This window comes from Agrobacterium pusense (assembly GCF_013285525.1).
Taxonomy (GTDB): Bacteria; Pseudomonadota; Alphaproteobacteria; order Rhizobiales; family Rhizobiaceae; genus Agrobacterium; species Agrobacterium pusense.
On record NZ_CP053857.1, the window covers coordinates 1,397,501 to 1,454,768 of the forward strand.

A 57,268-nucleotide genomic window follows, 5' to 3' on the forward strand; every position below is an offset into this window, starting at 1 on the left:
TAGTGGCGAGCGAACGCGGACCAGGCCAGTGGCAATGATGAATAAAGCGGAACGATTTGGAAAAGTCGGCCATAGAGGGTGATAGCCCCTTACGCGTAGAACAGTCATTGTCCTTGAGTAGGGCGGGACACGTGAAATCCTGTCTGAACATGGGGAGACCACTCTCCAAGCCTAAGTACTCGTGCATGACCGATAGCGAACAAGTACCGTGAGGGAAAGGTGAAAAGCACCCCGACGAGGGGAGTGAAATAGAACCTGAAACCGGATGCCTACAAACAGTCGGAGCCCGCAAGGGTGACGGCGTACCTTTTGTATAATGGGTCAACGACTTAGTGTAACTAGCAAGCTTAAGCCGGTAGGTGTAGGCGCAGCGAAAGCGAGTCTGAACAGGGCGATTGAGTTAGTTGCATTAGACCCGAAACCGAGTGATCTAGCCATGAGCAGGCTGAAGGTTGGGTAACACCAACTGGAGGGCCGAACCCATAACTGTTGCAATAGTTCGGGATGACTTGTGGCTAGGGGTGAAAGGCCAATCAAACTCGGAAATAGCTGGTTCTCCGCGAAATCTATTTAGGTAGAGCGTCGACCGAATACCCTCGGGGGTAGAGCACTGGATGGGCTATGGGGACTCACCGTCTTACTGATCCTAACCAAACTCCGAATACCGAGGAGTACTAGTCGGCAGACACACGGCGGGTGCTAACGTCCGTCGTGAAAAGGGCAACAACCCTGACCTCCAGCTAAGGTCCCCAAGTCATGGCTAAGTGGGAAAGGATGTGAGGATCCCAAAACAACCAGGATGTTGGCTTAGAAGCAGCCATCATTTAAAGAAAGCGTAACAGCTCACTGGTCTAAATAAGGGTCTTTGCGCCGAAAATGTAACGGGGCTAAAGCCATGCACCGAAGCTGAGGATTTGCGAGTAATCGCAAGTGGTAGCGGAGCGTTCCGTAAGTCTGTGAAGGCGGACCCGTGAGGGCTGCTGGAGATATCGGAAGTGCGAATGTTGACATGAGTAACGATAAAGGGAGTGAGAGACTCCCTCGCCGAAAGACCAAGGGTTCCTGCTTAAAGTTAATCTGAGCAGGGTTAGCCGGCCCCTAAGACGAGGCGGACACGCGTAGTCGATGGGAACCACGTTAATATTCGTGGGCCTGGTGGTAGTGACGGATCTCGTGTGTTGTTCAACCTTATTGGATTGGTTGGGCGGCGAAGAGGTTCCAGGAAATAGCTCCACCGTATAGACCGTACCCGAAACCGACACAGGTGGTCAGGTAGAGTATACCAAGGCGCTTGAGAGAACTATGTTGAAGGAACTCGGCAAATTGCACGCGTAACTTCGGAAGAAGCGTGACCCTTTTGTACGCAAGTATGATGGGGTGGCACAGACCAGGGGGTAGCGACTGTTTATCAAAAACACAGGGCTCTGCGAAGTAGCAATACGACGTATAGGGTCTGACGCCTGCCCGGTGCTGGAAGGTTAAAGGGAGGGGTGCAAGCTCTGAACTGAAGCCCCAGTAAACGGCGGCCGTAACTATAACGGTCCTAAGGTAGCGAAATTCCTTGTCGGGTAAGTTCCGACCTGCACGAATGGCGTAACGACTTCCCCGCTGTCTCCAACATAGACTCAGTGAAATTGAATTCCCCGTGAAGATGCGGGGTTCCTGCGGTCAGACGGAAAGACCCCGTGCACCTTTACTATAGCTTTACACTGGCATTCGCCAAGGCATGTGTAGGATAGGTGGTAGGCTTTGAAGCAGGGACGCCAGTTTCTGTGGAGCCATCCTTGAAATACCACCCTTATCTTCGTGGATGTCTAACCGCGGTCCGTTATCCGGATCCGGGACAGTGTATGGTGGGTAGTTTGACTGGGGCGGTCGCCTCCGAAAGAGTAACGGAGGCGCGCGATGGTTAGCTCAGACCGGTCGGAAATCGGTCGTCGAGTGCAATGGCATAAGCTAGCCTGACTGCGAGACTGACAAGTCGAGCAGAGACGAAAGTCGGTCATAGTGATCCGGTGGTCCCGTGTGGAAGGGCCATCGCTCAACGGATAAAAGGTACGCCGGGGATAACAGGCTGATGACCCCCAAGAGTCCATATCGACGGGGTTGTTTGGCACCTCGATGTCGACTCATCGCATCCTGGGGCTGGAGCAGGTCCCAAGGGTATGGCTGTTCGCCATTTAAAGCGGTACGTGAGTTGGGTTCAGAACGTCGTGAGACAGTTCGGTCCCTATCTGCCGTGGGTGTAGGAATATTGACAGGATCTGTCCCTAGTACGAGAGGACCGGGATGGACGTATCTCTGGTGGATCTGTTGTCCTGCCAAGGGCATAGCAGAGTAGCTATATACGGAATGGATAACCGCTGAAGGCATCTAAGCGGGAAACCAACCTGAAAACGAGTGTTCCCTATCAGAGCCGTGGAAGACGACCACGTTGATAGGACGGGTGTGGAAGCACAGCAATGTGTGAAGCTTACCGTTACTAATAGCTCGATCGACTTCTTCGTTCCCATTGTTCATGCTCATCAAGCAAAGCTTGATGATCTGTTCTGTCTTCACGCTGACGTGGCCTTCGGCCACTACGCTGCAGACGGCGCGCCAAACGATTGGCGACGGACTAGCGTCCTGTATGGGCGCCACGCTCAACCTCGAGCAAGGCAACATACGGATAAGTCACGGAAACGACGTGTAAATTAAAACGAAGCGCAAGCTTCCCAGCTTCTCGAAAACAACGTTCATGTGAAAACATGAACAATGTTGCGTTTTGCCGACCTGGTGGTTATCGCGGGGCGGCTGCACCCGTTCCCATTCCGAACACGGCCGTGAAACGCCCCAGCGCCAATGGTACTTCGTCTCAAGACGCGGGAGAGTAGGTCGCTGCCAGGTCTGCAAAACGCATCAAAATCTTCTCATCACATCCCTCGGCCCAGCCGACAAAAAAGGGCCGCCAAAAGCGGCCTTTTGCAGTTTAAGACAAAACTTAAGGAAAACGCCAAGCGCGTCCCTTACAGGAGATAAATTGCTCCGCAATTTACTCCGGCAAAGATCCGTCGTCGCTAAAGCAACGACGTAACCGCGACATTCGGCCTTGCCGAATGCGCTGGACGCGGGGTGGAGCAGCCCGGTAGCTCGTCAGGCTCATAACCTGAAGGCCGCAGGTTCAAATCCTGCCCCCGCAACCAGATCAAGACCATCAAGACTTTAACTGAAAGCTCCTCCGCATACGCGTCGAGGAGCTTTTGGCGTTCCTGCGCACTGTCAAGCTCGCCGGCCCGCCGCTTCTCCAGATAGTCGTGCTGCTTCAGCGCCTCGAACTGCTTCTCCAGGATCGTTGCTGCTTCCATCGCGGCGAGGATACTGGCGATCCGGCCGTGGACCCCGAGGCATGCCAGTTGGTGCCCCGGCGGCTTGCCGATCCTCAGGGCTGGAATTATGTGGTTTGCGAGAGCACCTATGGCGACCGGGACCGCATCGACACGACCGATGAGATGCGCAGACGGATCTTGCAGGCTGAGGTAAACGCCGCCGCCCGGCATCAGGACGGGGCTCTGATCATTCCCTCCTTCGCCGTCGAGAGAACTCAGGAGCTTCTCGCCGATCTCGTCTTCCTCATAGAGCAGAAGAAGATCCCCGAATGCCCTGTCATCATCGACTCTCCGCTGGCAACAAGGGCGACCGAGATCTTCAAGTCTCATTCCGGCGAATTGGACAATGGCGACCTTCTGGAGCGCGCGATCCGCTCGCGCTTTGTACGCTTCACCGAAAGCGTTGAGCAATCCAAGGCGCTGGACTTCGTGAAGGGCTTTCACATCGTGATCGCAGCAAGCGGCATGTGCGAGGCAGGGCGCATCCGACACCGTTTGAAGAACTGGTTGTGGCGCGAGGAGGGGACAGTGCTTCTCGTCGGCTTCTAGGCTGCGGGAACGCTCGGGCGGATACTCCAGGACGGTGCAGCGTCCGCGAAAATCCAGGGCGACGAGATTGCTGTCAGGGCGAGGATCCGCTCGATCGATGTTTACAGCGGACATGCCGATGGAGCCGAGCTGGCGGACTGGCTCTCTTCTCGAAAGCCGATCCGCCAGGCAGTTTTCCTGGTGCATGGTGAAGATCAGGCACTGGCCGCCATGAAGGCACGGGTCGCCGCTGTTGTTGGGGAGGAACGGATATTCATCCTACACATCGACTCGGCCATTCGTCTCGAAGCCGATGGCCCTGTCGATATCTCGACCTTCCTACCACCGCCTCGCATGGATCCTGCGCAGGCGGGTCATCGCGACTGGAACAAAGACTATCAGGGCCTGATCCAGGATCTCCAGGCTAAGCTTCGCATGGCTGCAGACGACAAGACCCGCCGCGCCATCGTCCGCAGCAAGATCAGGCGCGCCCTCGAGACCTGAGATCTGCGCGATCTAAGACGCCGCCGCAGGCCGAGCGCAATCCTGAACCGTTCAGTGAGCCTGCGGCAGAGCCCGGGAACCGGTGCCTCAGATTGCGGCGACGGCGTCTTGCAGGAGAGACCGCACCTGTCCGGCGACTGTCTTGAGATGCGGGTTATCGATCGCCTGCATCGAGGCGACGGGATCGATGGCGCTGACCATGATGGTCCCGTCCTCCAGCGATCGCACGATCACATTGCAGGGCAGCATGGCACCGACCCTGGGTTCATCTTCATCGCCTCGAGCGCCATTTTCGGATTGCAGTTACCGAGAATGAGATAGTCAGCCACATTGACGTCGAGCTTCTTCTTCATGGTCGCTCGTACATCAATTTCGGTCAGCACACCGAACCCCTTCGTCGAAAGGGCGTCCTTGGTGGCCGCGACCACAGCGTCAAATGGCATGCCTTCGATTGTCTTATCGAGTGTATAGGTCATGATCTCACTCCCTCGCGATCGGCGACTAACGGTCCTGTTGCCGGTGTGGGATCCACACGGAGGCATCGCATCTAAGCGTTACGCACCACCTAGAAGGCGGTTCCGACCAGCGCGCCAATGCCTGCCGTCAGCGCCATGGCAAAGGCACCCCAGAAGGTGACGCGGATTGTGGCTTTTAGCACATCTGCCCCGCCAGCCTTTGCGCCGATGGCTCCAAGCAGTGCGAGAAACAGCAGCGACGCGGCCGAGACGAGCCATACAAGCTGGTCTGCGGGCGCCAGCCACACCATGGCAAGCGGCATCATGGCACCGACAGCAAAGGTCAGCGCCGATGTCAGAGCAGCCACGATCGGTCGGGCGGTGGTGATCTCGGAAATGCCGAGTTCTTCGCGGGCATGCGCTTCGAGCGCATCCTTCTGCATCAATTGCTCGGCCACCCTTCTGGCCAGATCGATATCGACACCGCGCTTGACATATAGCTGTGCAAGTTCTTCGCGCTCCAGATCGGGTTGGCTTTCAAGCTCCAGCCGTTCGCGGGTGAGATCGGCCTGTTCGGTGTCCGCCTGGGAGCTCACCGAAACATATTCGCCCGCCGCCATAGACATGGCCCCGGCAACCAGTCCGGCGATGCCGGCGATCAGGATCTCGGAACTCCCCGCCGCAGAGGCTGCCACCCCGACGATCAGGCTTGCGGTCGACACGATGCCGTCATTGGCGCCGAGAACGGCGGCTCGCAGCCATCCAATCCGGGAAACGAGATGCGTTTCGCTGTGAAGGCTCCTCATGAGGCCCTCCGGATGACGCCATCAAGGCGGGTCGCGAGAGCCACGGTGTTGGAGATCGTGCCGTATTTGCGGACGTTCTTGTGCAGGAGTTCGAGCCGCTGGTCGCTCTCTTCGGTATCGACCACGAGTTCATAGTCGATGCAGACGATACGTGGCGGATCATCCTGCCGAACCGCATGAAGCATCCCCTCGATGCCATCGAGAGAGAAATCGAGGAGGGGCAGGACACGCTCGATCCCCTTGATCATGCAGGCTGCAACAGATGCCAGCAACAGTTCGGCCGGATTAAAGGCGTCGACCGGACCGGTCAGTCCGGTGGCGAGCCTGACCTGCGCACTCCCGCTACGCGCAACGCTCTCCCTTGGATCAATCCGCCGTGCCGAGATCCTGTATTCAAGCATTCCAACACCTTTAATCCGGACACAATCTGCCAGACCTCATGCTGAAGGTAACACGCGGTTTTCTGCGTCAATTGACCGGTATCAAGTGAGCTAGACAATTCTGGAGGCGGCGGTCCTAACAGAAATACCAGTCATGGGCGCAACTCATGAATCTGTTAGGCAGATGCTCAACTTGAGCGTAAGCTGATGAGATGTTGACCGTGTCGAGCCGGCGTAGGCCATTCGATCGCGGATACCGCAGAAGTGCTGAACCCAAAAATGGTTGAGATAGCCGCAGGTTGCCCAGGCACCGTCAACGTTGCTTTGCAATGTTCTGCCTAGTGTCAGTATAAGGCCGGGAGGCCAAGGCAAATCTCGTGTGCAGATGATCGCCGGAGTAACCTCCATGTTCATTCGGGAAATGACACACAACGCCTGCATTGAAATGATAGCGGACCAGCGACTGGCGAGGATGGCGTGCGCCAAGGACAACATTCCTTACGTCATCCCCATATACTATGCCTACGAGGGGACTCACCTCTACGCATTCTCTATGCCGGGCAAGAAGGTCGACTTCCTGAGGGCTAATCCCCATGCCTGTTTGCAGTTGGATAGCTACCAAGAAAAGCATCACTGGATGAGCGTCATCGTGGACGCCACTTATCGCGAGTTGCCCAACGACGAGCGTCACCACGATGAACGGCTGCGAGCCTGGTCGCTTCTTGAACAGCACTTTGATTGGTGGGAGCCAGGCGCTCTGAAACCAACTCCACAACCGATCCGCTCAGCGTCACCCCACGTGTTCTTTGCGCTCGATATAGCGAATGTCTCGGGGATCGAAGCTGGCGAAGAAGAGGACGGTTCATCGCCCTGATCACTCTGACTGTGCCGCCTTAATCTTGGTTCGCCAACTCTCGATCGGATCTTTGGCGGCTACCTTTCCCTCAATGCTAAGAACACTGTCAAAAAAATCGATGCCACGCGATGATCGAATTGGCGATACATCATGCATTACGGCGATGACGATTGCATTCTGACACTGTTTCTTGATTGCCTGGTGAAATGCGTGTGCTGCTTCCGTGTCCAGTGCGCTTGTCGCTTCATCGAGAAAGATGAGCTCCGGTCGTAAGAGTAATATGCGGGCAAGCACGAGCTTTTGCTTCTGTCCTCCCGACAGAAGCTGATCCCAGGTCTGTCCGTCACGGCCATCATCTGACAGGGCATCACATAGCGTTCCCAGCCCCGACTGCTCCAGCGCGGACCTGATACTCGTTTCGGAATGAGCACTTACCGGATCGGGAAGACAGACGAGCTCTCGCAGAGACACGTTCTGGAGCCGCACCTCCTGCGCTGCATAGAGTGCCCTGATGTGCCGCGGCATCAAAACGGAGCCCCGGCCATGGGCCCAGAGTCCATTGATTGCCTTTAGAAGCGATGTCTTGCCACTTCCGGACGGACCGACGATGAGTGTCCATTCGCCGGGAGTGAACTGCAATCGGTCCGCATTCAGGAAAGGTTGTTCAGCGCGGGCATGCAGCAGTTCCAGATTTTTGATCGTCAGTCCAAATTCCGGTTTCTGCTTGCTGTATTCGAATTCGCAAGGACCACTGCGCGCGTAGAACTCCTGCGGGCTTTGAACGCACTCGATAGCGACTGCAAGATCTGTGATCCGTCGTGCATTGGCCCGGAGCGTGGCAATGTCCGGCATCACATGGATGAACCAGGAGCAATCGTTGATCAGAGCATTCGTGAGCTCAGATCCGGTGATATACTGCTGCAGGCTAATATTCCGGTTAACATAGGGAAGGAGGTTGGGCGCGTAAGCTACAATCCTCGCACCTATAAAATTGTGCACGAGTTCAAAGCCCAGATAGACAGCGGTGACCCGGTTCTGACCGGCCCAGGTCTCGTCTATGTCGCGATACCTGCGCGCATTGACGGCTTTCTGAGCCCTCTCGGCATGGAGGACCGCGACATGAAAACTCCGGTGCAGGAACGTGTTCAACTCGTTTCGGTAACTGCCTTCAGCCCATTGCATACGCACCGAGAGACGCTGGAGCATTCCGCCCAGCTTGGCCGCGAGCAGCGTGTTGAGCGGCACATAGATTGCGATGGCAACGAAGGCGAGGCCCGCGCTGCCATAGCTGCCGAGGAATTCCAGCCCGTTCACGTCGGTTGACGTCTCGATCACTTTGCTGCCGACAAAACCGAGGGATAGTAGAACCCCTGCGATACCCATGGCCAATCCTATGGCGCCACCGGTCATGCCTTTGATCGATTCCTGGATTCGCTGGTCGATATTGTCCGGCGCCGGAACGGACAATCCGTCAGTATCTGATCCGATCTGCTGAAGGTGGAAATGGGTGTGATTGGAGTCGAACAAGGCCTCGTTGAAAGTCTTGTCGAGCCAGGCCCGCCACTTGCGATGTAGTGTAGTCGACAGGAAATGACGGCTCGCCGTGAAGCCCGCGTCCTTTAGGATGGCGATGGCGGCGAGTGTTGCGAAGGTCGTCAATAGTGCGTCGAGCGTTGTCTGCGTGGCCGGATCATGAAAGAATGCGATCCGGTTAATCAACTCACCCGACGTCACTGCAAACCATACGCTTGCGTTGGCGGACAATGCGGTGAGAACAACGATCGCTATTGTAAGCCCCCAAGCCTCGCGCCACTGTTCGGAAAGCCAGTAGGCGCGCATCAATCCCCAGAAACTCCGCATCGAGGCAACAGGGCTTGAAGGCGCCGTACTGCCATGACCATCGCCCGAGAGCTTGCCTATGGACAGACTCTCCGGGCCGGGTCGTTTCGGTGTCAAGACTTCACCTCTCCGATCGCATGACGGGCTCGCGCTGCCATCGCCCTCGTCGTCCCAGGCGCATGGTCAGCAATCCTCAAGGCCTATGCTGACGCGGTACGCCAGTGGTCGGGAGCGCGCTAACGGATACACAATACCATAACGGTGTGAATAGCCCCTAGATTTGTAGACGCCTTCTTTCCTAATTTTGAGGCAGGAAGAGCATCATGAGCAAATCGAATTTCAGCGAAGAGTTTAAGCGCGACGCGGTGCGTCAGATCACGGAGCGAGGCTATCCGGTTGCAGAGGTTTCGCAACGTCTCGGCGTGAGCCAGCATTCCCTCTACGAATGGCAACGACGAGGCCGAGGAGATCAGGCGGCTGAAGAAGGAACTGGCTCGCGTCACCGAGGAGCGAGATATCCTAAAAAACGGTCACGGGCTTCGATCCGCCTGTGCGCGTTAGAAACTGGTCGTGCTACGATAGCTGCCGGAGGGGAGTTGCCGACTGCTTATTGGAGGCGTTCGACCCCGTTAAAAAACGTGGCACATGGGCTGTTGCGAACTTGAGAGTGGTGACGCGGCTTTGGCGGCGATCCCGGTTAGGAAAATGACGAACTTGCGCGGCCCAGCCCCTCCCGCACCGAAGGAGGAGAAGCCATGCCCAAGACAAGATCATATGCCCCGCAGAACCTCACCCGCACGAACCCGAGCGCAGCCGCGATCGACATCGGGTCCACAATACATATGGCGGCGGTCAATCCGGACAGCGACGACATGCCGATCCGCGCTTTTGGCACCTTCACCCATGACCTGCATGATCTCGCCGCCTGGTTCCGATCCTGCGGTGTCACAAGCGTGGCTATGGAGTCGACCGGCGTCTACTGGATACCGGCGTTCGAGATCCTCGAGCAGCATGGGTTTGAGGTGATCCTTGTCAATGCCCGCTACGCGAAGAACGTCCCAGGGCGGAAGACCGACGTCAATGATGCGGCGTGGCTGCGCCAGTTGCATTCCTATGGCCTGCTGCGTGGAAGCTTTCGGCCGAACGCACAAGTCGCAACGCTGCGTGCTTATTTGCGTCAACGAGAACGGCTGTCGAATATGCCGCAGCCCATATCCAACACATGCAGAAGGCTCTGATGGAGATGAACCTGCAGCTTCATCATGTCGTCTCCGACATTACCGGCGTGACGGACATGAAGATTATCCGGGCAATCGTTTCCGGTGAGCGCGATCCTGACGTTCTGGCATCATTGCGGGATGTCCGTTGCCACTCCTCTGTCGAAACAATCCGATCATCCCTGATCGGTAACGACCGTGATGAACACGTGTTTGCGCTTTCCCAATCGCTGGAGCTTTACGACTTCTACCAGATGAAGATGTGTGAATGCGACCGCAAGCTGGAAACGGCGATCGCCATGATGACTGTGGGAGTCGAAGTGCCGCTCGCGCCGCTGCCAAAAATCCGGACAAAGACCAAGCAGACGAATGCACCGTCCTTTGATGTCCGGGCCGCTCTATACGGCCTTACGGGTACCGACTTAACCCAGATTCACGGCCTCGGCTCCTCGCTCGCCCTCAAGCTCATCGGCGAATGCGGAACGGATCTGCGAGCATGGCCCACCGCCAAGCACTTCACATCATGGCTCTGTCTGGCTCCCGGCAACAAAATATCTGGCGGAAGACTTCTCTCACCGAGAACGCGCCGATCATCGAGCCGGGCAGCCGCGCTCTTGCGGTTGGCGGCCACTACTATTGGCCGAAGCGACACGGCACTGGGTGCATTTTACCGACGTTTGGCAGGGCGCATCGGAAAGCAGAAAGCCGTGACGGCGACGGCACGCAAGATCGCGGTTCTCTTCTTCAATGCCCTTCGGTCCGGCATGGCTTATCGTGATCCTGGTGCGGCAGCATATGACGAGCGCCATCGCGATCGAGTCTTGGTAAACCTGCAGCGCAGTGCTCGCTCTTTGGGATATCAACTTCATCCCATCCCCGATGCGGAGAGTGTTTCTTAGGAAAGCGGCCGCGTATTTAGCCAAGGATGCAAAATGATAGTCAAGCGTTCATTGTCCTGCATCGCCTGCAGTTTTCGGTGCGCCCGATGTGCCGCCTTCTGCGAATTCATCCCAGTGGATTTTACACCTGGCTGAAGAACCCGCTGAGCAGGCGCGCCAACGAGGACAAGCGGCAAACCGATCTACTCCTGAAGGCATGGGAAGAGAGCGGTAAGGTTTACGGTTATCGCAAGCTGCACGACGACCTTCTCGATCAGGGAGAGATGTGCTGCCCGAACCGGGTCGCACGTCTGACCCGTCTCGCCGGGATCAAGGCGCAGATTGGCTACAAACGCCGTCCCGGCATCTATGGCGGCAGGCCTGCCGTCGCCATCGACAACACGCTCGACCGGCAATTTGATGTCGCGGCTCCGGACAAGGCCTGGGTCACGGACATCACCTACATCCGAACCTGCGAGGGCTTCGCTTACCTTGCGGTTGTAATCGACCTCTATTCCCGCCGTGTCATCGGCTGGGCGATGCAGAGCCGACTGACCACGGACGTCGTATTGCAGGCTCTGCTTATGGCGGTGTGGAGGCGAAAGCCGAAGGACAAGGTGCTGATCCATTCGGATCAGGGTTCGCAGTTCACCAGCATGGACTGGGCCTGTTCCTCAGGCACCACAATCTGGTTCACTCGATGAGCCGACGCGGCAACTGCCATGACAATTCGGTGGCCGAGAGCTTCTTCAATCTTCTGAAGCGAGAGCGGATACGCCGCAAAGTCTACCGTTCACGCGATGAAGCACGCCAGGACGTGTTCGACTACATTGAAATGTTCTACAACCCGAAACGCAAACACGTCAGGAACGGAATGCTGTCGCCCGTCGAGTTTGAGAAGCAGCAGAAAATCTAACCCGAGGGTGTCTACAAAATTGGGGGCTATTCATGTTGCCTCGTTTCTGCTTGGCTACGCCGTGCTGACAACCATCGTAAAAACCTGGTTCATCAGAAAATGGGGAGTTTAGCAGTGGAGGTTGTCGAGACTACTGTTTGGAACTCCCGGCAGCCTTTGGTCAGTCGCTGTATTGTGTGGTCATTCTCAGAATTGAGCCTCAACCTAAAAGGATTGACGCAAGGTTGTTCGGAAACCGGGTTCCCCTAAGTCCGCGTCCAAGGGATCGGTTCGTGCCACTTTGACAAGGGCAAACGATTCAATCTGATTATTATGGCCAAGTGGAACAACGAGGCGTAGTATTTTATGACGTGCAGGGTCGGAGGTCAATTGGGATCTTTCGCTCTGCGTTGGAGGGATAGCCGATGCAGCAATTCGGGGACCCGAGTGACGCGAAAAGGCTCGCGCTCGCTATCGTTGAAAGCATACCGGAACCCTTCGTCGTTCTCGACAGTCATTTGCGGCTGGTTGCGGCGAACGGTACCTTCTTCGAGACGTTCGAGATCGATCCAGGACATTCGCATGGCGTCAGCCTGTTCGATCTGGATGAGCGGCAATGGGATATCCCCGTGCTTCGCCAGCGCCTTGCTGCTGCCATCCCGGATCACCCGGAGATATCCGCCTTCGAGTTTGACAGGGATGTCGCCAAGATCGGACGCCGCGTGCTCCTGATGTCGGCGCGAACCGTCGATTATGGCGGATCATCCGCCCCGAACACGTTGCTTGCATTTCGCGACATCACCGAAGCAAGGCGGGCGGAAGCTGAGAAACAGGCTCTGCTGGAGCGTTCGGAGGAATTGCTCGTCCAGCAGCGCGTTCTCTTCCAGGAAATGCAGCACCGCGTGGCCAATAGCCTGCAGATCATCGCCAGCATTCTGATGCTCACGGCGCGCTCTGTGACGTCCGAGGAAAGCCGCCGCCATCTCGAAGACGCCCGCCAGCGCGTCATGTCGGTCGCATCGGTGCAGAGTTACCTCCACCTGACGGATGGCGTCGACGAGATCGAAGTTTCGGCCTATCTGCAGAAGCTCTGTGACGGTTTGGCAAAGTCGATCATTCTGTATAGCCGGCCGATCTCAATTGATCTGCGTGCCAGTGAGAGCACCCTCCCGTCACGCAACGCCGTGAGCATAGGCCTGATCGTGACCGAACTCGTCATCAACGCCATCAAGTATGCCTTCCCGGTATCCACGGGGTCCGAGCGAGTTCTCGTCAGCTATGAGACACGTGACACGGACTGGCGCCTGGTCGTCGCTGACAACGGTGTCGGTCGCAGCGTGACGGAGAAGCCGACTGAGCCCGGATCGGGTCTCGGATCCTTGATCATAGAGGCTCTGGCGAAACAACTCGATGCACGGGTGGAGATTGCATCCAGCGACAAGGGCATGAGTGTCACCGTCGCCCATGCGACGTTTCATTCGAATACGAGCACCGCAGCCTGAGGCTTCTCCCGCTAGACGGTGGGGTGACGCTGACGAGCTCCTCCGTTCTGAATGCGGGGATGGATCGGAACGCCGACGCGCCTCAACCTTTGCCATGAACAGATAGGTTTGGCGACATTGCAGAAGGACGGTGGCATGAAGATTTGCGCAGGGTTTTCCATCGAATACGAGTGTCAGAACGAGACGCCGATGTTGCTCGTTCTGAAAATTCACCCGTCGCGAGAACGGGATCTGTGCAGCGAACAAAACCTCGCCTTCAGCCGATCGATTTCCCATCGCGACTATCTCGATGGCTATGGCAACGCCTGCAGCCGGATCCTGGCACCTCCCGGCAGGACGATGATCTCCGCCGAGTTCGAAGTGAGCGACAGCGGGCTGCCGGACTTTCTACCCGAGCAGGTCGTGCAGCTTCCGATTCAGGATTTGCCCGATGACGTGCTGGTCTTCCTGCTGGGCAGCCGTTACTGCGACACGGACCGCCTGGCCGATTTTGCCTGGAAGCAGTTTTCCGCGACGCCTCTGGGCTGGCCGCGGGTGAAGGCCATCCTCGATTTCGTCCATGGCCATCTCGCCTTCGACTATGACAAGGCCGATCCGACCCGCACGGCTTACGGCGGCTTCATGGACAGGACAGGCGTCTGCCGCGATTTTGCGCATCTCACCATCACGCTCTGCCGATGCCTCAATATCCCTGCCCGCTATTGCACCGGCTATCTGGGTGACATTGGCGTGCCGAAGGATCCGCATCCCATGGATTTCAGTGCCTGGTGCGAGGTCTATCTCGGCGGTCGCTGGTGGACCGTCGACGCGCGCCACAATGTCCCGCGCATCGGGCGCATCCTGATGGCGAGGGGGCGTGATGCCACGGATGTCGCGCTCTCGACAGCCTTCGGACCAGCAACGCTGACGCATTTCGAAGTCGTCACGGAAGAAGTCGACTGACGACCATCAAGCATCTGGCGCGATGGACCAAGACCTCGACCTATCCCATTGGCTGAGGGCGGAGCCGACAAGAGGAAGATGCCAAATGACCATCCAGCGAGCAAGCTTCTATGTCCTGCTTCTCATCATCACGATCGCCTTCGTGTGGCTTCTCATCCCCTACTACACAGCGGTGTTATGGGCCGTCATCCTGGCGATCCTTTTCTTCCCCGTCCACAAGCGGCTGGAGCGGTGGCTGGGTGGTCGCCCAACGGTCGCGGCATTGCTGACGCTCCTTCTTTGCATCTGCCTCGTCATCCTGCCGGCTCTCGGTATCCTGGCATCCCTCATTCAAGAAGGGACGAGCCTTTATCAGCGCATCAGCAGCAACGAGATCGATCTCAACGCCCATCTTCTGCGTTTGCAGGCCGTGCTTCCAGCCTTTGTAGGCACCTGGCTGACCTCGCTGAAGCTTGATGGTTTTGACGAGTTATGGGCAAGGCTTTCGTCCGGTCTGATGGAGGCGGGCCAGTCTATTGCAGGCGGTCTGTTGAGTTTCGGTCAGAACACGCTGCAATTCTTCATCAGCATGGGGCTGATGCTCTATCTTCTGTTCTTCTTGTTCCGGGATGGCACGTCCCTTGGAAAGACCCTGCGCCACTCAATTCCACTGAGTGATGACTATACGCGACAGTTTGTCGACAAGTTCGCGGCTGTGGTCCGTGCCACGGTCCGCGGCAATGTGATCATCGCAATTGTCCAGGGCATCATAGGAGGCTTAACTTTCTGGGCCCTCGGCATAGAAGCAGCCCTGCTCTGGGGCGTGGTGATGACGTTTCTCTCGATGCTCCCTGCCATTGGCGCCGCGATCGTCTGGTTGCCAGCCGCCATCTGGCTTTTCCTCATTGGTGCCTGGATCAAGGGGCTCGTTATGGTCACGGTCGGCGCTCTCGTTATCGGTCTGATCGACAACCTTCTGCGTCCTCCCTTGGTCGGACAGGGCGCGCGACTGCCAGACTATGTCGTCCTCATTTCGACCGTCGGTGGGATCTCGCTCTTCGGCCTCAGCGGGTTCGTCATCGGGCCCCTGATTGCCGCACTCTTCATTTCCGCATGGTCACTCTTCATGCTGCAGCAAAAGGAAGCGCCATCCAGTTCGGTCGGGCCAGGCATGAAGAAGTAGGCGAGCCGGGGCGGAGGAACCGGTTCAAGCAACCAATCTCGATCGGCAAGCTGTATATGTTGACGGTGAAAGAGAACCGCAGAGCGGCTGCTATTCAGCGAACGATAATCAAACCGGACAATCCGCTTTCGGCCCCAACTTGGTCATTTATTCCCTTACATGGCGATGTCCGCTCTTGGCGGTTCATAGCCGACGACGGCAGAATGGGAATTGTTTTCGCCAATGCGCTGCTTAACTCGCAGAATTTACAAGTCTCCATGGAGTCAGGCCCCCGCAACCAAAATTACGAAGAAATGCAACATGAAAGCCCTCTCATTGCAGAGGGCTTTCTTGCGTTTCGGGCATGGCACAACGCCACACAAAACCGCCCCGAGCACCCGCGGCAAGTGCGTGTACCCACCCTTTATGTTATCCGTCGCCGAGGTTGCTGATCGCTCACCTTGATACCTCTGTTAACTAACCGTCTTCTGCGATTACGCGCGGTCGGGTTCGCGTTCGCGCAACTGCCGGTGCTTACAGCAATTAAGGATGGCGTCCGGCTTTCCAAAATCGAACTTGCACGTTGGGCAAAGGTAGAGAAGCCCATCATGGCGCAAATGCTGCCGCAGATGGAGCGGGACGGCTTGATCAAGCGTGAGCCTGATCCGCAAGATAGGCGGTCCAGCCCGTTATCGTTGAGGGGGGCGGCACTCGCACGGTTGCCAGGTGGCCGCGCTGTTTTGCGTAAGGGCAATGCGGAAACGACCAAGGGATTATCGCGGGAAAAGGTCGACACACTGGTGTCTTTGCTTCGGCGGGTGCTTGATACGTGGAGCACTTGAGACGTAGGCAGCTCTCCAACCGCCAATATATGCACATTGATGAAGCATGTAGTGCAATAGGATTACCCATGAGGCCGAGATCGTTCCACAAGAGGTCTCAATGTGTCATTGCGCCGACTGACAGGAGATTAACGGGTGCTACCTAGAGAGTACCCGTCACCAGACGGCGCAGCTAGGTTGCGATAACGCCGGAGAGCCCAGATTCTACGGCAAGACCGCCGATAACGATTGCCGGCGTTCACAGTTCTTCCGATCCGATTGCTGATCACTCATCTCGCAACAGGAGAACAAGAAGATGCCAAGCACCTTAAAATAGGGCCAAGTCGGTCGCTCCGCGCCGGCAGCTCAAGGCCTACTCGTGGATCTAGCGCTCTTCGGCGTCGGGATGGGCGAAGACCGAACTCCGGTCGAGCGGGCGATTGATCATGGTCGCAGCCGAGGGGTACGAGGCAAGGATGGGGTGTCTCGAAGGACACCCCAGCGAGAACAGAGTGAACTGAAAAACATGTGGGAAGTCATATGGCTGTTTTCCCGCATTCCCGGCAGGTTGCAGCCTTAATCCACTACGCTACTCCGCGAAAACCTTTTTGCGTTGTCGACGTATTGATGGAAGAACCATCAACGTCAGGACGACAAGCGCGATGAATAGGAGTGTCGCGCTTAATGGGCTGGAAACGAAAGTAGCTGGATTTCCCCTTGAGAACATCATGGCTCTTCGAAGGTTTTCTTCGAGCAATGGGCCAAGAATGAAACCCATTAGAAACGGCGCAGGTTCGCAGTCCAGTTTTAAAAGGATGTAGCCCAGAAAGCCGAACATCGCCACTAGTCCCAAGTCCAGACTGTTCATGTTGGTCGAGTAGATACCAATCGCGCTGAACAGGAGAATGGCAGGGAACATAAAATTGTAAGGCGTGGACAAAAGTTTTACCCATATGCCCACGAGAGGTAGGTTGAGCATCAGCAGCATGAAGTTGCCGATCCACATTGAAGCAAGCAGCCCCCAAAATAGGGAAGGATTTGTAGTCATAACGCTGGGACCAGGCTGGATCCCCTGAATCATCAGGGCCCCGATCATAATAGCCATGACTCCGTTACCTGGGATACCCAAAGTCAACATCGGAATGAACGATGTCTGGGCTCCCGCATTGTTCGCCGACTCCGGTCCTGCTACCCCTTCAATCGCCCCTTCGCCAAACTCTTCGGGACGTCGGGATAGCTTCTTTTCTAAGGCGTATGACGCAAAGGAAGACAGCGTCGCTCCACCGCCCGGCAAAACACCCATGACGGATCCAAGCCCCGTACCTCGAAGAATCGGAGCGATGGAGTGTTTTATTTCGGACCAGGAAGGCAGCAGCCCTTTTGGTTTGGCGACTTTGCTTTTCCGGCTCGGATCATCCTCTGAACTGCCCCCCATTTCGACCGGACAGTCGGCATAAGCAGAAAGGCTCAAGCACAGGCTTGGGTATAGGCTTATGTCTAACGACTATCGACACGTTGAATTGCTGACGGGTGATGTTCGCCGCAGGCGGTGGACAACCGAGCAAAAGCTGACAATCATTGAGCAGAGTTTCGAACCAGGCGAGACGGTATCGTCCACCGCTCGCCGCCATGGCGTCGCGCCCAATCTGCTTTATCGGTGGCGCAGGCTCTTGAGCGAGGGAGGTGCTGCAGCTGTGGATTCTGACGAGCCGGTGGTCGGCAATTCGGAAGTGAAGAAGCTGGAAGATCGCGTCCGCGAGCTGGAGCGCATGCTCGGCCGCAAGACGATGGAGGTCGAAATCCTTCGGGAAGCCTTGTCCAAAGCAGACTCAAAAAAACGGATATCGCGGCCGATCTTGTTGCCGAAGGACGGTTCGCGATGAAGGCCGTCGCAGACACGCTGGGCGTATCCCGTTCCAACCTCATCGAGCGGCTGAAAGGCAGATCGAAGCCGCGCGGCTCCTATCACAAGGCCGAGGATGCAGAGCTTTTGCCCATCATTCGCAGGCTGGTAGATCAAAGGCCAACCTATGGCTATCGGCGGATCGCCGCGCTCCTCAATCGCGAAAGGCGAGCCGCCGATAAGCCTGTCGTCAACGCAAAACGGGTTCACCGCATCATGGGCAACCACGCCATGTTGCTGGAGAAGCATACGGCCGTTCGCAAGGGCCGCATCCATGACGGCAAGGTCATGGTCATGCGCTCGAACTTGCGCTGGTGCTCGGATGGGCTGGAGTTCACTTGCTGGAACGGCGAGGTCATCCGTCTCGCCTTCATCATCGACGCTTTCGACAGGGAGATCATCGCCTGGACGGCGGTCGCCAATGCTGGCATCTCCGGCTCGGATGTGCGTGACATGATGCTGGAGGCGGTCGAGAAACGCTTCCATGCAACCCGAGCCCCGCACGCTATCGAGCATCTCTCGGACAACGGTTCGGCTTATACAGCACGGGACACGAGGCTGTTTGCGCAAGCACTCAATCTAACGCCCTGCTTCACGCCGGTCGCCAGCCCGCAGTCCAACGGCATGTCAGAGGCTTTCGTCAAAACCCTGAAGCGGGATTATATCCGCATCGCAGCACTACCGGACGCAGAAACAGCGCTCCAGTTCATCGACGGATGGATCGAGGACTATAATGAAATCCATCCACATTCCGCGCTCAAGATGGCTTCCCCTCGGCAGTTCATCAGGGCTAAATCAAACTAGCCGACTTGTCCGGCGAAACGGGAAGCACTCCATCCTCCAAGTTGGAAAGAATTTCGGAAATTCCGTAGATACCTGTTGCGAAGGCTACAAAATTAATGCCGTCCATTAAGGAGACTTGCCCAAAGGTGAAACGCGGAATGCCAGTGTAGATGTCGGCACCAACCAGGCCAAAGAGCAGACCCAAAATAATCATCGCCAACGCTTTGATTACGGAGCCGCTTGCGAGCGTCACAGATAAGATCAAACCGAGAACGATCAGCGAAAAGTACTCAGGAGGCCCAAAGCTCAGCGCGAGCCTACTAAGAGGCGGCGCAAATATAACGACAACAACCGTTGCCACTGTACCTGCGACGAATGAACCGATGGCAGCAATCGCAAGGGCAGCGCCCGCCTTGCCTTTCTGCGCCATCTTGTAACCGTCAATGGCGGTGACCGCCGATGAGGCCTCTCCTGGCAAGTTCACGAGGATCGCGGTCGTAGACCCGCCATATTGCGCACCATAGTAGATGCCCGCCAGCATGATCAATGATGTCGATGGATCCAGGCCAAAAGTGATTGGGAGAAGGAGTGCAATGGTAGTTGTGGGGCCCACCCCTGGCAACACACCAATGAGAGTACCCAGTAAGCAACCGATTAGACAGTAGAGCAGGTTTTGCAGCGTCATTGCTGTTTGTAGTCCTAGAAGGACGTTGTCAAAGAGTTCCATCGTTTAAGCCCTCACCGCACCAGAACATAGCCGAACAGCGGCAAGGGAACACCGAGTGCCCAGATGAATACCGCGGTACATCCAGTTGCCAGACACGCTGCCGAAAGAGCACGGTGCTTAACACTCATGACCGGCGCGGCAATGGTTGCCCCCCAGGAAGCAAGAGCAACCGCAGGCACAAAGCCCAGTGGGCGCAGTGTTAGGGCGAAGACAAGCGGCGTGGCGAGCACCGCGATAAGTGCGGTAGGCCGAACAAAGATCAGTCGAACCGACGGCTTTCGGCTGCCTGTAACAGTTAAGGCTATGCCTAGGAAAGCGAGGGCTCCAGAAAGAAGGGCAGGATAATAGCCAGGTCCCATTTGAGCCGCGCGACCCACAGGGTAAAAAGTTGACATATACCCGAATGCGGCAGCAAAGCCGAAGAACAGGACACCTGCAACGACATCCTTGTTGATCGAGACTGCGAGTTGGTTCGTTTGATTTTTATACATTATTTCCCCTCAAATTGTTTCGCCGCGTCTCGGCAACGCGGCGATTTTTCACTGTGCGAGTTTAAGGCGCCCGATTAGATCAGTGTATCTCTCAACTTCGACATTCATGGTTTCCGCTGCCTCCTGCGGCGAACTTGCGACGATTGTCGCGCCCAGGCTTGCGAGCCGTTTTGCAACGTCTTCGCGTGCAAGCACAGCAACGACCTCCTTGTTTAGGCGATCAACGATTTCGTTTGGGGTTCCAGCAGGTGCTAGCAGTGCGCTCCAGGAAGAGGCATCGTAATCAGCAAAACCAGACTCTGCTATTGTTGGAATATCCGGAAATTCGGGGTGGCGTTCCGCTCCCGCCACAGCGAGAAGTTTGAGACGCTTGTCGCTAACGAGACCCTTGACGGAGGCCAAAGTATCGAATGCCATAGTTGCCACACCGCTAATCAAGTCCGGATGCGCCGCGGCGCTGCCGGCGTATGGAACATGGATCATGTCCAGATCGGCAGTATCCAAAAACCACTCAGCGAAGACGTGGGCGTTGCTGCCGTGGCCCGCGGAGGCAAACCCCAGTTCTCCTGGGTGCTGTTTTACATGCGCTACAAACTCCTGGAGGTTCTTAACTGACAGACTTGCAGGCACGACCAAACCGAGCTGAGTTCGGGTCATGAGGGAAATCGGCGCAAAATCCTTGACAGGATCGTAAGTCAGATTGGGCATGAGTGCTTTTCCAAGGACGTGCGATTGAACGACGACCTCAAGAGTGTAGCCATCAGGCTCTGACTTTGCGACGAATGCACTGCCAATGGAGCCGTTCGCACCCGGCCTGTTCTCAACAACCACGGGCTGACCCAACGCAGGACTGAGATGCTGCGCAATCAGCCGCGCCGTGATATCGCCCTGGCCTCCGGGTGCGTAGGGCACGATCAACTGAACCGGGCGGGTTGGATAGTCTTGTGCGGCGGCAGGTTGCGTTACGGTCAGTGCTGTACCAACCCACAAAAGGCCCGACAGGATGGTCTTGAAAATCATGGCTTAGCTCCAGCAATCTGTTTCATTTTTCCGTGGGAAAGTCCGCGATCTGGTTCAGCAATATTTACGCGAACCATGTCCCGTAAAAGTTGAACGATTGCCATCCCACTCTCGCCCTCAGCGCCATCTACGATGAAGCGGTTGGTGCAATAGCGCATTTCCCACCCACCGGAATCGAGGCAGGCTGTGACAATACGTTTTTCGAGCTCAGGAGTTTGGACGAGATCCTTATCTTTTAGAAGGAACGCCAACATTGCCGCGATCCCGTATGCACCCCAATTTGAGATCGACGCAGGGAGGAAAATGTCTGTGGGCGTTACTGTAATAGCTCCGCCTGGCTTATCGGTCTGGGTCTCGCGTCCATATGGATGGAAATCCTGCATGAAAGGATGGATCCGTCCGAAACCAATCTCGTTTCCGTTATCGCCAACACCGATCGATAGAACTCCTCGCTGGGCTGCTTGATCAAATAACGGAGCGATATTGACACATCCTTTCGGCGCTACGCCGGTAGAGTAGTGTACGATCCCATTTTCATTGGGGCCTAGCCTTTCGATCGAAATGATTGCTTTCGGCGCGGTTTTATCGAGGAGTTTACCGGCCCAAGCCTCAATCGCGTCCTGATCTTCAGGTGCAGTCTCAATCGCTGCTCCCATCCTTCGGTTCTTTGCGAGATCGAAGTCACGGATCATCAAGTGAGCCGCCTCGCTGGAGGCTACCATCGGAGGCGCGTGGCAGACTTCGGTTACAAAAACCGGAACTGCCTTCAGGCCCCAGTAAATCGCTCTTGCCAAGGCAGCAGCGCCGGGAGGGCCGTCACTTTCGCCCCACGGCGCTTCAGGTGCGTAGCCGGCCCCCGTTACAATAAGGACGACATCTCCGGCCCCGACGTTTTTCACCAAAGCTTCAGCCGCTCTCGCGGTAATAGGTCTTCCACCCCCTTCCCGCCGCGCTTCGTCATAGATTGGCGCGATGATGTTGTGGTTCATACCGCGATTACGTATTTCGACAGTCACCAGACGGTCGATGTATTCTCCAATTATATCAGGCATTTTGCTTTCCCTCTTCTTTTGAAGGAGAACTTACGGGAGCCCTTTGATCTCATCCAATAGAAAGTTGTCATGCCCCATAAGGCTTTGTTATGGAGTGATGAGCATGTACGAGGAGATGATAATATTGGTCGCCAATAACCCTGCTTTGATCAATCCAAAACACTTGTCGGCCTTCCGTGCGGTGATGGTTTCGGGCAGCATGACGGGAGCAGGCAAAATCCTACACGTCACGCAGCCCGCTGTGACGCGCTTGATCAAAGATTTAGAGGCAGATCTTGGCCTGACCCTTTTTGCAAGACATTCTGGAAGGATCACGCCAACCAGTCATGCGCATATCTTATATCGTGAGGTAGAGCGCTATTTTTATGGCCTAGACCGAGTTTTTGAGTCTGCCCGGACGCTAAGAAATAACAGAGGCGGGCAATTGCGAATCGCCGCGATGCCCACCCTTTCGTCTCGGACGCTTCCAGAAGCAATTCGTAGGTTCAGGCAGAAGAATCCCGACATTGATATCATTATTGAGTCCGAAGTGTCAGTCCACATACTCGATGCTGTTCGAAACAACGAAGTCGACTTGGGGATTGGAAGAGTGCCGAAAGAACGCGACGAGATCGCTCGCTTGAGTATGCCGACATCATACGCGATTTGCATTCTGCCCAAAAATCATCCGCTTGCAGAGAAGAAAACAGTTTCCGTGACTGATCTATCCGGAGAAGCTATGGTGACTCTCGGCAGCAGTAGTCTCCTGCGTCTACAACTCGACTCCGTACTCCGCCTCGCAGGCGTAACTGTCGGCAGTACAATTCAGACCCTCTTCTCAAACACGGCGAGCACGTATGTTTCGAACGGTTTGGGCATTGCCATCGTTGATCTATTTTCTATTCTCGGTGCTGATCTCAGCAGGATTGAAGTACGCCGTTTCTACCCGGAAATAGCGTTCGATTTCGCAGCTATCTACCCCTCCGGTGATAGATCGCCAATGGTGGTGGAGTTCGCGCAAGAACTCAGACAGGTAGTTTCTGACGAGATTACTGCGATGGATAAGCAGATGTTTGAGATATCATCTTCGATAAATCAGTCGGCGTGTTAGGCAAGAGCGCTGCCTGTCGTTTGCAGTTAAATATGAGATCCCGCCAGCCGTGGAATTTGCGTGCACCGGATACCTAGCCCGAGCCGCTAGCCTTCACTTTCCGGATGACACTGGGCTCGAATTGGTCACTGACGGCAGGCAGACGTTGGGTGATAAGTGCAAGCGGCTACACATCGATCGGGGCGACGGCTAAAACCGCTCTTCAGGATTTGGTGTCAAGACCGACGTCTGCCCCCACAATCGGCAATGGAACTCGATCCTCCGAGCCGGTCCTTTCGCGCTATGAACAACGCCTATCGGGAACTCCTTCCACTGCTCATTCGTTCACGGGTCAGTTTTCTATGATCCGCGTTCTCGCCCCTTGATGCGAAACCCTTGATTTCTTCTATCGATGAAGTGGAACTGGCCATGCCAGGCACCAGCATATTTGAACTTTCACGCCGAAACTTACTTATATCTTCGGCCGCGACCGTCGCTGCCACCACTGTCACCAGGGGAGCGGCAGCCCAGTCAGGAGGAGAAACCATGAAACACACGTCAAGCGTATCGTTGAAGGTCAACGGACAGGTCCGAGACCTCGATATTGACAATCGCACGTCCCTTCTCGACGCTCTCCGCGAGCACCTTCAACTGACCGGAACCAAGAAGGGTTGTGATCACGGGCAATGCGGGGCCTGCACCGTACTGGTCGGTGGACGCCGCATCAACTCGTGCCTCTCGCTTGCCGTGATGCATGACGGTGACGACGTGACGACGATCGAGGGCCTGGGACAGCCCGGCAATCTGCACCCGATGCAGGCGGCGTTTGTCAAGTATGACGGCTTCCAGTGTGGCTACTGTACCCCGGGCCAAATCTGTTCCTCCGTGGCGGTGCTTGAGGAGATCGCGGCAAACATTCCGAGCCATGTCACGCTGGATCTTAATGCGCAGACATCGGTGAGTGAGGGCGAAATTCGCGAGAGGATGAGCGGCAACATCTGTCGCTGCGGCGCCTATTCCAACATTGTCGAGGCTATCGTCGAAGTTGCGGGGACAAAAGCATGAAAGCCTTCACCTACGAAAAGGCCTCATCTATCGAGGCTGCAATAAGGTCCGCCTTCTCGAACTCGCGAGCAAAGTTCATTGCAGGCGGCACCAATCTCCTCGATCTGATGAAGCTCGAGATCGAGACGCCGACACATCTGATCGATGTGAATGGTCTCGAGCTCGACACAATAGAAAAGACGTCTGAGGGAGGCCTGCGCATAGGAGCGATGGTTCGCAATACCGACCTTGCTGCCGATCCAACTGTTCGACGTGATTATGGGCTCCTGTCGCGCGCCTTGCTTGCAGGCGCTTCGGGCCAGCTTCGCAACAGGGCAACAACCGCAGGTAACCTCTTGCAGCGCACACGATGTCCATATTTCTACGACACCGCACAGCCCTGCAACAAGCGTTCGCCGGGAAGTGGCTGTTCCGCCATTGGCGGCTTCAGTCGCCAGCACGCCGTGGTGGGTGTGAGTGATAGCTGTATCGCCACGCATCCCAGTGACATGGCCGTTGCCATGCGCGCACTCGATGCGGTTATCGAGACGGTAAAGGTCGATGGTAGCCGCCGAACAATCCAAATCGCCGACTTCCATCGCTTGCCGGGCGATACCCCTGAGATCGAAACGGTTTTGGAAAAGGGTGAGTTTATCACCGCAGTGGTGCTGCCGCCGCCAACTGGAGGAAAACAGATCTACCGCAAGGTCCGCGACCGCGCTTCCTACGCGTTTGCTCTGGTCTCTGTGGGTGCAGTCATTCAGCCTGATGGTACTGGCCGGGTGGCAATCGGCGGCATTGCTCATAAGCCGTGGCGCGTGGAAGCTGCGGATGACGAACTCTCAAAGGGAGCGAAGGTCGCAGCGAAAGCTCTCCTCAACGGCGCTCGTCCGACCGAGCAGAACAAGTTCAAGATCGATCTGGTGGAGCGCACACTCGGCGCTGTAATCGCCGAAGCGAGGGGGTAATTGCCATGAAGTTCGATACACCCGCAACGACCAATCCGATCGACCAGCTGAAAATCGTCGGTCAGCCCGTTCACCGCATCGACGGTGAGCTCAAGACAACGGGGAGGGCCATGTACGCCTATGAGTGGCATGATCCGAACCTAGCCTATGCCTATGGTTATCCCGTCGGATCGACCATCGCCAAGGGCCGCATCATCTCGATGAATATCGAAGCTGCCGAACGCGCGCCAGGCGTGCGTGCCGTGGTAACGACGCTTGACGTCGGCAAACTTGAGAAGGGCAAGTACAATACCGCGATACTTTTCGGTGGCGATGAGATCCAGCACTATCATCAGGCGATTGCCGTGATCGTCGCCGAAACCTTCGAACAGGCACGCGCAGCGGCAGCTCTAGTAAAGGTAGATTACACGGAAGAGCAGGGTAGTTACGATCTCGCCGAGGCGATGGGCTCGGCAGTCAAGCCGGAAGATGCGGGCGGCGCCCCGCCCGATACCGCCGTGGGAGATTTCCAAGGTGCGTTCAAGTCCGCAGAGGTGACATTGGACGAGACCTACACAACGCCGGACCAGTCACATTCGATGATGGAGCCGCATGCTTCCATCGCCGCCTGGGATGGTGACGAGTTGACGGTCTGGACTTCTAGCCAGATGATCGACTGGTGGCGGTCCGACCTTGCAACGACGCTCGGTGTCGACACGGAGAAAATCCACCTCATGTCGCCATTCATCGGCGGCGGCTTTGGCGGTAAGCTGTTCCTGCGTGCCGACGCTGTTCTGGCCGCTTTCGGTGCGAAGGCTGCAAAGCGGCCTGTAAAGGTCGCACTGCCGAGGCCGTTCCTCGTCAACAACACGACACATCGTCCAGCAACGATTCAGCGCATCCGCATCGGTGCAGCTCGCGATGGAAAAATAACGGCAATCGCCCATGAAAGCTGGTCGGGCGATCAGCCCGGCGGCCAGCTTGAAACGGCTGCCATGCAGACCCGTCTTCTCTATGCCGGTGAAAACCGCATGACGGCGATGCGACTGGCGACGCTGCACCTTCCCGAGGGCAACGCGATGCGCGCACCCGGGGAGGCGCCCGGACTGATGGCGCTCGAGATCGCCATAGATGAGATGGCCGAAAAGCTCGGAATGGATCCAGTTCAGTTCCGTATCCTCAACGACACACAAGTGGATCCGGAAAAGCCCGAACGTCCGTTTTCGCATCGCGATCTTGTCGGTTGTCTCAAGCTTGGAGCGGAACGGTTTGGCTGGCCGGGGCAAGCTCAACCCGGCTCTCGTCGCGAAGGCAACTGGATGATCGGTTCCGGTGTTGCGGCTGCGTTCCGCAACAACCTTCTGGTGCCATCGGGCGCTCGCGTCCGTCTGGACAAGGAAGGGGTCGTCACCGTCGAGACCGACATGACGGACATAGGCACCGGGAGCTACACGATCATCGCCCAAACCGCGGCGGAAATGATGGGCCTACCAATTGACAAGGTCGCCGTGCAGCTTGGCGATTCTCGCTTTCCCGTATCTGCAGGCTCCGGCGGGCAGTTCGGCGCGAACTGCTCGACCTCAGGCGTCTACGCAGCCTGCGTCAAGCTTCGTGAAGATATCGTCAAGAAGCTCGGCTTCAACGAACAGGACGTCGTCTTTGAAGATGGTCAGGTCCGTTCCGGTTCGCGTTCGGTTCCGCTTGCCGAAGTGGCGGGCGCCGACGGCCTCGTTGCCGAAGACAAGGTTGAGTGGGAGAAGCTTTCAGACAGCCATCAGCAATCGACCTTCGGAGCGCATTTCGTGGAGGTGGGCGTCGACGTTGCCACGGGCGAGACGCGGATTCGCCGCATGCTTGCGGTATGTGCCGCCGGCCGCATTCTCAATCCGATTACGGCCCGCAGCCAGGTGATTGGCGCGATGACGATGGGCGCCGGTCTGGCGTTGTCAGAGGAACTTGCCGTCGACACCCGTCGCGGGTTTTTCGTCAACCACGATCTGGCCAGCTACGAAGTGCCGGTTCACGCGGACATCCCGCACCAGGAAGTCGTGTTTATGGATGAGACTGATCCGGTTTCCTCGCCAATGAAGGCGAAGGGCATTGGCGAACTCGGACTATGCGGAGTTTCAGCAGCGATCGCGAACGCGATTCATAACGCGACCGGCATCCGCCTGCGACACTATCCGATGACCTTGGACAAGCTTATTGGGGGCCTGCCAGACGTTGCGTAACTGCGCCATGCCCCCTGGAATTCGCCATGCTCAAGTCGCTTGGCGAACAGGCATACGCCGCTGCCATCCCCAAAAGATTAGCTTGATGCGGTCGGCTCGCTTGGCCCACAACGACGAACGTCGCCGCCCGTTTGATTGCCGAGACAACAAATAGACTCCTTAGCGTGGTGCGCAAGAATGGCCAGAACAACTGCCGCTCAGCTGATGATTGTTTTCGCGCAGGGGCGGCGGTTTGATTTCAGTCACGGCGGACAGAAATTACACCTTGGCTTAGCCGTTCTGAACTGGATGGCGGCGTTGGGCGTGGAACTCGCTCGATGGCATCATCGTCTACGCGCATCTCGGCGAGACCATCAGTTTTGGCCACGCTGGCACGCGAGGCCGAAATCCCGCTGGTCCCGTGATGCCACTCACTGCAAGAGAGGCAGCAGGCAAGCAGTTCGGACGAAGGTGGATATCAGAGACGCGACCGGCCCACGACGATAGGACAGCACAATATTTTACCCGGGTATAATTGACGCGGTCATTTCATCCGGGAAATAAACGCGCCTCTATCCTAAGGAGTGCGCAATGTCCGATCCTGCTGCAGAGACCTTTACGGCGTTTGTCGGGAAAAGATTGCTGCTGAGCGGCCCATTGTCTGAGGTGGCTTTTGTGGAAAAGCGCTCTCCGGATGAGGTTGGTGCAGTCCTCGTCTTCGATGACACGACGGGGCGCCCCATTGATCTTGATTTGCGCGGAACCGATGCAGAAGTTCTTGAACGGCTGTTGCCTCAGAAGGCGTACCCGGCACGCTATCGAACCAAAGCTGAAACCGCGACCGGCTCGGCGGACTCGGAGGAAACGCATAGCAAGGCACTGCGTGGCCGACCGAAGCTCGGTGTCGTCGCCCGAGAGGTGACCTTGCTGCCGCGACAGTGGGAATGGCTGGCGGAGCAATCAGGTGGTGCGTCCGCAACGCTAAGGCGTCTCGTCGAAGAGGCGCGAAAAGGGGCGGCTTTGCGCCAACAATGGCAGGCAGCACAAGACGCCGCCTACCAGTTTATGCATGCAATCGCGGGCGATCTGCATGGGTACGAGGAAGCGACGCGCGCCCTTTTCGCCGACGACCGACCGGCACTGAAAAAACGGGTCGCTGCATGGCCTGAGGACATTCGCACTTATGCGCTGCGTCTCGCATTTGGGGCGGACGACGATCAAAGCGCATAACCCGTCGCTCAATGGATAACTGATGACAATAACTGAGACCATTTTCTACCTGGAGCCGACACAGGACGCCGGTCGTGCGTTGGTAAAACGCAATCTCGATGGGCCTGTGTCGATCAGCGGGTCTGAGGCTTTCGATCGCTATATCGAACACACGCTTCCACTTTTACGTGGGGCCAGCGGTGATATCCTGTTTCTTGGTCGTTCCGGCTCCTTCCTGATCGGTCCAAGCGACGAACATTGGGATCGTGCAAGGCTCGTCAGGCAGGCAAGCCTCGATTCGTTTCTCTCCTTTGCCGGTCATGCCGGCTATCTGGCTGGCCTCGGTCACCGCACGGCGGCAGTGAGGGACTCTCGGCTCCTCCCGCTGGCCGAAAAGCCGCCAGCGCTCGCAGCCACAGGAGCGAAAGAATGAATATCGCAACAACCAACGGCATCGAACTCGCGTGGGACAGTTTCGGCGAGGCCAATGCGGAACCGATCCTGCTGATCGCGGGGCTCGGGACCCAGATGATCCGCTGGTCAGAGACCTTCTGCAATAGGTTGGCCGCCAGAGGCTATCGCGTGATCCGCTTCGACAACCGGGACGCAGGCTACTCGACGCATTTCACCACGTCGGCCACGCCGGATTTTGCCGCGCTTGCAGCAGCGCTCGGGGAGGGGCGCAGACCCGACGTGCCCTACACGCTTTATGACATGGCGGCCGACGCGATCGGTCTCCTCGATGTCCTCAAGATAACAAGGGCTCATGTCGTCGGACGCTCGATGGGCGGCATGATCGCGCAGATTCTCGCGAGCGATCACGCCGACAGGGTAATTTCCCTGACGTCGATCATGTCAAGCACCGGCAATCCTTCATTGCCGCAGGCGACGCCCGATGTCATGGCGATGATGATCCGCCCCGCGCCCGACCCGGCCGTCGATCCCGAAGGCTTTCTGGCGGTACGTCTTGCGTTTGCGCGCAGGATCTCGGGGACGGGGGGGCCATTCGACGAAACGGCCCATCGCGCCCTTATCAAAGAAGAAGTGCAGCGTTGCTACGATCCGGGCGGGACGATGCGGCAGATCGCCGCCATGGCGGTGGCCGGCGACCGGCGATCGCATCTTGCAAAAATCACGGTGCCGACGCTCGTCATCCACGGAACACAAGATCCTTTGATATCGCAAGCCTGCGGGCAAGACACGGCGCTATCGATACCGAATGCGGTTTACCTGTCGATCGAAGGCATGGGGCATGATCTGCCGCGCAAATTCGAGGGTCCCGTCATCGACGCGATTTGCGACGTGGCGGGAAGCGGGTCACGCCCCGAAAGATCCTGAAGGTTCGTGGAATCCAACGATGACGTCTTATGGTCATCGCTCACATCGCTCATCCCCGATCTGCCGGATGGAACTCATCCCAAGCAAGCCCATGTCGCGTCGAAGTTCATCCTTTAGAATCGCGGCGGCCTTTGCAGCCCCTGCCTTGCCGCCGACGGCCGCCGCATAGAGAAATGGTCTTCCTACGAAAACAAACTTTGCGCCAAACGCCAGGCCCTTTACGATGTCGGTGCCTCGCCGAATTCCACCATCCAACATGATGGGAACGGCGTCGCCGATACTCGAGACAATACCGGGCAATGCTATAAGCGGAGCCATTGCTCCATCAAGCTGACGTCCCCCGTGGTTCGAAACAATGATACCATCGACACCGCGTTCAACTGCGATATTGGCATCGTCAGGGTGTAGGATGCCTTTGATGACAAGGTTTCCAGTCCACCTTTTGCGAATTCTGCTGACGTGGCTCCAGTCCAGGTGATCCTTCTTGCCGAAATCGCGCATGACGTTCGAAGCAATGATTGGAGCGCCACGTGTGGCGTAGGAGTTTTCAAAATGCGGAACACCATGATTTATGATCGTGCGCATAAATGTTCCGATCGTCCATGCGGGATGGCTGAGCCCTTGCCAGGCGAGACGTAGGCTGGGCCGCAATGGTGTTGAGAAACCTGCCCGGACGTTGTTTTCGCGGTTCGCCAACACTGCGGTATCGACTGTTAGGACCAAGGTCTTGAAGCCTGCTTTAGCGACGCGATCAACAAGAGCATCGATTTTCTCAGGCTCTCCTGGCAAATATGCCTGAAACCAGGATCGGGGTGCCGCCGCCGCAACCTCTTCGAGGCGGATAAGTGACGATCCACTCATAATCATCGGAATAGCAGCGTCCTGTGCTGCTTCTGCAAGAACCAGATCGCCGCGATATGCCATTAGAGCGCTGATGCCCATTGGCGCGATACCGAACGGCGCTTCCCACCTCTCTCCAAAGAGAGTGGTCGCAGATGTGCGATCTGAGACGTTTCTGAGGACGCGTGGCTGAAAGCTTATTGCCTTGAAAGCATCTGCGTTCATTTTGAGAGACGCGTTGGTTTCGCTTGCACCCGCGATGTAACCAAACAGGGGCGCGGGAAGGTGGCGCTTTGCCAGAGCTTCGAAATCATCGAGGGCAAGAACGTGTTTCAAGCGCCGTGCGCTTCGTGTCGCTGATAAGGGGGATGTCATCCGAATTATCTCTGGCTGAAGAGAAGCAAAACGCTCCTTGGAACTTCGCTGGATGGACAGGGGCGCCTCGCGGCGCCCCAACTTCAGTCTTCGCTTTCTTCAAAAGCGGCTTTTCTGCTTCTGCGAATCGTCGGCAAAATCAGGGTCAACAACATGAGCGCTGTTACGGCTAGCAGTACGGCGCTTATCGGTCGCTCGAAGAAGACCAGCCAGTCGCCTTGCGAAAGCAGCATGGCGCGGCGCAGATTTGTTTCGAGCAATGGGCCTAGAACAAAGCCCAGCAGGAGCGGACCCGGTTCGCACTTCGCTTTGCGCAGAACATATCCGAGAACCCCGAACAGGATGACCAGAGCTACGTCGAAGCCCCGGTTGCTGACGCTGTAGACGCCTACGCAGCAGAATAGCAGAATGGCTGGGTACATGATGCGATAGGGTATTTGCAGCAGCTTCACCCAAAGCCCGATAAGCGGCAGGTTGATGACGAGAAGCATCGCATTGCCGATCCACATCGATGCGACCAGTCCCCAGAACAGACCGGGCTGGTTCTGTATGACAGATGGTCCGGGCGTGATGCCGTGGATGGTCATTGCTCCGAGCATCATGGCCATGATGGAGTTGGAAGGAATTCCGAGTGTTAGGAGCGGAATAAACGAGGATTGCGCACCGGCATTATTCGCCGCTTCCGGTCCCGCAACACCGGCGATAGCGCCGTGACCAAACTTCTCCGGTGTCCTGGACATGCGCTTTTCAACCGAATAGGCGCTGAACGCACTTAATGTCGCACCACCGCCCGGCAATACGCCGAGGATAGTGCCGACGCCTGTGCCACGCAGAACCGCAGCCCAACTTTGCTTAAATTCCTCACGCGTTGGCCACAGCCGCCCGATCTTGCTCTGAAGGACACCGCGAACCTCCTTTGACTCAAGGTTGGTCGCAATCTCAGCTATTCCGAACAGGCCGACGGCGATGACCACGAATTCGATGCCGTCGTAGAGATCCGTCGATCCGAAGGTCATGCGGGCCGAGCCGCTGTTAACGTCGATGCCGACCATGCCAAGAACGAGGCCGAGGCAGACCATGCCAATCGCCTTGAAAACAGAGCCATGCGCCAGGATAGTTGCCGCGAGCAAACCGAAGATACACAGTGCTACATACTCAGCAGGCCCGAAGGACAATGCGAAGGAGGACAGGGTAGGACCGGCCACGGCTAGCGCGATCGTTGAAACAGTTCCGGCAAAAAAAGAACCCAGCGCCGCAATCGCCAACGCTGCGCCTGCCCGGCCTTTTCTCGCCATTTGATAACCATCGATCGCGGTGACGACAGCTGAAGCCTCACCGGGAAGGTTCACAAGGATCGCTGTCGTCGAGCCGCCATATTGCGCGCCATAAAAAATGCCGGCCAGCATGATCAGCGCGCCAAGCGGCGGCAAGAAGAATGTGACTGGCAGGAGAATTGCAACGGTCGCCGTAGGGCCAATGCCGGGCAATACACCGATCAGGGTGCCAAGAAGCGCCCCGATGAAGCAAAACATCAAGTTCGTGGGTGTCAGTGCTTCGGAAAAGCCAAGCATCAAGACGTCGAGAAATGCCATCGAATTAATCCGATCAGAACAGGGCGGCGGTCACAGAGGCCAGATAGGCATCTGGACGCCAAGTCCGTAGATGAAGAGAAGCGCCCCGAGCGTGGTCAGGATCGCGGTCGAGATAAAGATTTCCCGCCATCTTGATTCAGAGTCGGCAAGACTTCCGACGACAAGAAGCCATACGGTGGCGACCACGAAGCCAAGCCCCTCGGCAGCGAACGCAAATCCGGCTATCCCCACGACCAGAATGATGAGTGGCTTGGGGTTAACGGCGTCGAGTGCTTCGTATGGCTTCGTCAAAGCCTTGATGAGGACAATCGCCCCGATCAGTGCGATCATGACGCAGAGCGACCTCGGCAGGAAGCCGGGTCCCATCATCGCCGGTGTGCCGTATGACAGGTCACGCCCGGCCCAAAGGCCAAGCGCTCCCAGAAACATCATCAGACAACCAGCAAGAATATCGGGAAAGTCCCGGCTATTGGCTGCAGGCTTCAAGCTCATTGCTGCACCCACGGGGTCTTGTCCCAGATTTCCTGGAAGCGGGCGAGACGATTTGGCATTTCCTTTTCCCAGTCGGGGCCGCTCAGATAGGCCAGCGGCAACGCCATCTGTTTCGCCTGCTTCTGGAACTCCGGATTGTCGAGCGTCGTCTTGACGGCCGCAGCAAAGCGATCGGCAATTTCCGCCGGCACTTCCCGGGGGGCGGCAATACCACGTTCGGAGGTCATCTCGACATTGAAGCCGGATTCGATGGCCGTCGGGACGTCAGGAAGCTGAGGCGAGCGCTCCTTGCCGAAAGTGTTGATCATGCGCAGGCCGGACGTGTCATTGCCCGCGAACTCACTGACATTAAGGCCGCCGCCAGTGACCTGAGAGCCGAGGATGGCCGTGCGCGTTTCTCCAGCCCCATTGAAGGGAACGTGCGTGATCGTCGTGCCGGACTCCGAGCCAAGAAGTATAATTGCAAGATGGTCGTCGGTGCCGATACCAGAGGATCCATAGGACACTGCGCCCGGTTTTGCCTTTGCGGCTGCAACGTAATCAGCCAGCGTTTTGATCTCCGACGCCGCTGGCACGACGATGGCAGCCGGATCATCAACTATGCGTGCAACGGGTTTGATCGTCTTTGGATCGTATCCCAGCTTTCGCTGTACTTGCATGGAAAGGAAGCCAGGCGTGTTGATGAAGGAGAAGGTGTATCCGTCAGGCTTGGCCTTTGCGAGGGCTGTATAGGCGATTTCCCCCGATGCTCCCGGGCGGTTCTCAATGACGATATCAGCGCCAAGTTCCTTTTCGAGGAAAGGCTGCATCGCGCGCGCCATCACATCGGTGCTGCCTCCGGGTGCGAAGGCCACAATCATCTGGATTGGGCGATCCTGAGGCCATTCGGCGTGGGCGAGTTGGACCGTGGCGCTAAGCGCCGCAACGGCGAGCGAGAGAGCAAACAGGTTTCGTTTCATATCCAATCCTCCTTCGGATGGGGGCCGTCAATTGATGCGAAGGCGTGTTTCGCCTGCGGGCGCTTGGCGACCGGTCAAGAGCTGCTTTGGTAATGTTTGAACAATGGAGCGGGCGCCGCGTGAGTGAGCACGGACAATCAGCGCCGATATTTTTGTAAGTTTCTCAGACGTTGTGTCGATCCGCCGAAGCTAGGCGCTGTGATCTGGCTTTGAGCGTTGTCGCTGGTCCAATCTCACGTTCCCTGGCCGGTTGCGACAGGATCGAAGAAGACGTCTTGCCACCGGGCCAGTTTCGACTTCAACAGACCCGTTTCAGTCATGAAGTCTGCGAAAATCATCACACCTTTAGGGTGGATACCCCACTCGTCCTTCACCGACTCCAGCATTTTTTGGATCTGGTCGGCATTCAGAGACGATTTTTCCGAACCGAGAAATATGTCGGCTGCTTCCTTCGGGTTGCCACGGATGAAGTCGTCGGCCTCCTCGATCGCTGCGACGATGGCGAGCGACGCGTCCTTGCGCTCGTTGATGAATTTGCCGGTCGTTGCGAGCAATCCGCTTGTGACCTGCTGCCCAAGATAGTCCGAGAAATTGAAAAGCTTGTGGATCTTGGAGTTGGTTTCAAGCACATCGCTGTAGGGATGTGGAGCAACATAGGCGCTAATGGTTCCACCGGCGAGAAGGCCGCTGGTGGCGTCCGGATGTGGCAACTGTACCATCATCGTATCGAAATGCTTTGCATCCCCGAAGGCCTTTTTCGCTGCCATTCGCACCAGCAGACCCTGCTGTCCGGTCGTCGATGTGACGGCGATCCGGTCATTGGCCTCGAGATCCTTCAGATCCTTGATTTCCGACTTGTTGGTGTAAAAACCGTTGTCACCTGCGACAAGAGCTGCAAGTCCGCGAATCTTGATTGATGATTTGGTCTTTTCCGCAGCGATCAGCATGCCGGGCAGACCGTAGGCGCCGATGTCGATAGTGCCGCTGATCAGCGCGTCATTGATCGCCGGCGCGCCGCTGATTTTTTTGATTTCGACACTCGTGTCGATGCCTTTGGCAGCCAACTGCTTTGAGAAGAACCCCTTTTGATCTGCGACGACAACGGGCAAATAGGCATATCCATACTGGATCGCAATCGAGATCGGCTTTTCTTGCGCGGCACTCGAAGCCTTGGGCGAAACAGTGAAAATCGATAAAGCGGCGATGGCAGCGAGAGCTGCTCGCCGGTGAAGTTTCTGTTGCATACTTCCTCCCGAAGTGCTTTTTGAAACGGCGTTGCAAAAATAATGAGGTCATCTCGGCTATGCTGTCAACCGCTTTTTCAAATCACTGACGATTGCAGCGGCCAATATTGAATTCGAGGAGGATCGATGGCTGGAAATTCACCCCACATCGCCGTGCGTGAGGAGTGGCTTGCGTTGGAACGGGAGGAGGTTCTTTTCCCGGAGATGCCGATCATTGATCCGCATCATCATCTTTGGGACAGGCCCGGCCAGCGATACCTGTTCGAGGAACTACTGGCCGACGCCCGGCAGGGCCATCACATTCAGGCAACCGTCTTTGTTCAAAGCAGGTCGATGTACAACGTCGACCAACAGGATGATCTGCTGAAACCCATTGGCGAAATTGAGTTCGCGAACGGGGTGGCCGCGCGGTCCGCTTCGGGTCTCTATGGATCATTCAGGGCATGCGCGGGGATCGTCGGGTCTTGCGATCTTATGGCTGGTGACCGGATCGAAGCGGTTCTGGATCGTATGATGGCTGTTGCTGGAGAGCGTTTTCGGGGCATCCGCAATCAGACAGCCTGGCATGGAGATCCGGCGATTGCGACTAATCCTGTTCCGCCGGTAAAAGGCATTCTCTTGGAACCCGCTTTTGGCGACGGCGCTCGACGTCTTGGCGCGCGCGGTCTGACATTGGACGTCTGGGCCTATCATACCCAGCTCTCAGAATTCGAGAATCTGGCGCGCTCCTGCCCGGATACAACGATCGTCCTCGACCACCTTGGCGGGCCGCTGGGCGCAGGATCCTACAAAGGACAGCGCGCCGAAGTGCTGGCCGAATGGCGCGCTTCCATGGAGAGGATCGCCGATCTGCCGAACGTCTGCGTCAAGCTGGGCGGCTTGGCGATGGGAGCGGGCGGATTTGACTTCCATCTTTCCAATCAACCGCCGTCCTCCGAGCTGCTCGTAGCGGCCTGGGACCCGTATATCTCCTTTGTTATCGAACGCTTCGGCACAAACCGCTGCATGTTCGAAAGCAATTTCCCGGTAGACAAGGGCATGGTTTCCTACCGCTCGCTGTGGAACGCCTTCAAGCGTTTGTCCCAAGATTTTAGTGCGTCCGAAAAGCAGGATCTTTTCTTTTCGACGGCTGCGCGGGTTTACGATCTTGCCATCGAACCCGAAGGAGAATTCTGATGTTCTTTGCACCCCCTCCAACCATTAGGACGGAAATCTTCTCGCGCATGCCGGATCGCTTCCGGCAACCGCGCAAGACGCGCTGGGCTGACGTCAACCGTTCCGGCGCGGCGATAGACTCGTTCCTCGAAGGGCCCTGTTTCGACGGCCAGGGCAATCTCTTCGTCACCGACATTCCGTTTGGGCGGATATTCCGCGTCTCGCCCGAAGGAGAGTGGGATCTGGTCAGCGAATATGATGGCTGGCCGAATGGCATGAAGTTTCACAGCGAAAACAAAATCTACATCACTGATTACAAGCGTGGAATTCTTCAGCTCGACGTTGCGACAGGTGGGGTATCGCCCGTCATCGAAGAGTATTTTTCGGAAGGGTTCAAGGGTGTCAACGATCTGGTCTTTGCCGCCAATGGGGATCTCTATTTCACCGATCAGGGGCAGAGCGGCCTTCATTCCCCAACCGGTCGGGTTTTCCGCTGGTCTTCGGCCGGGAAGCTGGACTGCGTCCTGTCAGGCATACCCAGTCCAAACGGGATCGTCATCGCCAAAGACATGAGTTATCTCCTCGTTGCAGTCACGCGTGCACAGCAGATCTGGCGTGCGCCTCTGCATGAGGGTATCGCAACGAAAGTGGGCGTTTTTCTGCAGTTGCATGGCGGCATGGGCGGACCGGATGGTCTCGCGCTTTCGGAAGACGGTGAACTCTTTGTTGCTCACACCGGATTTGGCTCGATTTGGCATGTGTCCGGCGTCGCTGAGCCGTTGCATCGAATTCAGTCCTGCGCGGGCATTTCGACCACCAACCTGGCATTTGACCCGAAGAATCGTCACGTCGTCTATATTACGGAATCTCAGACAGGCAGTATCTTGAGGGCAAAGCTACCGGTTCGGGGCGCGGAATTGTACATGGCCTGATGGTAAGCTAACGATGAACTGAAGGGTTCATAAGGAAGATGGTGCACATGGACGACGAATATGAGCAACAGTTGCCTCGGGTGAAAGGCGTGGCGTCTGCCGATCGGCTTCTCACAGTCCTATCCGCATATCGTCGAGGCGACGATGCGCTGGAGCTGACGGAGCTTGCCGAGAGGACAGGACTGGTCAAAAGCACGATCATGCGCTTGTGCGTCTCGCTGCAAAGTTTCGGTTTTATCGAGCGGATGCGCGACGGGCGGTATCGGCTTGGGACGGAGATCGCCAGGCTGGGTTCGGTTTACCTGCAATCCTACGCGCTCGAATCCGAGGTGATGCCGGTCCTGGAGCGGCTTGTTGCGATATCGGGTGAGACAGCCTCGTTCTATATCCGGCGCGGCGATCAACGTCTCTGCCTGTTCCGCCACGATTCGCCGTCACCGTTGCGTATGCATGTCAGGCCTGGAGATCTCAGGCCCATGGATGAATCATCGATTGCGCAGGTTCTGCGCGCATTCGAAGCAGGCCAGTCAGCCAGCGTCGAAGACATTGCTCTGCCTGTGTATTCCAACGGCGTCACGGACCCGCACGTTGCCTCGATGGCCGCGCCGGTGTTCGGGGCCGGCCAACGTCTGTTGGGAGCGCTCGCGATCACGGGTCCCTCATCGCGGCTGACCGCTGAAAAGTCGGCGCAAGTCGCTCAGCAATTGCTCAGTCTCGCGAACGGGTTGACGAAGTCGCTCGGAGGCGAGCAATAAAAAATTGAAACGGCGTTGCATTTTTTATTTGCAACGCCGTTTCGAAATGCTAACAAGTGGCTGCTCATCGGGAGGATGGGTACGCGCTCATGATTGTCGTGAACCCTCCGAGAGCCTGTCGCAGACGCGAAACTCGTGGAGGAGTTCATGATCAACCTGACAAGACGTCAATCTCTGGCCTTTGCCGGAATTGGCCTGTTCGCGGTGTCTGGGGCGCCGTTCATTGCGCGGTCGCAAGAGAAGAAAACCATAAAGGTCGCCACACAGTACGGTACGAGCCACCTTGCGACGACCGTCGCGGAAAAGCTCTCACTCTTCCACAAGCACGCAGAGAGTAACGGGATCGCTGGAACCGAATTTCAGATTCAGCGTGTCAGTGGCTCAACGGTGATCAACGACGGCATTTTCAGCGGTAGCCTTGATATCGGCGCCTACGGATCCACCGCGCTGATCGCGGCCTGGGCCAAGACCAAAGGTTCTTACGACCTTAAGGGGATCGCGGCGTGCAACGAAGCGGTCTTGACGCTTTACACGAACGATCCGTCGATCAAGTCGATCAGGGACATCAAGTCGACCGACCGTATCGCCGTGACCAGTACGACGTCGCCTCAGGCCATTATGCTGCAGATGGCAGCCGAGAAGGAATTCGGTAAAGGCGAGGCTAAACGCTTCGACAAGCAGATGGTCCAGTTGCCGCACCCCGACGCAACGACCGCATTGATCTCTGGAAACGGATTTACCCTTTATTTCGCCGCACCGCCTTTCATCAGCACGCTCGAGGCCTCTAAGAAATGCTTCAAAGTCGTCGGTGGTGAAGAGATTATCGGTGGGCCTTACTCCGGCGCTCTCTATGCTTCGACCCAGAAGTTCGCTGACGCGAATCCAAAAGTGTTGGCAGCATTCGTGGGTGCGCTGAAGGAAGCGATGGATCTCATTCAGGGCGATCCGGGGAAAGCTGCCGAAATCTACTTAGCGGCGGAGAAGACGAACCTGTCCCCTGTTCAGGTCGAAGAGGCGATCCGGGGTCAGACCTTCACCATCGAGCCTCGCGGAATGCAAAGCTTCGCGAATTTTCTGGCCGGGACCGGCGCTATCAAGCAGGCGCCCGCGAGCTGGCGAGACATGTTCTTTGAGCCCATAAGCAAAGGGAACGGCAGCTGATGGATATGAATAACCAGTTTGCAAAAGGCACACCGGGCATGGATACGTCCAACCCCTTGCTCTCGGTCAATGGCGTTACGCTCCAGTACAAGACTGGCGCAGCCATTCTCACAGCAACCTACAAGGTCAGCTTCAACGTCCAGAAGGATGACCGTTTCATTTTGCTTGGCCCGTCGGGCTGCGGAAAATCGACGCTTCTGAAAAGTGTTGCCGGCTTTCTTGCGCCGGTAGAAGGCGACATCAAGCTCGCCGGCAAGCCGGTTCGAGGACCAGGTCCCGATCGCATGATGGTGTTCCAGGAGTTCGATCAGTTGATGCCGTGGATGACGGTGATCGACAACGTCATGTTTCCGATGCGCCGCTCGGGACGCTTCCCGAAAGCCGAAATACGCGATCGGGCACGGCGCGTGATCACCAAGGTGGGGCTGTCGAAGTTCGAAAATTCCTATCCCCACATGCTGTCGGGCGGCATGAAGCAGCGCGTGGCCATTGCACGCGCGCTCGCCATGGAGCCGGCGATGCTGCTGATGGACGAGCCTTTCGCCGCGCTCGATGCTTTGACGCGCCGGCGCATGCAGGAGGAGCTTCTGGAGCTCTGGGACGACGTGCGTTTCACGCTTCTGTTCGTCACGCACTCCATTGAAGAGGCAATTATCGTCGGCTCACGCATTCTTGTTCTCTCTCCGCATCCCGGCCAGGTTCGCGCCGAACTGGACGCGACCGCCTACGGGCATCAGCATCAGGGTGATGCGGATTTCATGGCCTTTAATCGAAAGATCAACCAGATGCTCTTCGGCGATCAGGAGGTGGCTCATGACTAAGGTTCTCACGGTGCCGGCGACCCTCCCGGCCAGACCAGATCTCGAATACAAGACCCTCGATATTTCCCAGATCGGCAGCATCAAGCGGGATGTCGGCTTTTGGGAAGGCCTCTTCAACATCACTGGATTTCGTCGTGCGCTCGTCCTGATCGGCCTGTGCATTATCTGGGAGGCTTATGCCCGTTATCTCGGTAATCCGCTGATGTTTCCATCTTTCAGTGAGACCGTCACGACGCTTTGGGCAGACATCGTTTCCGGGCGGCTACCGTCAGCGGCTTTCACCTCACTCCAAGTTCTCATAACCGGGTATGCTACCGCGATCGCACTTGCCGCCGTGATGACAACACTTGCGATTTCCACCCGCTTCGGGACCGATCTGCTGGCGACGCTGACGGCAATGTTTAACCCGCTGCCAGCCATCGCCGTTCTTCCGCTCGCACTGCTGTGGTTTGGCCTCGGTACCAGCAGCATCGTCTTCGTGATCGTTCACTCCGTCCTTTGGGCTGTATCGCTCAACACGTTCACGGGTTTTCTTTCCGTCAGCCAGACCCAGAAGATGGCCGGACGGAACTATGGTCTTGGTGGCCTGCGAATGGTGTTCTTCATCCTTATTCCTGCAGCATTCCCCTCGATCCTGTCCGGTTTGAAGATTGGCTGGGCGTTTGCCTGGCGCACACTGATCGCCGCCGAACTTGTCTTCGGGGTTTCAGGAAATGCTGCTGGTCTCGGCTGGTATATTTTTGAGGCCCGTAACGCGCTCGAGACCTCCGGTGTGTTTGCCGGCCTGCTTACCGTCATCGTCATTGGCCTTGTGGTGGAAGGACTTGTCTTCCGTACGATCGAGCTTTTGACGGTTCGCAAATGGGGTACGCAGAACGGCTGATGGCAACGCAGAGGCCAGCCGGCACCTGAACGGATTGGTGCCGGCGGCCAGTCTCAGAGAGATCGCGATTACCCTAGCTTGCCGAAGGCTCTCGTTCTCTCCCGATTAAAAGTAATTTGTAAAACGAGGCGCACAAATGAATGCGACTGAACTGACGGACGAGCAGGTTCGGGGCCGTGTCATGGTCACAGGAGCTCAACTGGTTTCCGAAGCCATGCAGCTCCTGGCGGACCACCGGCTTGAACCGATTTTTGCTCCCGCCTACTCGACCCCTAACGATCTTGCAGCCATTGCACGGGACAATCAGGTCGATGCGATACTGGTGCGCCAGGGGTCGATCGATCACTCAGTGATCACCGCGTCGCCTCGGCTGAAGGTGATCGCCAAACATGGCAGCGGAGTAGATAATATCGACCTGGCGGCGGCAACCGAGGTCGGTGTGCCAGTACTTCGAGCACTTGCCGCTAACGCCCAGTCGGTCGCAGAACTCGCGATTAGTCTGACGGTCAGTTTGATGAAGGATGTTCTATCGCTTGATAGCCAGGTGAAGGCTGGTGGTTGGCCGAAAACGAAGTATGTGGGTCGCGACCTCGCGGGTGCCGTGTTCGGTGTGGTCGGTTTCGGAGAGATCGGTCAGCGCGCTGCTGCCCTTGCGCGTGGCCTTGGCATGAAGGTCATCGCCTATGACCCCTTCGCGGCGGACACGTCCGACGTCACGGTCAGTCGCGATCTTGGCGAGATATTGAGAACTGCAGATGTCGTGAGTCTGCATTGCCCGCTCATGCCTCAGACACATCATCTCATCAACGCAGAGCGCCTGTCCCTGATGAAGCCGGATGCCTTTCTGATCAACACCGCCCGTGGCGCCGTGGTGGATCAGGCAGCGCTAGTTACAGCACTGCAAACCAAATCGATCGCCGGCGCAGCGCTCGACAGTTACGAGGAGGAGCCCCCTCCAGGCGACAGCGTGCTTTGGACGTTATCCAATCTTATCGCGACGCCGCATGTCGGCGGCGCGAGCCGCTCTGCCCTTCGAAACATGGCGGTACAGAGTGCTACCCACATCATCGGCGTCCTTGAGGCAAGGGGCTATGACAGCCAAGCCCTCGCCAACAAGAACCTCGCTTCGGCTGCCTGAACGTATTGTTATTAGGAGAAAACACAATGATTGGATTCCGCGTTTGCAAGCGTGAGCGTAAAGTCGAGGCGAAGTGGGTTGAAGCGTTTCGCGCTTTGCCCGTTGCCAACATCAGTGATGTTATGAGCCGCATGACGGCAGGCGGCGCAGCACTGCGTCCCTACTACACTGGCGGAATGATGGTGGGTCCGGCAATCACTGTGAAGGCTCGACCGGGCGACAATCTCTTGGTTCACAAAGCGCTTGATATCGCGGAGCCTGGTGACATCGTGGTTGTGGACGCTGGCGGTGATCTTACCAACGCGATTATAGGGGAACTGATGGTGGCCCACGCCATGCAGCGCCGTCTTGGGGGCATCGTGATCAATGGTGCCATTCGCGATAGCGCCGAGCTCTCAGCCGGTTCCTTCCCGGTTTTCGCGCTAGGCGTAACCCATCGCGGCCCCTATAAGGACGGGCCGGGCGAAGTGAATGTCCCGATCTCGATTGGCGGGATGGTCATCAATCCCGGAGATCTTGTGTGCGGAGACCCGGACGGCTTCCTGAGCGTCCCTGTTGACGATGTGGACACTGTTTTCGAAGCAGCGACGAAAAAGCATGCCGCAGAAACGAAACAGATGGAAGCAATCCGAGCGGGGCGGAATGACCGATCGTGGGTTGACGCTGCACTGTCGAAGCTAGGTTGCATCACGGCCTGAAGATGTAATAGCCGCCGTAAACTTAACGGCGGCTGGAACCTCAAGTCGTAGGATATTGGCGTTTCAATCCGTGCAGGTGGTCATCAGTTCGCTTGTCATCAAAAGCTTAAGAGCGGCCAGCGACCGGCATCAAACACTGCATGTCGGTCATTCTCTTGCAAATTCGCGAGCAGCCTTAATGAATGCGGTGAAAGCTGCGGGCGGATTTTTCCTACCAGGATAATACAACGCCAGGGGGGGCAACGAGGGCGTCCAGTCCTCCAATATGCGCACCAGTCGTCCAGCCGCAATGTCGTCACGGACGTCAGCTTCCATCACGTATCCGAGGCCCGCACCGTTTTGCGCTGCAATCCTGACCAGACTCGGCTCGTCGAGCGTCATTGCGCCCTGAACGTCAATCTGGGCTGTCTCGCCGTTTTTCTCGAATTTCCACCGGAACAGCGCGTTGTTCGGAAGGCGCGCGCGAATGCAGCGAAACCTGTAGAGGTCGGTTGGTACAATTGGCTTTCCATGTCTGCGCAGGAATTCCGGTGATGCGACGACCGCATTGCTGCGCTTCAAGCCCAAGGGCACGGCGATCATGTCGGCAGGAACGAGATCGGCCGGTCTCAGACCAAGATCGAAACCCGCCGCGACGATATCGACGATCCGTCCCTCCGTGACAAGGTCGATATGCACTTGCGGATACTTCTCCAGAAATGACAGGACGAGCGGCGCCATTACTTCCCGTGCTGCCGTGGCAAAGGCGTTGATGCGGAGCGTTCCGCTCGGGGTCTCCTGGAGCGACTGGGCCGCGAGCATGGCGTCGCGGATATCGGTCACCGCGGGTCCGACCCGTTCTACAAATGTCTTCCCCGCATCGGTCAGGGACACGCTTCGCGTCGTCCTGTTGAACAGCCGGATGCCGAGGCGCTGCTCCAGCTTCGCAATGGAGTTGCTCAAGGCCGTTGTTGACATTCCAAGGTCGAGAGCCGCTGCGCGGAAGGTTCCAAGGCGGGCGATGCTGAGGACGGCATCAAGGTCAGCAAGGACGGAACGGGTCATTTATCCCTCTTTTCGCAATGCTTCATCCTTATTTATCCCGCTTATCCCGTCAATAAGCATGATCTATCTTCCAGCCAGTGGATTTCGCGAAGGTCCGAGCCACAGCCCAAGAGACCAAAATGACGGGAGATACTAAGATGATCGAACTACCCAGCGCTATCGAAGCCTATTTCGAGGCCGACAGGTCAGGCCGTCCGGACGCCATCGCTGCCACCTTCACCGCAAACGGGGTCGTCAAGGACAAGGGGAAGATTCACATCGGCCAGGAGGCCATCCGGGCGTGGATGACCGATGAGGCCCAGCAGTACAGCTACACGGTCAGGCCTTTCCTGATCGCCGTCGAGAATGGCAGGACCCAGGTGATGGCCCACGCAGCCGGCAACTTCCCTGGAAGTCCGATCGACCTTCGCTTTATCTTCGTCCTTTCAGGCGACAGGATTGCTGAGCTGGAGATCACGCTATGACGCCGTTTCTGACACTCGAGGGCCGTCGAGCTCTCATCACCGGCGGGACGTCGGGCGCTGGCGCTGCGACTGTGGCTCAGTTCAAGGAGCTCGGCGCCCGCGTGCTGACAACCGCACGCAAAAAGCCGGAGGACTTTTCCGGCGCGGCCTTCGTCGAGGCCGACCTGACCACGATGGATGGTGTCCAGACAGTTGTTGACGCTGTCCACCGGGAGCTCGGCGGACTCGATATCCTCGTCAACGTGTTGGGCGGATCCTCAGCACCTTCTGGCGGCTTTGCGGCGTTGACTGAAGAGGAATGGGAAAAGGAATTCAACCTTAATTTCTTCCCTGCAGTGAGGCTGGACCGCGCCCTTATCCCCGGAATGATCGCGCAAGGAAGCGGCGTCGTCATTCACGTAACGTCGATCCAGCGCGTCCTTCCGCTGCACCAGGCGACGACAGGATACGCCTCAGCAAAGGGCGCGCTCAACACCTACAGCAAGAGCATCTCGAAGGAGGTTTCTCCCAAGGGTGTACGGGTGGTTCGGGTTTCTCCCGGCTGGATTGCAGATCCGGGCTCCAACGGTCTTGCGCTTCGTATCGCGGAGGAAGCCGGCATCAGCTACGACGAAGCTGTGCAGACGATCATGGACTCGCTTGGTGGTATACCGCTTGGCCGGCCGGCCAGGCCTGGAGAAGTCGCCGACCTGATCGCGTTCCTTGCGTCGGATCGAGCGTCGTCAATTACAGGTACAGAGCATGTGATCGACGGTGGGACCGTACCGACCGCCTGAGTATTGAGGCGATTTACCACTATCGAAGGTCAGGCGGGTGCGTCCCATCCGCCGATCTGGGAATAGATCGCGTTACGGAGATACCGGACATCGCGGTTGAGAGCAGCGAGTTCCTTTGGCGTCTGTGTAGAGGCCGCGAGCAAAGTGTCGCTGAGGCAGCCGGCCTTGTGCTGCAAGGCACGGCCGTCGTCGGTCAAGGCGATGACTACCTGCCGCTCGTTGCTAAGGTTGCGCGTCCTGCGCAGCAAGCCGGCGGTTTCGAGTCGCTTCAGCAGCGGTGTCAGCGTGCTGGATTCCAGAGCAAGGGCCTGGGCGATGGCGCCAACCGTCTGTCCGTCCTGGCTCCATAACACGTTGAGTACGAGATATTGCGGATAGGTCAGGCCCAGTTCATCGAGAAGAGGCTTGTATGCACGCTGGATCGCAATGGCCGCGGTGTAGATCGCATAGCATAGCTGGTCGTGCAGGGGCGGCGGATCGTTATGGCGTTTGGTCATTGTGAACTCCTGTTGCGTCAAATGTAACGAACGAAATCGCGAAAAACAATATCGCGATAATAATTATGTTGACGCACAGTTCGAAATCTGCCAGCTTTAATATATCGCGATAAATGTTATTGCGAATAAAAGAGGTGAAAGTCATGACACGCAAGACCGCGCCCACCGTCGCAGCAATTGCAGCCGCAGCCACATTAACTGCCGCATTGCCGGCAAACGCAGCCGATACCATCCCCAGGGAGCAGTCCGTCAGAAACGTTGTCCTCGTTCATGGAGCCTTCGCGGACGGCTCCGGCTGGAAGGGGGTTTACGATAATCTGACCAAGCGGGGTTACCGCGTGACCATCGTCCAGAATCCACTGACGTCTCTCGCTGATGACGTTGCCGCGACTGCCCGCGCGCTTGAGCGTCAGGATGGTCCGGTCATTCTTGTCGGACATTCCTGGGGTGGCACTGTCATCACAGAAGCCGGTATCGATCAGAAGGTTGCCGGCCTCGTTTACGTCTCCGCGCTTTCTCCGGATGTCGGCGAAACGACGGCTCAGCAATACGAGGGTTTTGCTCCTGCATCGGAGTTCGTCATCGAAACCACGAAGGATGGATTTGGCTATGTCAGCCTGGATAAGTTCAAGGCTGGGTTTGCCCATGACGTCAGCGACGCCGATGTTGCGTTCATGAAAGATGCCCAGGTCCCGATCAATATGTCGGCGTTCAGCACGAAGCTTGAACATGCTGCCTGGCGTATGAAGCCCAGCTGGGCTGTTATCGCAACCGAAGACAAGGCGTTCGATCAGGCAATGCTGATCCATATGGCAGAGCGCATCAAGGCAAAAATCACAAAGGTCTCGGCAAGTCACGCACTGTTCATGACCCAGCCGCAGGTCGTGGCCGATACCATTGATCAGGCCGCCAAGGCCGTCTCCGCGAAGAAGTAATGCTGGGCACGCCGACCGAAAACCCGCTTTTAATCTGCAAGCGAAGTTTCCGATCCAAGGCACTGGTGATGATGATCAACGGCCGGGCGCTTGGTCTGGCGCGCCGCGGCCGTAGATTTTTAGAACTCCTCCCAGCTGTCTTGCGCAACCGCGGCAGCCGAACCACCCACGAACGCGTTCGCAATCTTGCGGCCAAGGGCTCTAGCCGGTGATGCGGCAGGTCGTGAAGCTGGTGATGCCGAGCGAACGGCCGCAGGGGCTACAGACGAACGACTTGTGCTTGCGCCATCGGCTAGATTGAAACGCGATAGCAGCTGGTTGAGGGATGCCGCCTCCTTGGCGAGGCTGTGGCTTGCGGCTGTCGACTGTTCGACCATGGCGGCATTCTGCTGTGTGCCCTGGTCCATGGTGTTGACGGCCGTGTTGATTTCCTGAAGGCCAACCGACTGTTCGCGTGAGGATTCGACAATCGCGGCGATATGACGGTTAATCTCTTGCACTTCCGTGACGATCACTTCGAGTGCCCTGCCGGTTTCACCCACCAGTGTCACGCCGGAGCGAACGTGTTCACCGGATGTCGTGATCAATGCCTTGATCTCTTTCGCAGCCTTTGCAGACCGCTGGGCAAGTTCGCGGACTTCCTGTGCGACGACCGCAAAGCCCTTGCCGGCTTCGCCGGCACGGGCGGCCTCAACGCCTGCATTCAAAGCCAGAAGATTGGTCTGGAAGGCAATTTCATCAATGACGCTGATGATGTTGGTAATTTCACCGGATGAACGTTCGATTTCGTTCATAGCGGTAACGGCCTGACGTACGACTGCTCCGGACTTTTCCGCACCATCACGGGCCCTCGCGACCAGATGGCCGACTTCTTCGGCGCGGTTGCTGCTGTCCTTTACGGTCGTGGTGATTTCTTCCAGAGCGGCGGCTGTTTCTTCGACTGAGGCAGCCTGCTGCTCAGTGCGCTTGGACAGGTCGTCGGCGGCAGAGCGAATTTCGTTGGCACCGGCATCGATGCCGCGAGCGTTCTCGCCGACGGCGCGCAACGCGTCATTCAGATTCGCGACCGAGCCGTTGAAGTTGTTGCGCAGAGTATCGAGATGGGCAACAAACGGTGTCTCGATGCGATACGCGATATCACCATCGGCGAGACGGTCGAGCCCCTTGGCCAGTTGGTCAACGGCAAATTGGGTGTCGGCAGCGTCCTTCGCCTTCTGGGCCTCGCGTTCCATTCGTTCCTGTTCAGAGAGGCTGCGATTGGCATCAGCTTCTTTTTCCAGACGGATTTTCTCAAGAGCATTGTCGCGGAAAATGGAGACGGCTTTCGCCATCTGGCCTACTTCGTCCTTGCGATCCTGACCATCGACGTGTGCAGCAGTCTCTCCCTGCGCCAGGGTGATCATGCGCTCGCGCAAAGAGGCGATAGGTGTCGTGATCCCCTTGGCGGCAACAACGAGTGACGCGATGATGCCGAGTGCGAATGTGATGCCGACAACCATCAGCGAGGTAAAGATGGTGGAGTTTGTTTCGTCAGTCAGTTCGTCACTTCTCGCAGCCACGGATTTCAAGACCTGGTCCAGAAACGCTGCGTTGTCGGTCGTCAGGGGAAGAATTAAAGAGTCCGCTTTTGCCAGGGTCGCCCTTGCGGGTTCGTCCTGATCAGCTTTACCCAGCTGGACGGCCTGGTCAGTCAAGACGATGACTTCTTTCGTTCTCTCAATGATTTTGTCTATCGCAGCGCTCTCACGTGGAAGAAGTTCTTTCGTATTCTGGAGACGCTCAACGAGCTTGCCTTTGCTATCGCTGTAAAAATCGATGGCGGTTTTCATGGCCGGATCGTTTTGGCGGTAGGTCAGGATTTGATAGGCGGCGTAGGCGGTTGCGACGACATTTCGGTTTACGCGTGACATCTCGACACTGGCGCCAGCATCATTGGAAATGAAATCGGAGTAGCTCGTATCTGCTGCTTTATATCGGGTTGCGATAAATGCTGTGGCACACAGGCCCACCACGCACAGAGGTATGATTAGGGATAGGATTTTCGTGCGAATGCTCGCATTTTTAAGAAACGACATAATTCCTCGCGGTTCTGTTTTGAAATCGCGAACACGAAGCAGGGAGCATTGCGACCGGGAACTGGTCGAATGAAAAAAGAACTCTGCTGCAGGGGATTCGGCATGGACATGAAGAATTACAGAAGGTGCATGCCGTCATGGCAACCTGATTTTGCTCTGTCTGCTGCTATAATAAATTAGTTATCGTTTAAATGTAATTAATGAAGTCTCGGCGCTCGTAACAAAAGCCGGGCAGACAATCACCGCTACCTCGGTCAGACGAGTTTTTAGATCAATAGCAATGGCGGGCCCGCTCACTGGCACGCAAGAATCGCTGCCCGGCGACGCTTCCCATTCTGCGGCTCAAGTGGGATCTAGGCTTCTGAAATATTGAGCCTTTTGTTTTAGGTTTCTATGGTTGTGTTCCATTCACGACCGAGGATTTGCCGAAATTCGGAGAGGGACCGTCGCTTTGTTAGTATGTGCGTCGATGACGATCCGTCATGCCCGGTGGTTCGCTCAAGCGGCCTCCGACGCTGCTGAGTACGATAATGGACCTGCCAAAAATAAAAACATTGATCGATTTGTCGGAAAGTCGACCGTTAGTAGTCTGTCCGTGACAAAAGGCGGTGTCACGGTCCGCATAGTCAAAACGGTAGGTGACCCCGCTGAAGTGACGCAAGGCCACGAGTGCACCAAGCTCCAGCAACTGAACGGCGCTGGCGACCAGCGCGCCGTTTCACGTCGGAGATTCCGACGACGCTTTCGCTTTTCGCTCTTTCCGCGTCACTTCGTTGAAATCCAGGTGCTTTTCGGGCGATCGACCGACGGACGGATGGGAGACAGAGGAAAGCGAAGACGCCTGAGCTGCATCACAGGCGGTCCATCGCGTGGCACGCCGCCATCCTGGGCCAGTCTCACCACGGTTAATTCAGTCTCAGGCCCGATCCGGGATCAAAGACGTGAATATCAGAAGAGGCGACTTCGACTCCGATTATTTCGCCAATTGCTGGTCGTATCTCGGCGGGCACGGAAATGTTGATCTCGTGGCGATCATTCTTGACGCAGATAAGGCGTGTCTCGCCGTGGAACTCATTGCGCTCAACGGTTCCGCGAAACGCCTTGGCGTCGTGGTTCAAGCGGAATGATCCCGGCCTGATCCCGACGGTGACCTCACCGGAGCGCAGACCGGCAGGGGTTGCAAACTTCACGACATCGTCGCCGACGCCCTCCGGCGTCATCTGCAATTGCAGGAAATTCATGTTCGGAGTGCCGATGAAGCCTGCGGCAAATATGGTTCGGGGTGTCTGGTAAATCTCTTCAGGCGTGCCCATCTGCTCGATCCGTCCGTCTTTCATGAGGACGATACGGTCGGCAAGCGTCATGGCTTCGAGCTGGTCATGAGTGACGTAGATGCTCGTCGTTTTCAGGTCCTTGTGGAGCCGTGCGATCTCAACACGCAGACTGCCCCGCAGCTTGGCGTCGAGGTTCGAAAGCGGCTCGTCGAAGAGAAAAACTTCCGGCGTCTTGATCATGGCGCGGGCAATCGCCACACGCTGTTGCTGTCCGCCCGACAGTTCCGTGGGCTTGCGCGCAAGGTAGACGCCAAGTCCCAGCGCATCGACCACGGGTGCAAGACGCTGATCGATTGCAGACTTTCCAATACCGGCCCTCTCGAGCCCGAAGGTGATGTTGTCCCGTACGCTCATATGAGGGTACAGCGCATAATTCTGAAACACCATGGCGATGCCCCGGTCGCCGGGGTCGCGGTCGTTCATCCGCTCGCCGCCGATGAGAAGATCTCCGCCGGAAATTTCCTCAAGCCCGGCAATCATTCGCAGCATGGTGGATTTCCCGCAGCCTGACGGTCCGAGAAAGACGACGAATTCGTGGTTATCGATCTTGAGGTCAAAATCCCGCATGACCTCCAGCGAACCATAGACTTTCCGGATTCCCCGGCACTCGACGGTGGCCATCAATGCGTCTCCCCATTCATCACGATCTGCAGCTTCACATCTTCAGGCCGGCCTTCGGCCGCCCTCTCGAAAGCGGCAATCGATTGATCGAAGGCATAGGTGCCGGAGACCAATGGTTTCAGATCAACCTTGCCGGCGGCAATCAGCGCCAATGCGCGATCGAATACGTTGGCGTAGCGGAAAACCGTCTCGATACGGCATTCGCGGAAGCAGGCTGCTGCAAGGTCCACGGCGACTGGTTCCGGCGGCAGGCCGACGATAACAACCGTTCCGCCTGGGCGGACGACCTTGAAGAGATCGCGGACCGCAGCCGGCGCACCCGAGCATTCGAAGACGATGTCCGCCCCCCAACCTTCGGTTTCCTCATTGACCGTCTGAACGAGATCGACCTCCTTCAGGTTGACGCCGGTAATGCCGCCATAGCTTTCGGCAAGTTTGAGCTTGGTCGCAGAAATGTCCGAAATCAGAACCCGCGAGCAGCCGCCGGCCAGAGCGGCGAGCGCCACCATGATGCCGATCGTCCCGCAGCCGGTAACGACCGCGGTATCGCCAGGCGTGATGTTGGCCCGGGCGGCCGCCTGCATGCCAACGGCAAATGGTTCGACCATCGCGCCTTCGGCAAAGGAGACATTTTCCGGCAGTTTGTAGGTGAAGCTGGCCGGATGAACTGTCTCGGGGCACAGTACGCCGTGCACGGGTGGCGTCGCCCAGAAGGTGACAGCGGGATCTACATTGTAGAGGCCGAGCCGCGACGCGCGCGATTTCGGATCGGGAATGCCGGGTTCCATGCAGACGCGGTCGCCGGGCTTCAAATGCGTTACGTTGGCTCCGGTCTCGATGACAGTCCCCGCGGCCTCGTGGCCGAGCACCATTGGCTCATTGACGACGAAGTCACCAATGCGCCCGTGCGTATAATAATGCACGTCGCTGCCGCAGACACCGACGGTGTGCAGACGAATGCGAACGTCATCCGGCCCCAAGTGCTGAGGAATTTCGATGTCGCGCAGGGAAAGTTCGCCGACACGTTCGAGGACAAGTGCTTTCATGGGTCAGTCAACCTTGATCAGTTTTCTTGGAAAATGCGGCATTGAGGCCACCTGCAAGCACGCCGAGCAGGATCAGTGGCGGCAGTGACAAGAGGACGACGGCAGCGTTGAGGATGCCCCACGGCACGTTCATGCCGAGCTGCGACATTTCGGACGCAATGATCGGCAGGGTCTTCGCCTTCGAGGTCGTGAGCATCATGGCAAGCAGGAACTCGTTCCATACAAGAACGAATGAGAAGGCGACCGCGCCAAAGACCTGGAAACGGGCAATCGGCAGGGCGATGCGGAAGAACGTCGCATAGGGACCAAGTCCATCCACCCGGGCAGCCTCTTCAACGTGAAGGCTGACGCGCTCAAAAGCCGGCACGGAAAGCCATATGGTTATTGAAGCGGTGACGATGAGATAGGTCACGATCAGGGACAGTCTCGTGTCGTAGAGATCAAGACCAAGCCAGATGACCAGCATGGGAATGGCGATCGCGACGGGCGGCAGGAAACGGAGCGACAGGACAAAAAACTGCGCCTCCGCCGTGATCCTATTCTTGAATCGGGCAATCACATAGGCGGCGGGCACACCGAGTACTGCGCCGAGGACGACCGCACTCGAGCAGATGATCAACGAGTTGGTGAGTGCGCGCGCGACCGAACGGCGATTGAGCACATAGCTCATATTGTCGAGGACAGGCTGGAAGACGAGTTTGGGCGTCGATACCAGCAGGTCGGCATTGGTCTTGAAAGCGTTGAGCAGGGTCCAAAGCAGCGGCAGCACCACGAGCGCGGCGGCCAGAACCAGCAAGAGCCTGAGCAGGAAGGTGGAAATCTTCATCGATTCAGCCTCTTCCACGTAAAGGTAAAGGTGACGATGGTCAGGACCATCATGATGACAGCCATGGAGGAGGCGTACGAAATCTTGCCGGCTTCGATGAAGCCCTGGGAATAGGCGTACATGTCCAGCGTCTCGGTGGAGATGCCGGGACCACCGCGCGTCATGACGTAGACGAGATCGAAGGAACGCAGGCTCTCGATAGCCTTAACGAGGAGCAGGCTGATCAGGGGCGCTTTCAGCATCGGAAGCGTTACAAAACGATGGATTTCGAAGCGGCTCGCGCGATCGATACGTGCGGCTTCCAGCGGCTGCGGCGGCAGGGATTCCAGAAGCTTCAGGATGATGACTGCGAAGAACAAACCCCACTGCCAGACATCAACGAAGGCAACGGCAAGAATGGCGCCGAGGGGCGTCGACAGAATATCGGGCGTAATGCCGGTGAGTTCCCTGACCGGCCAGGTCAAGGCCCCGTAGAGCGGATGAAAGGCGAATTTCCAGACGAAAGCGGCGCAAACTCGTGGCAAAAGAACGGGAATGATGAAAAGCACGCAGAGAACGTTTCGTACGCGAGGGCTTGCGGCCTCGAACATCGCAATTCCGAGAGCAAGCCCGGTCACCATGGTCATTGAGACGCTGATGACCTCCCACTTGAAGGACACCCACAGCGCGTTCAGAAAACGTGCATCTGAAAACAGCGCGGCGTAATTGGCAAACCAGACATAGTCCGCGTCGGGCGCAGACAGCGTGCGGTTTTGCAGGGAGATATTGATGGCATAGACCGTGGGCACGAGCGCCAGAATGATCAGGATGCTGAGAGTGGGTCCAAGAAAGACGTAAGGCAGCGAGCGGCCGCGGCGCATGGCAGATCCTCGGGTGGAAAGAAGGGGGGCGCGTCACTGGACGCGCCCGTCAGACGGCTTGGGAGGCGTCAGAGTTTGGCGGCGAATGCTTCAAGTTCGTTGAGCGTCGCCTTGATATCGGTGCGGCTGCCGGTGATCAGCTCTTCGAGCATGATACCCCACTGGTTGCCCAGTTCCTGCCAGCGCGCATCCTGCCAGAAGGTCACGGTGGTCTTTTCACCGGTCGCGGCCATGGCATCGGCAAGATTCTGGCCGAAGGTCTTGGCATATTCCGGGCTCTGGTAGGTGCTGGTGCGCGTCAGTTCGCCCGGCTGGCCGGCGGCCAGGCGGCGCGCCTCCTGTTCCTTGGACGTCGCCCAGGCAACGAAGAGACCGGCGCAGGCCTTATCCTCGTCCGTCTTGTTGGCCTTGGAAGCGATCGCAAAACCATGGGCGTAACCGGCGCCCGGCAGTGGCGACGGCGGAACCGAGAAGGCGACCTTGTCTGCAACCTGGCTCTGGGCCTTATCGACGGACATGCCACCGAGTGGTGCGGATTCGATGATGATCGCCACCTTGCCGGAGCGGAAAGCGCCGGTGGACTCGTCCCAGGAGCCGGTCTGCGTGCCCGGTGCGGAATATTTGAAGAGCTCGAGATAGGTCTCGGTCGCCTTTACGGCCGCATCGGAATTGAAGGCAGGCTTGCCATCCTTGAACCACTCGCCGCCATTTGCCTTGAAGAAGGGCATCCAGCGCCAGACATTGGCGCCTGAACCGCGCTGACCGCGCAGGGCAGTGCCGTAGACGCCATTGGCCGGGTCATGCAGCTTCTTCACGGCGGAAAAATATTCGTCCCATGTCTTTGGCGGGGCGATGCCCGCCTTTTCCAGAAGGTCGGTGCGATAGACCATCAGGTCGCCGCCGCCCTGTACCGGTGCAAACCACTCCTTGCCGTCATAGGTCGCGGCAGCGCGCATGCCGGCGTCGAAGTCCTTGTAGTCGTATTCTGCCGGGTAAAAGCCTTCGAGCGGAACGATCCACTTGGACGAGGCAAAAAGCGCCAGATTGGCTTCGTCGACGTAATAGACGTTGAAGCTTCCGACCGTCGAGGCGTCCGCCTGCGACTTTGCGCGGCGATCATTCTCGTTGAGATAGCTGATCTCGAAGCCTGCGCCGGACAGTTCTTCGAACTCGTCGACATATTTTTCGAGAAGGGTCAGTCCGTCGCGCGGCTGTGCCAGAACACGCACATCGCTCGTGCATTGTGCGGCGGCAAACGCGCTGGACGCGGCAAATAGGGCAACAACCGCGCAGCCTGCGCGGAGAGCATTGAGTGTCATGATGTCCTCCCTTGGTGGCAACTCCCGTGCCATCGACGCGTCCAGATTTGCGCAAGCGACGGGCGCAAACTAGTTGGCGTCAGTCACAGAACTGGTATTATCTTGACATTTGTACGCTATAACATGAGCAGATGAATGCGTATTGCATCAGACTTTCCTCAATCAGTATCTGAGACCTTCACCGCCACGCGCGAGCAGATCGTCTTGCCCAGAGGCGCTTCCTATCTGATCCGCCGGGACGACTATCCCAATCCGATCTGCATCTGGAACTATCATCCCGAATGGGAAATTCACTTCATACCTGATGCTACCGGCTTCGCTTATGTGGGAGATTACATAGGGCCGTTCCGCCCGGGGCATCTGGTGCTCACGGGGACAAACCTTCCCCATAACTGGATTACACCGGGCGCGCCGGCCTTGCCCGGCCGTGACATGGTCCTGCAGTTCGACGCGGATGCCTTGATCGGCGTCCGCTCGGTCTGTCCGGAGTTTGACGTGCTCTACCGACTGAAACCCCTGGCGCAACGCGGGATCGAGGTTCTGGGCGAAGACGCGTTTACTATCGGGGCGAAGATCCTCAGGCTACATTCGGCGGGACACCGCGGCGGACTGGGCCTTTTTCTGGAAATCCTTGAGGATATCGAAACAGCCGCCGAGAAGCGGCTGCTCGCCAGCGAACACTTCATATCCGTTTATAATCAGGTGTCTGACCGCAGACATCGCAGGATCGATCAGGCGATCCAGATACTGCAATCGAATCCTGCCGCGCAAATGCAGGAAGTGGCAGAACTGGTCGGCTTCGAGCCCTCCGCATTTTCGCGTGCCTTCCGGCGCCTGACCGGCATGAACTTCTCCGACTATAGCCGTTCGGTGCGTGTATGGCGGGCGAGAACCCTGCTCGCAGAGACCGAGACATCGATTACGGATGTCTGTTTCGAGGCGGGCTTCAACAACCTGTCGAACTTCAATCGTTACTTTCGGATGGAAATGGGGCTTACACCTCGAGCCTACAGGAAGGCCGCTCGTATCAGGGCGAAATCCGTTATTGCAGGACCATCAGCGAAATAGGGTTTGCCGATGGCGTGATCGGGCCTGCATGTGCAACGCTTTCTGACGCGGATGCGTTCTATGCCGCCAGCGTTCGTCTTTCATCGCTGTGGGGTATGCCGCAAAGGCGGGCGGATACCTGGACCTATGGGCGCCATCAACAGGAGGAGTTCATGCACACAGGTATCAAGCAGCTGATCGGAGCGCTAACGCTTGCGGTTGCGCTATCGGCGCAATCCGCTTCCGCCGCCAGCCCAAAGCCGGTGCCGGTTGGGAGCGATCATTACCGCGGCAAGTGGCTTGAGATTGGCCGTATGCCGATGCTGCTCACGGACGGCTGCGTCGCCGGCTATTCGATATACCGGCAGGGCAGGGCTGCAAACGAGGTTCTGGTGGAAGACGGCTGCCGGGTCGACACTCCGCAGGGCCGGCTGAAAACCATCAGGGGCGTCGGCAAGATAGAGGACTTCGGTTCTGCGAATGCAAAGATGCGCGTTCGCTATCCGCTCCTCATCACTTTCAACTATTGGGTCCTGTATAAGTCCCCGGACAAATCGTGGTTCATCAGCGCCAATCCCTCCACGGATGACGTGTGGATCTACGCCAGAAGCGTGCCCTCCAAAAGCAAACTTCAAAGAATGATCGCAGAAACGCGCAAGCTGGGTTACGACGTCAACAAGCTTGAGTTTCCAGCTCAGCGCTAAAGGACCCCGACGATGCTGCATTCCCTCTCAAATGGTTACAGGGCGATCGTGATAGGGGCATCCGGCGGCATAGGAGGGGCTTTGCTGTCTCTCCTTCAGACAGATCCTCGCTGCGCGCTCGCCCTGCCACTCTCGCGCAGCGGAGGTGATCTTGATATCACCGACGAGGCGAGTGTCGCCGGGGCTGTCAGCCATCTGTCAGATCAGCGCGGATCGTTCGATCTGGTCTTTAATGCAACGGGTGCGCTGACGATCGATGGCGTCGGACTGGAAAAGACGATCAAGGCGATTGATCCTTCCCAAATGGCCAAACAGTTCGCTGTCAATTCGATCGGACCAGCCCTGCTGCTGAAGCATTTTGCGCCGCTTCTGAAACGGGAGGAACGGTGCGTTTTTGCCTCGCTGTCCGCACGCGTCGGATCGATAGGAGACAACAGACTGGGCGGCTGGATTTCCTACAGGGCATCGAAGGCCGCCCAGAACCAGATAATCCGAACCGCGGCGATCGAAATCGCGCGTACCCATCCGCAATCCATCGTGGTGGCGCTCCATCCGGGCACGGTGGATACTGACCTCTCGCAGGCCTTTTCGAAGGGCCGGGAGCGCTTCACACCGAAACACTCCGCAGCAAGTCTCCTGGCAACGATAGATGGACTTACGCCCGCCGAGACAGGGCAGTTCTTCGCCTATGACGGCCGCAGGATAGAGTGGTAGGGCCGTGACAGCGGCGAAGGGAGGCGTAAAACACCTTCG

At 57.2% G+C, this 57,268-nt stretch carries 46 protein-coding genes, 1 tRNA gene, 2 rRNA genes and 7 pseudogenes (1 of these 56 only partly in view); 34 read left to right on the forward strand and 22 right to left on the reverse strand.

The annotated features are described in order from the left end of the window. The 4 genes and pseudogenes from HQN82_RS20020 to HQN82_RS20035 all read left to right on the forward strand — a co-directional run. Window positions 1-2,507, forward strand: a 23S ribosomal RNA gene (locus HQN82_RS20020) (it extends 294 nt beyond the left edge of the window). 264 nt (window positions 2,508-2,771) lie between these two features. Then, a 5S ribosomal RNA gene (rrf, locus tag HQN82_RS20025) occupies window positions 2,772-2,886 on the forward strand. 219 nt (window positions 2,887-3,105) lie between these two features. After that, window positions 3,106-3,182, forward strand: a tRNA-Met gene (locus HQN82_RS20030). 234 nt (window positions 3,183-3,416) lie between these two features. Further along, window positions 3,417-4,397: pseudogene (locus HQN82_RS20035) on the forward strand (MBL fold metallo-hydrolase); the annotation flags it as partial. A gap of 87 nt (window positions 4,398-4,484) precedes the next feature. Here HQN82_RS20035 and HQN82_RS20040 read toward each other — a convergent pair. From HQN82_RS20040 to HQN82_RS20050, 3 genes and pseudogenes are all read right to left on the reverse strand, one after another. Beyond that, window positions 4,485-4,873, reverse strand: a pseudogene (locus tag HQN82_RS20040) (DUF302 domain-containing protein). Window positions 4,874-4,962: 89 nt separating this feature from the next. Then, entirely contained in the window at window positions 4,963-5,658 is a 696-nt protein-coding gene (locus tag HQN82_RS20045) for a VIT1/CCC1 transporter family protein (RefSeq protein WP_173615693.1), read from the reverse strand. Next, on the reverse strand, window positions 5,655-6,059 hold the full coding sequence (locus HQN82_RS20050) for an OsmC family protein (RefSeq protein WP_173615694.1): 405 nt from the start codon (window positions 6,057-6,059) through the stop codon (window positions 5,655-5,657). The genes HQN82_RS20045 and HQN82_RS20050 overlap by 4 nt, the downstream gene beginning before the upstream one ends. 385 nt (window positions 6,060-6,444) lie before the next feature. Here HQN82_RS20050 and HQN82_RS20055 point away from each other — a divergent pair, with 385 nt between their 5' ends. Then, on the forward strand, window positions 6,445-6,912 hold the full coding sequence (locus HQN82_RS20055) for a pyridoxamine 5'-phosphate oxidase family protein (RefSeq protein WP_173615695.1): 468 nt from the start codon (window positions 6,445-6,447) through the stop codon (window positions 6,910-6,912). Here HQN82_RS20055 and HQN82_RS20060 read toward each other — a convergent pair whose 3' ends face one another. Next, window positions 6,913-8,850 carry an ABC transporter ATP-binding protein/permease gene (locus HQN82_RS20060; protein WP_234904880.1) on the reverse strand — a complete coding sequence of 646 codons (1,938 nt, stop codon included), beginning with the start codon at window positions 8,848-8,850 and terminating at the stop codon, window positions 6,913-6,915. 206 nt (window positions 8,851-9,056) lie between these two features. On the opposite strand from HQN82_RS20060, the pseudogene HQN82_RS20065 reads away from it, so the two are divergent. From HQN82_RS20065 to HQN82_RS20095, 7 genes and pseudogenes are all read left to right on the forward strand, one after another. Further along, a pseudogene (locus HQN82_RS20065) lies at window positions 9,057-9,273 on the forward strand (transposase); the annotation flags it as partial. Between the two features lie 215 nt (window positions 9,274-9,488). Further along, a pseudogene (locus HQN82_RS20070) lies at window positions 9,489-10,849 on the forward strand (IS110 family RNA-guided transposase). 44 nt (window positions 10,850-10,893) lie between these two features. After that, window positions 10,894-11,744: pseudogene (locus HQN82_RS20075) on the forward strand (IS3 family transposase); the annotation flags it as partial. A gap of 404 nt (window positions 11,745-12,148) precedes the next feature. Beyond that, window positions 12,149-13,225, forward strand: a complete 1,077-nt coding sequence (locus HQN82_RS20080) for a sensor histidine kinase (RefSeq protein WP_173615696.1) — start codon at window positions 12,149-12,151, stop codon at window positions 13,223-13,225. Window positions 13,226-13,360: 135 nt separating this feature from the next. Next, window positions 13,361-14,167 carry a transglutaminase-like domain-containing protein gene (locus tag HQN82_RS20085; protein ID WP_173615697.1) on the forward strand — a complete coding sequence of 269 codons (807 nt, stop codon included), beginning with the start codon at window positions 13,361-13,363 and terminating at the stop codon, window positions 14,165-14,167. Window positions 14,168-14,252: 85 nt separating this feature from the next. Next, window positions 14,253-15,329, forward strand: coding sequence for an AI-2E family transporter (locus tag HQN82_RS20090; protein WP_173615698.1), 1,077 nt, complete (start codon window positions 14,253-14,255; stop codon window positions 15,327-15,329). Between the two features lie 440 nt (window positions 15,330-15,769). Further along, window positions 15,770-16,150 carry a MarR family winged helix-turn-helix transcriptional regulator gene (locus tag HQN82_RS20095; RefSeq protein ID WP_173615699.1) on the forward strand — a complete coding sequence of 127 codons (381 nt, stop codon included), beginning with the start codon at window positions 15,770-15,772 and terminating at the stop codon, window positions 16,148-16,150. Between the two features lie 568 nt (window positions 16,151-16,718). Here HQN82_RS20095 and HQN82_RS20100 read toward each other — a convergent pair. After that, window positions 16,719-17,546, reverse strand: a pseudogene (locus HQN82_RS20100) (tripartite tricarboxylate transporter permease); the annotation flags it as partial. A gap of 76 nt (window positions 17,547-17,622) precedes the next feature. Here HQN82_RS20100 and HQN82_RS20105 point away from each other — a divergent pair. After that, window positions 17,623-18,836, forward strand: a protein-coding gene (locus HQN82_RS20105; protein ID WP_173614602.1) for an IS3 family transposase whose coding sequence is annotated in 2 segments (ribosomal slippage) — window positions 17,623-17,959 and window positions 17,959-18,836 — 1,215 coding nt in all. Because the reading frame shifts where the segments join, the coding sequence is not laid out codon by codon here. Between the two features lie 34 nt (window positions 18,837-18,870). Here HQN82_RS20105 and HQN82_RS20110 read toward each other — a convergent pair. The 4 genes and pseudogenes from HQN82_RS20110 to HQN82_RS20125 form a co-directional block, all read right to left on the reverse strand. Next, a pseudogene (locus tag HQN82_RS20110) lies at window positions 18,871-19,542 on the reverse strand (tripartite tricarboxylate transporter permease); the annotation flags it as partial. Between the two features lie 11 nt (window positions 19,543-19,553). Beyond that, on the reverse strand, window positions 19,554-20,033 hold the full coding sequence (locus tag HQN82_RS20115; protein WP_173615701.1) for a tripartite tricarboxylate transporter TctB family protein: 480 nt from the start codon (window positions 20,031-20,033) through the stop codon (window positions 19,554-19,556). A 48-nt stretch (window positions 20,034-20,081) separates the two neighbouring features. Next, entirely contained in the window at window positions 20,082-21,053 is a 972-nt protein-coding gene (locus HQN82_RS20120) for a Bug family tripartite tricarboxylate transporter substrate binding protein (protein ID WP_173615702.1), read from the reverse strand. Further along, window positions 21,050-22,105: a glutamate cyclase domain-containing protein gene (locus tag HQN82_RS20125; protein WP_173615703.1), complete on the reverse strand. Its 1,056-nt coding sequence runs from the start codon at window positions 22,103-22,105 to the stop codon at window positions 21,050-21,052. The genes HQN82_RS20120 and HQN82_RS20125 overlap by 4 nt, the downstream gene beginning before the upstream one ends. Window positions 22,106-22,208: 103 nt before the next feature. On the opposite strand from HQN82_RS20125, the gene HQN82_RS20130 reads away from it, so the two are divergent. The 7 genes from HQN82_RS20130 (at window position 22,209) to HQN82_RS20160 (ending at window position 29,922) form a co-directional block, all read left to right on the forward strand. Next, window positions 22,209-23,195 (forward strand): LysR substrate-binding domain-containing protein, encoded by a 987-nt coding sequence (locus tag HQN82_RS20130; protein ID WP_234904882.1) that lies wholly within the window; start codon window positions 22,209-22,211, stop codon window positions 23,193-23,195. Window positions 23,196-23,603: 408 nt separating this feature from the next. Next, complete coding sequence (gene paoA / locus HQN82_RS20135) at window positions 23,604-24,239, forward strand: aldehyde dehydrogenase iron-sulfur subunit PaoA (protein ID WP_173616024.1); 636 nt, start codon at window positions 23,604-23,606, stop codon at window positions 24,237-24,239. Beyond that, window positions 24,236-25,186 (forward strand): FAD binding domain-containing protein, encoded by a 951-nt coding sequence (locus HQN82_RS20140; protein WP_173615704.1) that lies wholly within the window; start codon window positions 24,236-24,238, stop codon window positions 25,184-25,186. The genes paoA and HQN82_RS20140 overlap by 4 nt, the downstream gene beginning before the upstream one ends. Before the next feature lie 5 nt (window positions 25,187-25,191). Next, window positions 25,192-27,396: an aldehyde oxidoreductase molybdenum-binding subunit PaoC gene (gene paoC, locus HQN82_RS20145; RefSeq protein ID WP_173615705.1), complete on the forward strand. Its 2,205-nt coding sequence runs from the start codon at window positions 25,192-25,194 to the stop codon at window positions 27,394-27,396. 570 nt (window positions 27,397-27,966) lie between these two features. Continuing rightward, window positions 27,967-28,605, forward strand: a complete 639-nt coding sequence (locus HQN82_RS20150) for a DUF2239 family protein (RefSeq protein ID WP_173615706.1) — start codon at window positions 27,967-27,969, stop codon at window positions 28,603-28,605. 22 nt (window positions 28,606-28,627) lie between these two features. Then, window positions 28,628-29,017: a DUF1330 domain-containing protein gene (locus HQN82_RS20155; RefSeq protein WP_173615707.1), complete on the forward strand. Its 390-nt coding sequence runs from the start codon at window positions 28,628-28,630 to the stop codon at window positions 29,015-29,017. After that, window positions 29,014-29,922, forward strand: coding sequence for an alpha/beta fold hydrolase (locus HQN82_RS20160; RefSeq protein WP_173615708.1), 909 nt, complete (start codon window positions 29,014-29,016; stop codon window positions 29,920-29,922). Before HQN82_RS20155 ends, HQN82_RS20160 begins: the two co-directional genes overlap by 4 nt. A 33-nt stretch (window positions 29,923-29,955) precedes the next feature. Here the strand turns inward: HQN82_RS20160 and HQN82_RS20165 are convergent, their stop codons facing one another. The 5 genes from HQN82_RS20165 to HQN82_RS20185 all read right to left on the reverse strand — a co-directional run bounded on the left by HQN82_RS20165 (window position 29,956) and on the right by HQN82_RS20185 (window position 35,424). Continuing rightward, on the reverse strand, window positions 29,956-31,137 hold the full coding sequence (locus HQN82_RS20165) for an alpha-hydroxy acid oxidase (protein ID WP_173615709.1): 1,182 nt from the start codon (window positions 31,135-31,137) through the stop codon (window positions 29,956-29,958). 83 nt (window positions 31,138-31,220) lie between these two features. Continuing rightward, entirely contained in the window at window positions 31,221-32,729 is a 1,509-nt protein-coding gene (locus HQN82_RS20170) for a tripartite tricarboxylate transporter permease (protein ID WP_173615710.1), read from the reverse strand. A gap of 30 nt (window positions 32,730-32,759) precedes the next feature. Continuing rightward, on the reverse strand, window positions 32,760-33,221 hold the full coding sequence (locus tag HQN82_RS20175) for a tripartite tricarboxylate transporter TctB family protein (RefSeq protein WP_173615711.1): 462 nt from the start codon (window positions 33,219-33,221) through the stop codon (window positions 32,760-32,762). Then, window positions 33,218-34,180, reverse strand: coding sequence for a Bug family tripartite tricarboxylate transporter substrate binding protein (locus tag HQN82_RS20180; protein WP_173615712.1), 963 nt, complete (start codon window positions 34,178-34,180; stop codon window positions 33,218-33,220). Before HQN82_RS20180 ends, HQN82_RS20175 begins: the two co-directional genes overlap by 4 nt. A 233-nt stretch (window positions 34,181-34,413) precedes the next feature. After that, entirely contained in the window at window positions 34,414-35,424 is a 1,011-nt protein-coding gene (locus HQN82_RS20185; protein WP_173615713.1) for an ABC transporter substrate-binding protein, read from the reverse strand. Between the two features lie 126 nt (window positions 35,425-35,550). Between HQN82_RS20185 and HQN82_RS20190 the strand changes: the two genes are divergently transcribed. The 8 genes from HQN82_RS20190 (at window position 35,551) to HQN82_RS20225 (ending at window position 42,967) form a co-directional block, all read left to right on the forward strand. Next, a complete protein-coding gene (locus HQN82_RS20190) occupies window positions 35,551-36,600 on the forward strand; it encodes an amidohydrolase family protein (protein WP_173615714.1) in 1,050 nt (349 codons plus the stop codon). Next, window positions 36,597-37,511, forward strand: coding sequence for an SMP-30/gluconolactonase/LRE family protein (locus HQN82_RS20195; protein WP_173616025.1), 915 nt, complete (start codon window positions 36,597-36,599; stop codon window positions 37,509-37,511). Before HQN82_RS20190 ends, HQN82_RS20195 begins: the two co-directional genes overlap by 4 nt. Window positions 37,512-37,558: 47 nt before the next feature. Then, window positions 37,559-38,266 carry an IclR family transcriptional regulator gene (locus HQN82_RS20200; RefSeq protein WP_210259560.1) on the forward strand — a complete coding sequence of 236 codons (708 nt, stop codon included), beginning with the start codon at window positions 37,559-37,561 and terminating at the stop codon, window positions 38,264-38,266. A 147-nt stretch (window positions 38,267-38,413) separates the two neighbouring features. Next, window positions 38,414-39,427 carry an ABC transporter substrate-binding protein gene (locus HQN82_RS20205; RefSeq protein WP_173615716.1) on the forward strand — a complete coding sequence of 338 codons (1,014 nt, stop codon included), beginning with the start codon at window positions 38,414-38,416 and terminating at the stop codon, window positions 39,425-39,427. After that, window positions 39,427-40,248 carry an ABC transporter ATP-binding protein gene (locus HQN82_RS20210; RefSeq protein WP_063947910.1) on the forward strand — a complete coding sequence of 274 codons (822 nt, stop codon included), beginning with the start codon at window positions 39,427-39,429 and terminating at the stop codon, window positions 40,246-40,248. Before HQN82_RS20205 ends, HQN82_RS20210 begins: the two co-directional genes overlap by 1 nt. Next, window positions 40,241-41,131 (forward strand): ABC transporter permease, encoded by an 891-nt coding sequence (locus HQN82_RS20215; RefSeq protein WP_173615717.1) that lies wholly within the window; start codon window positions 40,241-40,243, stop codon window positions 41,129-41,131. Before HQN82_RS20210 ends, HQN82_RS20215 begins: the two co-directional genes overlap by 8 nt. Before the next feature lie 136 nt (window positions 41,132-41,267). Beyond that, window positions 41,268-42,269 (forward strand): hydroxyacid dehydrogenase, encoded by a 1,002-nt coding sequence (locus tag HQN82_RS20220; protein WP_173615718.1) that lies wholly within the window; start codon window positions 41,268-41,270, stop codon window positions 42,267-42,269. Between the two features lie 26 nt (window positions 42,270-42,295). Continuing rightward, on the forward strand, window positions 42,296-42,967 hold the full coding sequence (locus HQN82_RS20225; protein ID WP_173615719.1) for an RraA family protein: 672 nt from the start codon (window positions 42,296-42,298) through the stop codon (window positions 42,965-42,967). Window positions 42,968-43,114: 147 nt separating this feature from the next. Here the strand turns inward: HQN82_RS20225 and HQN82_RS20230 are convergent, their stop codons facing one another. Continuing rightward, complete coding sequence (locus HQN82_RS20230) at window positions 43,115-44,011, reverse strand: LysR family transcriptional regulator (protein ID WP_173615720.1); 897 nt, start codon at window positions 44,009-44,011, stop codon at window positions 43,115-43,117. Between the two features lie 119 nt (window positions 44,012-44,130). On the opposite strand from HQN82_RS20230, the gene HQN82_RS20235 reads away from it, so the two are divergent. Beyond that, window positions 44,131-44,475, forward strand: a complete 345-nt coding sequence (locus tag HQN82_RS20235) for a nuclear transport factor 2 family protein (protein WP_234904883.1) — start codon at window positions 44,131-44,133, stop codon at window positions 44,473-44,475. Then, window positions 44,472-45,251, forward strand: coding sequence for an SDR family oxidoreductase (locus HQN82_RS20240; RefSeq protein ID WP_173615721.1), 780 nt, complete (start codon window positions 44,472-44,474; stop codon window positions 45,249-45,251). The genes HQN82_RS20235 and HQN82_RS20240 overlap by 4 nt, the downstream gene beginning before the upstream one ends. A gap of 29 nt (window positions 45,252-45,280) precedes the next feature. On the opposite strand, the gene HQN82_RS20245 is transcribed toward HQN82_RS20240, so the two are convergent. Beyond that, window positions 45,281-45,748: a MarR family winged helix-turn-helix transcriptional regulator gene (locus tag HQN82_RS20245; protein ID WP_173615722.1), complete on the reverse strand. Its 468-nt coding sequence runs from the start codon at window positions 45,746-45,748 to the stop codon at window positions 45,281-45,283. Between the two features lie 143 nt (window positions 45,749-45,891). Here HQN82_RS20245 and HQN82_RS20250 point away from each other — a divergent pair, with 143 nt between their 5' ends. After that, entirely contained in the window at window positions 45,892-46,683 is a 792-nt protein-coding gene (locus HQN82_RS20250) for an alpha/beta fold hydrolase (RefSeq protein WP_006697891.1), read from the forward strand. 119 nt (window positions 46,684-46,802) lie between these two features. Here the strand turns inward: HQN82_RS20250 and HQN82_RS20255 are convergent, their stop codons facing one another. The 6 genes from HQN82_RS20255 to HQN82_RS20280 all read right to left on the reverse strand — a co-directional run bounded on the left by HQN82_RS20255 (window position 46,803) and on the right by HQN82_RS20280 (window position 54,764). Further along, window positions 46,803-48,758: a methyl-accepting chemotaxis protein gene (locus HQN82_RS20255; RefSeq protein ID WP_173615723.1), complete on the reverse strand. Its 1,956-nt coding sequence runs from the start codon at window positions 48,756-48,758 to the stop codon at window positions 46,803-46,805. Window positions 48,759-49,663: 905 nt separating this feature from the next. After that, on the reverse strand, window positions 49,664-50,713 hold the full coding sequence (locus HQN82_RS20260) for an ABC transporter ATP-binding protein (RefSeq protein WP_173615724.1): 1,050 nt from the start codon (window positions 50,711-50,713) through the stop codon (window positions 49,664-49,666). Further along, window positions 50,713-51,759: an NAD(P)-dependent alcohol dehydrogenase gene (locus tag HQN82_RS20265; protein ID WP_173615725.1), complete on the reverse strand. Its 1,047-nt coding sequence runs from the start codon at window positions 51,757-51,759 to the stop codon at window positions 50,713-50,715. The genes HQN82_RS20260 and HQN82_RS20265 overlap by 1 nt, the downstream gene beginning before the upstream one ends. Before the next feature lie 7 nt (window positions 51,760-51,766). Then, window positions 51,767-52,585 (reverse strand): carbohydrate ABC transporter permease, encoded by an 819-nt coding sequence (locus HQN82_RS20270; RefSeq protein WP_173615726.1) that lies wholly within the window; start codon window positions 52,583-52,585, stop codon window positions 51,767-51,769. Further along, on the reverse strand, window positions 52,582-53,445 hold the full coding sequence (locus HQN82_RS20275; protein WP_173615727.1) for a carbohydrate ABC transporter permease: 864 nt from the start codon (window positions 53,443-53,445) through the stop codon (window positions 52,582-52,584). The genes HQN82_RS20270 and HQN82_RS20275 overlap by 4 nt, the downstream gene beginning before the upstream one ends. 68 nt (window positions 53,446-53,513) lie before the next feature. Beyond that, complete coding sequence (locus HQN82_RS20280) at window positions 53,514-54,764, reverse strand: ABC transporter substrate-binding protein (protein ID WP_173615728.1); 1,251 nt, start codon at window positions 54,762-54,764, stop codon at window positions 53,514-53,516. A 135-nt stretch (window positions 54,765-54,899) separates the two neighbouring features. Between HQN82_RS20280 and HQN82_RS20285 the strand changes: the two genes are divergently transcribed. The 3 genes from HQN82_RS20285 (at window position 54,900) to HQN82_RS20295 (ending at window position 57,229) form a co-directional block, all read left to right on the forward strand. After that, window positions 54,900-55,832, forward strand: a complete 933-nt coding sequence (locus tag HQN82_RS20285) for an AraC family transcriptional regulator (RefSeq protein ID WP_173615729.1) — start codon at window positions 54,900-54,902, stop codon at window positions 55,830-55,832. A 152-nt stretch (window positions 55,833-55,984) separates the two neighbouring features. Then, window positions 55,985-56,515 (forward strand): lipocalin family protein, encoded by a 531-nt coding sequence (locus HQN82_RS20290; protein WP_173615730.1) that lies wholly within the window; start codon window positions 55,985-55,987, stop codon window positions 56,513-56,515. A 12-nt stretch (window positions 56,516-56,527) separates the two neighbouring features. Next, entirely contained in the window at window positions 56,528-57,229 is a 702-nt protein-coding gene (locus tag HQN82_RS20295) for an SDR family oxidoreductase (protein WP_173615731.1), read from the forward strand. Window positions 57,230-57,268 lie beyond the last annotated feature (39 nt).

Bases quoted from the DNA above. Each gene is read 5' to 3' on its own strand.
- HQN82_RS20045 (WP_173615693.1), bottom strand. From the start codon at position 5,658: ATGAGGAGCCTTCACAGCGAAACGCATCTCGTTTCCCGGATTGGATGG.
- HQN82_RS20050 (WP_173615694.1), bottom strand. From the start codon at position 6,059: ATGCTTGAATACAGGATCTCGGCACGGCGGATTGATCCAAGGGAGAGC.
- HQN82_RS20055 (WP_173615695.1), top strand. From the start codon at position 6,445: ATGTTCATTCGGGAAATGACACACAACGCCTGCATTGAAATGATAGCG.
- HQN82_RS20080 (WP_173615696.1), top strand. From the start codon at position 12,149: ATGCAGCAATTCGGGGACCCGAGTGACGCGAAAAGGCTCGCGCTCGCT.
- HQN82_RS20085 (WP_173615697.1), top strand. From the start codon at position 13,361: ATGAAGATTTGCGCAGGGTTTTCCATCGAATACGAGTGTCAGAACGAG.
- HQN82_RS20090 (WP_173615698.1), top strand. From the start codon at position 14,253: ATGACCATCCAGCGAGCAAGCTTCTATGTCCTGCTTCTCATCATCACG.
- HQN82_RS20115 (WP_173615701.1), bottom strand. From the start codon at position 20,033: ATGTATAAAAATCAAACGAACCAACTCGCAGTCTCGATCAACAAGGAT.
- HQN82_RS20120 (WP_173615702.1), bottom strand. From the start codon at position 21,053: ATGATTTTCAAGACCATCCTGTCGGGCCTTTTGTGGGTTGGTACAGCA.
- HQN82_RS20125 (WP_173615703.1), bottom strand. From the start codon at position 22,105: ATGCCTGATATAATTGGAGAATACATCGACCGTCTGGTGACTGTCGAA.
- HQN82_RS20130 (WP_234904882.1), top strand. From the start codon at position 22,209: ATGTACGAGGAGATGATAATATTGGTCGCCAATAACCCTGCTTTGATC.
- paoA (WP_173616024.1), top strand. From the start codon at position 23,604: ATGCCAGGCACCAGCATATTTGAACTTTCACGCCGAAACTTACTTATA.
- HQN82_RS20140 (WP_173615704.1), top strand. From the start codon at position 24,236: ATGAAAGCCTTCACCTACGAAAAGGCCTCATCTATCGAGGCTGCAATA.
- paoC (WP_173615705.1), top strand. From the start codon at position 25,192: ATGAAGTTCGATACACCCGCAACGACCAATCCGATCGACCAGCTGAAA.
- HQN82_RS20150 (WP_173615706.1), top strand. From the start codon at position 27,967: ATGTCCGATCCTGCTGCAGAGACCTTTACGGCGTTTGTCGGGAAAAGA.
- HQN82_RS20155 (WP_173615707.1), top strand. From the start codon at position 28,628: ATGACAATAACTGAGACCATTTTCTACCTGGAGCCGACACAGGACGCC.
- HQN82_RS20160 (WP_173615708.1), top strand. From the start codon at position 29,014: ATGAATATCGCAACAACCAACGGCATCGAACTCGCGTGGGACAGTTTC.
- HQN82_RS20165 (WP_173615709.1), bottom strand. From the start codon at position 31,137: ATGACATCCCCCTTATCAGCGACACGAAGCGCACGGCGCTTGAAACAC.
- HQN82_RS20170 (WP_173615710.1), bottom strand. From the start codon at position 32,729: ATGGCATTTCTCGACGTCTTGATGCTTGGCTTTTCCGAAGCACTGACA.
- HQN82_RS20175 (WP_173615711.1), bottom strand. From the start codon at position 33,221: ATGAGCTTGAAGCCTGCAGCCAATAGCCGGGACTTTCCCGATATTCTT.
- HQN82_RS20180 (WP_173615712.1), bottom strand. From the start codon at position 34,180: ATGAAACGAAACCTGTTTGCTCTCTCGCTCGCCGTTGCGGCGCTTAGC.
- HQN82_RS20185 (WP_173615713.1), bottom strand. From the start codon at position 35,424: ATGCAACAGAAACTTCACCGGCGAGCAGCTCTCGCTGCCATCGCCGCT.
- HQN82_RS20190 (WP_173615714.1), top strand. From the start codon at position 35,551: ATGGCTGGAAATTCACCCCACATCGCCGTGCGTGAGGAGTGGCTTGCG.
- HQN82_RS20200 (WP_210259560.1), top strand. From the start codon at position 37,559: ATGGACGACGAATATGAGCAACAGTTGCCTCGGGTGAAAGGCGTGGCG.
- HQN82_RS20205 (WP_173615716.1), top strand. From the start codon at position 38,414: ATGATCAACCTGACAAGACGTCAATCTCTGGCCTTTGCCGGAATTGGC.
- HQN82_RS20210 (WP_063947910.1), top strand. From the start codon at position 39,427: ATGGATATGAATAACCAGTTTGCAAAAGGCACACCGGGCATGGATACG.
- HQN82_RS20215 (WP_173615717.1), top strand. From the start codon at position 40,241: ATGACTAAGGTTCTCACGGTGCCGGCGACCCTCCCGGCCAGACCAGAT.
- HQN82_RS20220 (WP_173615718.1), top strand. From the start codon at position 41,268: ATGAATGCGACTGAACTGACGGACGAGCAGGTTCGGGGCCGTGTCATG.
- HQN82_RS20225 (WP_173615719.1), top strand. From the start codon at position 42,296: ATGATTGGATTCCGCGTTTGCAAGCGTGAGCGTAAAGTCGAGGCGAAG.
- HQN82_RS20230 (WP_173615720.1), bottom strand. From the start codon at position 44,011: ATGACCCGTTCCGTCCTTGCTGACCTTGATGCCGTCCTCAGCATCGCC.
- HQN82_RS20235 (WP_234904883.1), top strand. From the start codon at position 44,131: ATGACGGGAGATACTAAGATGATCGAACTACCCAGCGCTATCGAAGCC.
- HQN82_RS20240 (WP_173615721.1), top strand. From the start codon at position 44,472: ATGACGCCGTTTCTGACACTCGAGGGCCGTCGAGCTCTCATCACCGGC.
- HQN82_RS20245 (WP_173615722.1), bottom strand. From the start codon at position 45,748: ATGACCAAACGCCATAACGATCCGCCGCCCCTGCACGACCAGCTATGC.
- HQN82_RS20250 (WP_006697891.1), top strand. From the start codon at position 45,892: ATGACACGCAAGACCGCGCCCACCGTCGCAGCAATTGCAGCCGCAGCC.
- HQN82_RS20255 (WP_173615723.1), bottom strand. From the start codon at position 48,758: ATGTCGTTTCTTAAAAATGCGAGCATTCGCACGAAAATCCTATCCCTA.
- HQN82_RS20260 (WP_173615724.1), bottom strand. From the start codon at position 50,713: ATGGCCACCGTCGAGTGCCGGGGAATCCGGAAAGTCTATGGTTCGCTG.
- HQN82_RS20265 (WP_173615725.1), bottom strand. From the start codon at position 51,759: ATGAAAGCACTTGTCCTCGAACGTGTCGGCGAACTTTCCCTGCGCGAC.
- HQN82_RS20270 (WP_173615726.1), bottom strand. From the start codon at position 52,585: ATGAAGATTTCCACCTTCCTGCTCAGGCTCTTGCTGGTTCTGGCCGCC.
- HQN82_RS20275 (WP_173615727.1), bottom strand. From the start codon at position 53,445: ATGCGCCGCGGCCGCTCGCTGCCTTACGTCTTTCTTGGACCCACTCTC.
- HQN82_RS20280 (WP_173615728.1), bottom strand. From the start codon at position 54,764: ATGACACTCAATGCTCTCCGCGCAGGCTGCGCGGTTGTTGCCCTATTT.
- HQN82_RS20285 (WP_173615729.1), top strand. From the start codon at position 54,900: ATGCGTATTGCATCAGACTTTCCTCAATCAGTATCTGAGACCTTCACC.
- HQN82_RS20290 (WP_173615730.1), top strand. From the start codon at position 55,985: ATGCACACAGGTATCAAGCAGCTGATCGGAGCGCTAACGCTTGCGGTT.
- HQN82_RS20295 (WP_173615731.1), top strand. From the start codon at position 56,528: ATGCTGCATTCCCTCTCAAATGGTTACAGGGCGATCGTGATAGGGGCA.